We start from the raw sequence: 46172 nt of genomic DNA, 5'->3' as shown, positions 1-46172 counted from the left end.
TGACCGACCCTTTGGCTTTCACCTTGGGGCGGTCGCCTGTGTGCTCTTTCAAGGCGAGAAATGTTTCCAGCAATTCTTTGGAAAGGCGGGGAACAACCTCGCCATTTTCCAAAATGCCAATGATGGTATTGGAGTCCCGGATGCGTTGCATGGCTTCCTCTGCTGCGGTTTAAAAATCGGGGGAATTTATCCGCGCCATTCCGGCGCAAAAGGGATTTCGTCATCGAGATCACGCGCGAAGCCGCCGCCGCTCTGGCTGGCGTAGCTTTCCGCCGATTGTGAATTGCTCTGATGATCGCGCGTGCGCGTTTCGCCACGTCACTGCTTGCCATATCGACACGTTATGGTTGTTGGGAGCGGCTCTTGAATGATTGACTACCAATTAGAAGCCCCTTAATTCAAGGACCACGAAAAGGGGCTTCAATGAATTGTTATCTCATCAATCTTGATCGCAGTCGTGATCGGCTGGAATTTATGGCTTCGCAGTTCGAAAAGCATGGACTGACATTTGAGCGAGTGGAAGCAGTTGATGGGCGCGCTCTTTCAGAGGAAAAGTTGGCTTCCTATACCCAGCTTAGCAAGAATTGGCCTATCGCCCTCGGACCAACCGAAATTGGATGCTTCCTATCGCATCGAAAGTGCATAGAAATGGCAGCTAAAAGCGAAGCAGCTTTTTCGGCTATATTTGAAGACGATGTTACTTTGAGCAACGGTGCCGCCCGTCTTCTTTCCTCCGACCATTGGCTTCCTGCAGAAGCTGACCTTGTTAAGATTGATGCGTATGGACATGAGGTTTTAATCTCACTCCCAGTTACTAAAGAAGGGCCATACGCAGTTACACGCCTATTGTCGCGCCATTTGCAAACAGGTGGATACATTATTTCGCGGATAGCAGCGCAACGCCTTATCAAGATGATGGACAAAGCGCCCGCGCCGGTTGACCATTTCCTTTTTGATCCGGAAGACGGTCCCTTTAACGAGTTTAATATATATCAGATTACGCCAGCTATCTGTTGGCAGTCTGGGCTACAAAGCACCATTGGAGGAAACAGGCCACGTAAAAGCCGTCCAACATTCTTCCCGCTTCTCTGGCGTGAAGCTACAAGGTTCGTACGCCGCACAAAGCACAACTCAAAAGGCACATGGGTGAATTTAACGCGGGCTGGACAATGGGGACCAATACCGCGCGATAAAGATATCGCTTAAGCTTTTCGCTGCATCGCTAAAAGCAGCCAATAAATAAACTAACCAAAAGCCCGGCCTTAGTGCCGGGTTTTTTTGTTGCCGAAATCAGCCTGTGGCGGGGCATACCCTAAAATTAAAGGAACGAACCCGATGTCGACACCGACTTTCGGCATGACTTTCACGCGGCCAAATGACGAACCGTTGCCGGTTCTCGGCGCAGACTTTTCAAAAATACTGCTCACCGAAACTTCAAACGATGCATCAGCTTCTGAATATCCAGAGGATACGCCAGTCCGCACTTCCACAAGCAATGGCGATGCTGTTGAAGCACTTGGCACCGGCTGTCTCACCGATGCCGTCAAAGGGATCAACGCACGGACTCGTTGTTTGAATTAATCGGCAGTACGCCAGATATAGCGAAAACACATGAAGACATCGATATAATGTGGGAATCTGCTGTTGCACTTGCTTAAGCTGGCTGCGAGTTTTCCAATTGCAATTCTCGCTCCCTTCGGCGCGCAAGTTCTCTCATCGGGCCGGTGCGAAGCGAGGATTCTTGATTCAATTCGCCGCCTTTCTTCCATATTCCATATTTCTCGCGAAAATAATCGATAACCAGCAAATCGGCATTCACTCGATTATGCCCTGCTTCTACGAAGCCCAATAAGCTATCAATACTGGCACCTTCGGTTTCCGGTAAGTGCTTGCGCTTTCCGGTCATCCAAATCGGGATCCCGCGACGTTCCAAATGGCCGGACAACCAGGGATCGTCCACAGTCCACATAACATCCGGGATATCGTAGAATGCTTCATCGAACCATTCCGGGCGTACAAGCACCCCGGCAAAGCCGGCGAGCTGGTCTACATAACCGGCAGTCGAAAGATTGGGCTTATATAAAAATAGGCTCAGTATCCGCTTGGTACGGTATGAAGAATTCTTTTTCTTCCACCTGCCACGCGGAAGCCGATCTGTGGGGCGGCAATCGTCAGAAATATCGGGAAAGCTTTCTCCGACTTCGACGATACAGGCATCAGGATGTTCTGCCGAAGCATCTTTGAAACGCTTATGCCAGCCAGCATCATAAATCTTGTCATCATCGCAAAACAGGATATCGACGTTTTGGTCTTTTAGATCACGTGCGGCAGGCAGAACTTTTGTAGCAGGCCCGTAATCCTTGTCGCATCGCACGATACTGACGCCAGATGGCACCGGGGGCAACGCGCCATCCCAGTTAGTAAACCGCCGATATTCCATCGGGATATAAACACGAATCTCTTGAAACTTGAGGCTTTGTGACAGAAGCGACTTCAGTGTTGGTTCAATCAAATGAAATCGAGAAGGGATCGTCGATAGTGTTACTACCGTTGGTCTGCTCATATTGCCCCCAGTATATGCCTAAGAATTAAATACTCGCGAGTTCATCAACTCTTGTAAGAAGGAATGTCAAGCTTGATGCGGTGAATTTAGCTTGTGGCAAGTCTCTTTTGTGGTGGGCAGCCTGTTTCAAGCGATGCATTCGCTTTGTTCTGGGCGCTGCGCGACGATTGTTGCCACTCACAAACTGACAGCTAGTCCGCATAATGCGGCCTATTAGTTTTCAACAAGCCCGGCCATTGTGCCGGGTTTTTTGTTGCCGAAATCAGCCCGTGGCGGGGCATACCCTAAAATTAAAGGAGCGAACCCGATGTCGACACCGACTTTCGGCATGACTTTCACGCGGCCAAATGACGAACCGTTGCCGGTTCTCGGCGCAGACTTTTCTAAAATACTGCTCATCGAAACTTCAAACGATGCATCAGCTTCTGAATATCCAGAGGATACGCCAGTCCGCATTTCCACAAGCAATGGCGATACCGTTGAAGCACTTGGCACCGGCTACCGGACAGCAGATTATCACCGGGCTGCTGTCACTCTTCGGCATATTCTACGGCGTAGACTCATAAACTGATGCACCAAATGCGGACAGCGATGAGTTTGACAGCAGCCAGGAAATTGGCCGGGGTTTTGTCGTAACGTGTTGCAATGCCGCGATAGTGCTTGAGGCGGTTAAAGAAGCGCTCGACCAAGTTTCTCTGGCGATAGACCCATGGCGAGAATGCAAATACGTCCTTAGCGCTCAGGGATTTCAGACCATGACGATCCTGTGCGGAAGCGCCATAGAATGCCATTGAGTACCATGCGATCATCGACGCGGGGTACACCACGAGGTTTGCATGGCAACAGCGGCGCAATAATCGACCATTCGCGTTCTGTAAGTTCATAGCGGCGACGTGACATCAAAGACCTTCAAATCCGAGACATTTGAATCACTAATCCATTCAAATAGCTAGACTATTTATGAGTGCACGACCTAATATCGAAGGGCAAGTTAATGCTGGATGTGTGTGGGGAGCGAACTTAAGTGGAAAGGCAGGCTTGCGCCTGCCTTTCCTGTTGCCTGAGACAGGACTTCCAAAGTGCGGGGGCAAACAGGAAGTCCATCTCGGATCCGAAGGGATTGATCATGAAAACCGGGGAATGTAAATCAGAAAATGCTAAAATAACTATCGCTTTGGGATTAAAGCTTGGGATAGTTAATTTTTCTATAAATCACAAAGTTTTACATGATGTGGCAAAGTCGCATTAATATTACTTTTCTTCTAATTTCGACGTCTTTGTGCTCGTCAAATTTTATGCGTGAAGCACAATCGCCGCTTTAAATACGCATAAAAAAACCTCCGGTCGAAACCGGAGGCTTTCTATTTTTGATCTGTTGCCCACGCCACTCTGCGGCGCAGGCTTTAAACCATGGGCGTGCTTTACAGATTTCCTAGAAATCCATGCCGCTCCCCGCACCGCTTTGCGGTGCAGGCTTTTCTACTCATGGGCGTGCTTTATGGATTTCTTAGAAATCCATGCCGCCCATGCCGCCCATACCGCCAGGCATGCCAGCAGGAGCTGCATCCTTCTTAGGCAGTTCAGCAATCATGGCTTCGGTGGTGATCAGGAGGCCAGCAACCGATGCTGCGTTCTGCAGAGCGGTGCGAACAACCTTAACCGGGTCAACAACGCCAGCCTTGATCAGGTCACCGAATTCACCATTGGCAGTGTTGTAGCCATAGGTGTCGGAGCCGTTTTCAAGAATCTTGCCAACGATCACGGAAGCTTCTTCACCAGCATTGGTCGTGATCTGACGAGCAGGAGCCTGCAGAGCGCGACGAACGATGTTGATACCAGCTTCCTGGTCAGGGTTTGCACCCTTGGCAGAAATCTGAGTCGAAGCGCGGAGCAGAGCAGTACCACCACCAGCAACGATACCTTCTTCAACCGCAGCGCGGGTTGCATTCAGGGCGTCGTCAACGCGGTCCTTCTTTTCCTTAACTTCGATTTCAGTTGCACCGCCAACGCGGATAACTGCAACGCCGCCAGCAAGCTTAGCAAGACGTTCCTGAAGCTTTTCACGGTCGTAGTCAGAAGTGGTTTCTTCAACCTGCTGCTTGATCTGCGAAACGCGCGCGTCGATTTCAGCCTTCTGGCCTGCACCGTCGACGATCGTGGTGTTTTCCTTCGAGATCGAAACTTTCTTCGCACGGCCGAGCATGTCGAGCGTAACGGTTTCGAGCTTGATGCCGAGGTCTTCGGAGATAACCTGACCGCCGGTGAGGATCGCGATGTCTTCGAGCATTGCCTTGCGGCGATCGCCGAAGCCAGGAGCCTTAACAGCAGCAATCTTCAGGCCGCCACGCAGCTTGTTGACAACGAGCGTTGCAAGAGCTTCGCCTTCAACGTCTTCAGCGATGATGACGAGTGGCTTCGAGGTCTGAACAACAGCTTCGAGAACTGGCAGAAGAGCCTGCAGGTTCGAGAGCTTCTTTTCGTGCAGAAGGATATATGCGTCTTCGAGGTCAGCAACCATCTTATCTGGGTTGGTGACGAAGTATGGCGACAGGTAGCCGCGGTCGAACTGCATGCCTTCAACGACTTCGAGTTCGGTTTCAGCGGTCTTGGCCTCTTCAACCGTGATCACGCCTTCGTTGCCGACTTTCTGCATCGCTTCAGCGATCATCTTGCCGATTTCGGCTTCGCCGTTTGCGGAGATCGTACCAACCTGAGCAACTTCTTCCGAAGTGTTGATCTTCTTGGCCTTGCCGAGAAGGTTTGCAACAACTTCAGTGACTGCGAGGTCGATGCCGCGCTTCAGGTCCATTGGGTTCATGCCGGCAGCAACTGCTTTTGCGCCTTCCTGAACGATAGCCTGACCGAGAACGGTCGCCGTGGTTGTACCGTCACCAGCAGTGTCGTTGGTCTTCGAAGCCACTTCGCGCAGCATCTGTGCGCCCATGTTTTCGAACTTGTCTTCGAGTTCGATTTCCTTGGCAACCGATACACCGTCCTTGGTGATGCGTGGAGCGCCGAAGGACTTGTCGATAACGACGTTACGACCCTTAGGGCCGAGCGTTACCTTAACAGCGTCAGCGAGGATATCGACGCCGCGCAGCATCTTTTCGCGCGCAGTGCGACCGAATTTTACGTCTTTTGCAGCCATTTTACTCTCCTGGGAAATGTCCCGGTCAGATTATGGTGAATTGATTTCTGGTAAGAACGAAACCGTTCTGGGCTGAATTAGCCAACGATATCGAGCCTGAGGCGTTAGCCAACAATACCGAGAATGTCGGATTCTTTCATGATCAGCAGGTCTTCGCCACCGATCTTGACTTCGGTGCCTGACCACTTGCCAAACAGAACCTTGTCGCCAGCCTTAACTTCGAGAGTGATCAGCTTGCCTGCTTCGTCACGAGCGCCAGCGCCAACAGCGACGATTTCGCCTTCCTGTGGCTTTTCTTTAGCGGTGTCCGGGATGATGATCCCGCCAGCGGTCTTAGCTTCCGATTCAACGCGACGAACGACGACGCGGTCATGAAGCGGGCGGAACTTGATATCAGCCATGGTATAACCCTTGGTGTTATAGACGTTGAACCCTATTAACGGATCAGCTGATCCGCGCTTGTTAGCACTCTACTTGTGTGAGTGCTAACGTGCTACTGAGATAGAAGCGCCCCTATTGTTTGTCAAGGATCGTTGCCGTTTTTTGACAATGCAAAAAATAAATTTTTGCTTCTTACGCGCTGACAGCATGAACGCGATTTGTACGACAGGTGGGGACTATACAGGTGTTTGACAAGGTAGGTCGAAAAATAACGCCATTTATGGGGTTGTCTTCAACAAACGGCTCGGTTGGTTAACGCAATTGATTTATTTGTCAGTTCATTTGGACGCAGAGAGCTTCAAGCCGGGTGACAGATCAGGCTGTGTCTTGTAGAGGAAGCCCACTGTGGATTTTTTTGACGACATTTGGTTTCTGAGCCTACCGGACAATAGGAAGATTGAGGAAAAAGATGAAACTGCCTGAACGCCTTGATGATCTGACGGATGGATATGACGCGATCTTCTGTGATGTCTGGGGTGTGCTGCATAATGGCGAAGTCGCTTTCCCTCAGGCGGTTGCAGCCTTACAGCGTGCACGTGCAAAGGGACTGACCGTTATTCTGGTGACCAATGCACCGCGCCCGTTTCCAAGTGTGATTGCGCAAATGACGCTGCTCGGTGTTCCGGAAGATGCCTATGATCGCGTGGTCACATCTGGCGATGTCACGCGTGATCTCATTACCGAGGGACCACGCAAGATTTTCCATATCGGCAGTGAGCGCGAGCTGGTTATTTATGATGGACTTGATGTCGAGCTGGTAGAAGAGTTTGAAGCATCGGGTGTTGTCTGTACGGGTCTATATGATGATGAGACGGAAACGCCGGACAATTATGCCGAGCTTTTACAGCGTCTGCGTTCGCGTAATCTGCCATTTATCTGTGCCAATCCCGATATTATGGTCGAGCGCGGATCGCGCCTGATCTGGTGTGCTGGCGCCTTGGCGAGAGATTACGGCCAGCTTGGCGGGCGCACACTGATTGCAGGCAAGCCACATCGCCCGATTTATGAAGCGGCTGCGAAGGCGGTTGAAGAAATTCGCGGACAGGCAGTCGACAGGAAGCGCATTCTCGGAATCGGCGATGGTGTGCTGACCGATGTGAAGGGTGCTGCAAATTTCGGCCTTGATGTTCTTTATATTTCCGGTGGGGTACATGCCGCGGATTATGCTGCGGATGGCATTGTCGACTTCGACAAGATGGACGCTTTTCTGAAGAAGCATGGTCATGCGCCCATTGCGTCACTTTACGCTCTTGTTTGATATCAGTTTCGAGAATCTGCTTCGACCATGACAAACCCTGCTTTTCAGCGTCTATCAGGAACAGATATCCTGCCGCACCATCTGCGTGATTGTGTGGTGGCGATTGGCAATTTTGACGGTGTTCATCGCGGTCATCAGGCCGTGCTTGAGCGTGCGCTGGAACTTGCAAAGCAAAATGCTCTGCCCGCACTGGTGCTCACATTCGAGCCGCATCCGCGCAGCTTCTTCAAGCCGGATGAGCCTGTGGAACGCCTGACCGATGCGGTGGAAAAGGCAGAAATTTTGCGGCTTATGGGTTTTGATGCTGTGGTCGAGCACCCCTTTACCGCAGATTTTGCATCGCTTTCTGCAGAAGATTTCGTGCACAATATCCTTGTCGAGCGTTTATACGCCAATTGTGTTGTCACTGGATATGACTTCCATTTCGGCAAAGGTCGGCGCGGCACGCCGGAATTTCTGCAACAGGCGGGAGAATCGTCAGGCTTCAGCGTGTCGCTTGTTGATGCCTTCAGCGACGAAGGCGGCTGTCTTGTTTCTTCAACACGCGTTCGTTCGCTTCTCTGTGCAGGAGAAGTCGCGGAGGCTGCTGGTTTGCTTGGCTATCGCTACCGGGTCAGCGGCGAAGTCATTCACGGTCAAAAACTCGGGCGCACACTTGGCTTTCCAACCGCCAATATGACAATTGATGACCATGTCAGCCTCAAACACGGCATCTATGCAGTTCGTTTCCGCAGAGCGGATGGAACATTGCATGATGGTGTCGCAAGTTTTGGCCGTCGCCCGACCGTTGCCAGCGACGGCAAGCCATTGCTGGAGACCTTTGTCTTTGATTTTTCCGGCGATCTGTATGGCGAAGTGGCTGAAGTGTCTTTCTTTGCCTATCTGCGCGGCGAAGTGAAATTTGACGGCCTTGATCCGCTGATCAAGCAGATGAAACATGATGAAGAAGAAGCACGGGCCGTGCTTGCAGGCGCGCAGCCATTGTCTCAACTTGATCGTCTTCTGTCATTCTTGCAGTAAACTTGTTACTATATTAGAAATAGCTACTATATATTCTGTTTTAGATTTAATTTAAATTTTACATATTCCGTTCAAACAGTCTCAAATACCCCTAATTTTTTGGGAACTGTTTATCGGAGTTTCAAGTGACGCGTATTGTTTCCCTTACCTTTGTTACGGGCGCTGCATTGTTCATAGGTTCTCTGTCGGCCATAGCTGCAGATATGCAGCAGACCGATGTTTATGTGAGTGAGGACGTAAAGCCAGCTCGCAAGTATTTCTGGTCCGGTGACTGGTATCTTAAGGTCGGGGCTGCGGGTTTGATTGCGCCGAAGTTTGAAGGCTCCAACAAATATCGTTTTTCCGCACAGCCACTGGTCTCGCTTGGGCGCCAGGGTGAGGCCGAGCGTTTTTCTTCGCGCAATGACAATGTGTCCTTTGCGCTGTTCGACACGGATCGCTTCCGCGCGGGAGGCGTGGGCAAGCTTCTGTTCAAGCGTGATACCGATATTGACGGCATCAAGGAAACCAAGTTTGGCGGTGAAGTCGGTGGTTTCGTTGACGTTTACCCGACCGACTGGCTGCGTTTGCGTGGTGAAGTGCGTCAGGGGATCCGTGCGCATAAGGGCGTTGTTGCCGAGGTTGCCGCAGATGCTTTCTACGATGTGACGCCTGTTATCCGCGTTTCGGCTGGTCCGCGTGCAACTTTTGCATCCAAGGACTACTTCAAGACCTATTATGGTGTAAGTGCTGAAGAAGCTGTTGCATCGGGTGTTAAGGAATATCGTCCAGGTGGCGGTTGGGAATCTGTTGGCGTTGGTGGTGCCATAACGTGGCGTGCAACTGACAAGATAGATACGAGCCTGTTTGGTGAGTATAGTCGCCTTCAGGGGCCTGCGAAAGATTCGAGCATCGTAAAGCAGCATGGCTCAGCAAACCAGTTTATGGTCGGGATTGCAGCGACTTACCGCTTCGATTTCTCGCTCGACTGAGCAAACAACGCCAATCTGTAAAGTTTTTCAGGGGCAGGGTTGCAAGTTTATTACGCCCTGCCTCTTTATTCCTGTGAAGGTCATTGCTAAAAGCATGCCCATGATGACGGATTTTCGGCATATTATTGTGGCCATACGAATTATTGGCCCGGCCTTCCTCTAAGCCTTGATGGCGTTGCGCAAAGCGCAGTGCATGGCAGGAAGGTCCGGGAATGACTGGCTATGCCTCGCAGCTTTCAGAGTTTTCAAGCATTTTCACCCGCCATATTGCCGTGCGGGATTACAGGCAAACGATAAAATGACCGACAAGATCGATTATTCCAAAACCCTCAACCTTCCGCAGACCGCGTTTCCGATGCGCGCGGGCCTGCCGGCGCGCGAGCCGCTTCTGGTGCAGCGCTGGGAGGAAATGAACCTTTATAAAAAGTTGCGTGAAGACGCGAAAGACCGGCCGCTTTATGTGCTGCATGATGGTCCTCCATACGCGAACGGCAACATCCATATCGGCCACTCACTCAACAAGATCCTCAAGGATGTGATCACACGCTCATTCCAGATGCGCGGTTTCAACTCGAATTATGTGCCGGGCTGGGATTGCCATGGCCTGCCGATCGAGTGGAAGATCGAAGAAAAATACCGCGCGCAGGGCAAGAATAAAGACGAGGTTGAGATCAACGAATTCCGCAAGGAATGCCGTGAGTTTGCAAGCCACTGGATCAAGGTTCAGTCGGAAGAGTTTAAGCGCCTTGCAATTTGCGGTGATTTTGAAAACCCATACACGACCATGAACTTCCATGCAGAAGCACGGATTGCAGGCGAACTTTTGAAGTTTGCAGCGTCCGGCCAGCTTTATCGTGGTTCCAAGCCGGTTATGTGGTCGGTTGTCGAACGCACAGCACTGGCTGAGGCTGAAGTCGAATATCACGATATCGAGTCGGATATGATCTGGGTGAAATTCCCGGTTGCGGGTGATGGCGAACTGGCAGGTACTTCCGTTGTTATCTGGACGACAACCCCTTGGACCATTCCGGGAAACCGTGCGGTGGCTTACTCCTCGCGCGTCGCTTACGGTCTGTATGAAGTCATTGCCGCTGAGAATGATTTTGGCCCTCAGCCGGGAGAAAAGCTCATCTTTGCCGATAAGCTTTCCGAAGAATGCGCCAAAAAAGCCAAGCTCGAGTTCAAGCGTCTGCGCGACATCTCGGCTGACGAGCTTGCAAAGAGCGTGCTTTCCCATCCTCTCAAAGGCTTTGGTGGCGGATATGAATTCGTCGTTCCGCTGGTTTCGGGTGATCACGTCACCGACGATGCCGGTACGGGCTTCGTTCACACGGCACCAAGCCATGGTCGCGAAGACTTTGAAGCCTGGATGGACAATGCGCGTGAACTTGAAGCACGCGGCATTGATCCGAGTATCCCGTTCCCGGTCGGCGATGATGGTTATTACACCAAGGATGCGCCGGGCTTTGGCCCGGATCGTGAAGGTGGGGCTGCACGCGTTATCGATGATAACGGCAAGAAGGGTGACGCAAATGAATCCGTCATCAAGCAGCTCATTGCGCGTGACAAGCTGTTTGCACGTGGCCGTCTGAAGCATTCTTATCCGCATTCATGGCGCTCGAAAAAGCCGGTTATCTTCCGCAACACGCCGCAATGGTTCGTCTATATGGACAAGAACCTTGGTGATGGAACCACGCTGCGCTCACGCTCGCTCAAAGCCATTGAAGAAACGCGCTTTGTGCCTGCTGCCGGTCAGACCCGTTTGCGTGCCATGATCGAAGGCCGCCCGGATTGGGTGCTTTCGCGTCAGCGCGCCTGGGGCGTGCCGATCTGCGTTTTTGCGGATGAAGAAGGCAATATTCTGCAGGATGATGCCGTTAATAAGCGCATTCTTGAGGCTTTTGAAGAAGAAGGCGCTGACGCATGGTTTGCCGAAGGTGCGCGTGAACGCTTCCTGGGTAGTCGCGCACATGAACGCTGGACGCAGGTTCATGACATTCTCGACGTCTGGTTCGATTCGGGCTCGACGCACACGTTCACGCTGGAAGATCGCCCGGATATGAAGTGGCCGGCCGATGTTTATCTTGAAGGATCGGATCAGCATCGTGGCTGGTTCCACTCGTCGCTGCTGGAAAGCTGCGGAACGCGTGGCCGTGCGCCTTACAATGCGGTTGTCACTCATGGTTTCACCATGGATGAGAACGGCAAGAAGATGTCGAAGTCGCTCGGCAACACCGTGATACCACAGGACGTGATCAAGGATTCGGGCGCGGATATTCTGCGTCTCTGGGTCATGACTACGGACTACTGGGAAGATCAGCGTCTGGGCAAAAACATCATCCAGACCAATATCGACGCTTATCGCAAGCTGCGTAACACCATCCGCTGGATGCTCGGCACCCTTGCCCATGATGAAGGCGAAACGCTGCCGCATGCTGAACTGCCGGAGCTGGAACGTTTGATGCTGCATCGTCTGGCCGAACTCGATGAAGTCGTTCGTTCGGGCTATGATGCGTTTGATTTCAAGCGTATTGCCCGCGCGCTGATCGATTTCATGAATGTCGAACTCTCGGCCTTCTATTTCGATATCCGCAAGGATGCGCTTTATTGCGATGCGCCATCGAGCGCCCGCCGCAAGGCAGCGCTCCAGACGGTGCGCGCGATCTTTGATCGTGTAACCACATGGCTTGCACCCATGCTGCCTTTCACGACCGAAGAAGCATGGCTGGATCGCTATCCGCAGGCGGCTTCAGTGCATCTTGAACAGTTCCGCGCAATTCCGTCTGAATGGCGCGACGATGTGCTGGCAGAAAAGTGGCGCAAGGTTCGCAATGTCCGCCGTGTTGTAACGGGTGCTCTGGAGCTTGAACGCGCCGACAAGCGCATCGGTTCTTCGCTGGAAGCAGCCCCTGTTGTCTATATCGCAGATAAGAGCCTTGCCGATTCGCTTGAAGGTCTGGATTTTGCTGAGATTTGCATCACCAGTGGTATCGAGGTTAGCGATGCTGTAGCCCCTGCTGAAGCCTTCGTGCTTGATGACGTTAAGGGGGTTGCTGTTGTTCCGGTTCGTGCGCAAGGCGAGAAATGTGCCCGGTCATGGCGTTACACCACCGATGTCGGCTCCGACCCGGAATTCCCGGACGTCTCGGCACGCGATGCGGCTGCACTGCATGAATTGAAGGCTTTGGGTAAGCTTTCCGCATAACAACCAATGAAGGCCCGGTTGCGGTTGCATCCGGGCTTTTTTCGCCCAAGGGGTTGCTTTATAAATTGAGCGTATGGTGAAATAGCGGTTAATATCGCGATTGCCCGTAGAGACGCTCTCATGTACAAGGCTCTCCTTGAGATAAACTTGCAATCTGCCTTGGAGTTGCCGGTTTCTTGCGGCAAGGGTATTAAAGAAGCCTTTGGCAACAGAAAATCGACAGGCGTAAAAGAAGTGGCGCTAATGAAGATTGAAGGACGAGTTCTGGTATTGATGACGGCAGTTGCGGGGCTCGCGCTGTCCGGTTGTGTGTCGTCGCCGACCTACGGAACCGACAAGACCGCTGGTGCGCAGCTGCTTGACGATATGTCGAACATGGCAAGCTTCGGTCAGGGCAAGAATAAAGAGCGTATCAATTATAAGCCGCGCCCTGATCTTGTACGTCCTGCACAGGGTGATAAGGGCATTTTGCCTGCACCGCAGGAAAGTGTCGCAAGCGCAAGCGATCCTGCCTGGCCGGAATCGCCGGAAGAGCGCCGCAAGCGTTTGCGTGATGAGATTACTGCAAATCGCGACAGCCCGAACTTTGTTTCTCCAATTGATCAGGATGTTGCAGTTGCGGACAATGCGAGAATGCTTCCGCGCGGCAACAGCCGCCGCGAAGAATACGAAACGCGCACGCCAACAGCAGATCCGGCACGTATTGCCGAGCTGAAAAAAGCGCGTGAGCAGCAGTCACAAGGGTCTTCTACAACGCGTAAATATTTGAGTGAACCGCCTTTGGGGTATCGCCAGCCTGCGGCAACAGCTGCCGCCGGTGAGTTGGGGCAGGATGAGGCCCAGAAAGAGCGTGAACGCAAAAAAGCCGCCAGTGGCGGTGGCAAGAGTTGGCGCGATATTCTGCCTTGGAATTGATTATCTGATAGATGTTTAAATGGTTCATCAGCTGAAAGATTATTCTTTCAGCTGATTTTTTTAGGCGCGCATGACTTTAGCATATTTCCAATAGTTCACCCCCGGAATGTGATGGTTGCTTATTTTCATTTTCACAGAGGAAAGCACTATCGGTCACTTTTCAAGGCAGCGCCAAGACCACGCACGTCATCAAAGCAGAGCTAAAGCTGCTGAAAGCTCAAGTCGCGGAATTCGCGCGGCTCTAGGCAATATGGATAATTATTTTTCGGTCGTGGTGTGAGAGGATTTTGTTTCTGAACAGGAGAACAGACCGCTGTGAAATGTATCTCCATAAGGGCTGTTCGACGCATTCAGGGGCAAAACCCACCATGCCCCAAATAGATATGATGAAAATATAATTTTCCACACGGCCTATGGGATCAACGAAAAGACTGTGAGGAAGTGGTGATCCAGATCGGACGTTACAGATGCGTCAATAGAGCCGAAGGAACGTAAAAGCACTCTCCTTTCAGCTTCTGGGGGCTGCATCATCTCTCTGCCGTTCACCCTCGGCGATCACGATTTTTGCTCAAGTAGCATCAATCGTGTCGCCATGTTTTCTATTGAACAATACACATATATGAGCAGCGCCCGGACCGGTCAGATATTCACCACCTGTGGCAAAGGCTGATCCACATTCATCGCGTGATCAAGAACGCGTTGAAGATTTGCAGCGTGACGGAAGTTCGGCTCCAGACCAACCCCATCCGCTACTGCTCGTGCAAACCGCTGATAATTGGTTTCGACGGGGCTTACTTCAATCTCGCGCCACACCGGTGTCTCAATATCTTCCCCGATTGAACCACGAAGGGTGGAACCTGTCGGTGTATGAATGACTTCAAGCGCGCCTTTGTCGCCATGAATGCGCAATCGCAATTCATTAAGATGACCTGTTGCCCAGCGGCTGGCATGTATGACGCCAAGCGCACCGTTCGAATATTCCGCCGTCATTACAAAGCTGTCATTCGCATCCAGCACATATTCACCGATTTGATTGTTGTCGGCCTTGTCGAAGGTCTTCAATCGGGCCGATGCCCGTTCCACATCGCTGCCGATTGCATAGGATGCAAAATCAAGAATGTGAATGCCAACATCGCCAAGAACCCCATTGGAACCGTGGCGCGTGGAAAGCCTCCAGAGCCACTTGCTCTCGGTTTTCCAGTCACCCCAGGCTTTTGAAACAAGCCAGCTTTGCAGATAAGAAGCCTCGAAGTGACGTACCTGACCGATTTCGCCAGACATCACAATGTCGCGTGCCTTTTGTAAAGGAGCGACATTGCGATATGTAAGATTGACCATATTGATGATGCCCGCCTGCTCGGCAGCATCAGCCATTTCAGCGGCTTTGTCGTAGCTCTCTGCAAGCGGCTTTTCGCAAAAGATATGTTTGCCAGCGCCGATGAGCGCCAATGACGTCGGATGATGGATCGCATCCGGCGTCACATTTGCAACAGCATCAAAGCGGTTCCATTCAAGAGCATCCTCCAGCCGCGTGAAGCGGTCGTGAATGTCATGATTTTCGCAGAATGCATCAACGCGTTCCGCTGACACGTCACAAGCTGCGACCACTTCAACGCCATCTATGGCTTTGAAGGCCTCGGCATGGTTCTTTGCCATGCCGCCAGTTCCAAGAATAAGAAGACGCATCATGCACCTCAACGATAACCGGCTTCACCGGCCTTATGAAGTTTAGGCCCCCGCTCGACAATCGGCTCTAAAGCCTGATCGACCGGGACATTGGGTGCCGTGTGAATATCAGTCCATGCGGGTTGAGGGTTATAGGCCCACTTGACGGCGTTACGCAGTACGGTTTGCACATTCGCATCGTGATAGGTGGGGTAGGTTTCGTGGCCGGGACGGAAGTAGAAGATATTGCCTGCGCCGCGCCGCCATGTGAGTCCTGAACGAAATACCTCACCGCCCGCAAACCATGAGATAAATACCGTTTCTAACGGTTCAGGAACGGAAAATTGCTCGCCATACATTTCTTCGTTTTCAAGCACAAAATTCTCATCCAGCCCCTGTGCAATAGGGTGGCCCCGATTCACAACCCAGACCCGCTCACGTTCGCCTGCTTCACGCCATTTCAGCGCACAGGGCGTTCCCATCAAGCGCTTGAAAATTTTAGAAAAATGGCCTGAGTGAAGCACGATCAGTCCCATGCCCTCAAAAACGCGTCTGGCAACGCGCTCAACAATTTCATCCTTTACGCCGCCATGGTCCTTATGCCCCCACCACACCAGGACATCCGTGTTGGCGAGACGTTCTTCCGTGAGGCCGTGCTCCGGCTCTTGCAAGGTGGCCGTGGTGGCGTCAATGGTGCTATCGCCATTGAGTGCGTCTGCAATCGTGTCGTGCATTCCATTCGGATAAACAGCACGAACAGTTTCATTGATCTGCTCGTGGACATTTTCACCCCAGACGATAGTGCGTATAGACACGGCTATTCTCCTTAATTGCGGCTATCAGCCCTTGTGTGGATTTGAGCCTTGCGAACATGCGCGCCGGTTTATGAAGCCGGTGCCTGAACGTATTGCTCCAAAAAAGATTTCTCGATTTGAAAGGTGGTCTAACCGTCCTGCGCACGCCCATTCTCATCAAAGCGATGGATACGTTCGCCAGTCGGCGCAATGGATAGCAAATCACCGGGTTTGCGGATTGACACGCCGCTTTCGCGAACCACGAGAGGTTCTTCGGCACCGAGATCAATATAGACATATGTATCCGAGCCGAGAATTTCCGTGTGGATCACGCGACCGCTCCACAGACCTTCGTCCGAAACGATCTGGAGGTGCTCTGGCCGCAGCCCGACCGTGTGTGTCGCGAATTGTTCTGCGTATTTTCCACCGAGCAGGTTCATTTTTGGGGAGCCGATAAAGCCCGCGACGAAAAGCGAGTTGGGCTTTTCATAAAGTTCAAGCGGCGTCCCTATCTGCTCCACCCGCCCATCGCGCAACACACAGATGCGATCAGCCAGCGTCATCGCTTCCACCTGATCATGTGTCACATAGATCATCGTGGTGTCTTCCATACTCTGATGGAGTTTAGCAATTTCGAGTCTCGTTGCCACGCGAAGCGCTGCATCAAGATTGGACAGCGGCTCATCGAAAAGAAACACCTTCGGATCCCGGACGATGGCGCGCCCGATCGCAACGCGCTGACGCTGGCCGCCTGAAAGCTGACGTGGCAAGCGTTCGAGATAGGGGGTTAGTTGCAGCATTTCTGCCGACTGTTCGATACGGCGTTTGCACTCCTGTTTGTCTTTGCCAGCCAGCTGCATGCCAAAGGCCATGTTTTCGTAAACCGTCATATGCGGGTAAAGTGCATAAGACTGAAATACCATGGAGATGCCCCGTTTGGACGGGCTCAAGCTGTTAACCACCACGCCGTCGATAGACAGGCTTCCAGAGGTGATTTCCTCAAGGCCCGCGATCAGACGCAGAAGCGTGGATTTCCCACAGCCGGACGGACCAACAAAAACCATGAACTCGCCTGCGCGAATGTCCATGTCCACGCCTTTGATAACTTCAAAATTCCCGAATGATTTGCGCACATCGCGCAATTGAAGCTGTGCCATATGTAAACTCCTATCCCTTCACGCCACCCGCAGTCAGACCGGATACGATCCGCCGCTGGAAGATGAGCACAAGGATGACGAGGGGAACTGTTACGATGACCGATGCGGCCATGATATTGCCCCATGGGATTTCGAATTGACTGCTGCCGGACAAAAGCGCGATAGCCACTGGAACCGTGCGCTGACCCGCCGACGACGTAAAAGTCAGTGCAAACAGGAACTCATTCCATGCAGAAATGAATGCCAGTAACCCCGTTGTCACCAGTGCCGGCCACATGAGCGGCATAAACACACGCGTGATGATGACCCATGGGGATGCCCCGTCTACGATCGCGGCCTCTTCAATCTCGACCGGCAGATCACGCATGAAGGTTGTCAGAACCCAAACCGTGAAGGGCAAGGTGAAGATCATATAGGAGAAGATCAGAGCCAGAGGCGTATTGAATATACCGAGAAACCGGATCAGTTCGAACAAACCTGCAAGCACTGCAATTTGCGGAAACATGGATACCGACAAAATGGTGAGCAGGAGCAACCCGCGACCCCGAAAATTCACTCTGGCCAGCGCATAGGCGGCAGTTATCGCAAGCAGCAGTGAAATTGCGACAACAACTGTTGCAACAAACAAAGAATTACCAAGACTCCGAAGAAAGCTGCCCTGACTGAGAACGCCGGTATAGTTGCTGATGGAAACATCCGTTGGCCAGAAATCCACCTGAAACAGTGCTGTTCCCGATTTAAGACTGGTTATGATCGCATAATAGAACGGAAACACTGCGATAAGGATCATGATGGCAACCAGCAGATAAAAGCCAAGCGTCTTAAGATAATGCATGGCTATTCTCCCTTTGCGCCAATGTTCACACGTCCAAAGAACATGTAGAGCACAGTGATGGCTGCGATGATGAGAAACAGCATCGTGGATGCGGTGGCGCCATAAGCAAATTTATCGAAATCGAAGAGATTTTCGCGCGCGAAAACAGACATTGTTTTGGTCTGCGCATTGTTGGGTGTCAGCACATAGATGAGATCAAAAATACGCAATGCATCAAGCATGCGGAATATAACCGCGACCATCAATGCCGGACGAATAAGCGGTAAAGTCACACGCCAGAATACTTTGAGCGGATGGACACCATCGATCTTGGCAGCCTCATAAATATCGGATGGAACCATCTGCAACCCAGCAAGGATAAGCAGGGCCATGAAAGGGGTGGTTTTCCAGACATCGACGATCAGGATCGCAATCATCGCCGTATCGGGATTTGCCGTCCAGGCGATTTTCTGGCTGATAAGACCGAGATTAAGGAATATGTGGTTCAGAATGCCGAACTGATCGTTGAGCATCCAGCCCCACATTTTCGCCGAGACGATTGTGGGAATGGCCCAGGGAATGAGGATGGCCGCTCGCACAAGGCCTCTTCCGCGAAATTTCGCGTTCAGCACAAGCGCTACAATCAATCCAAAGATGGTTTCGAGACCAACCGAAAACAGTGTGAACCTGATCGTATTCCACACCGCGCCCCACCATGCTGGATCGGCCAGAAGACCGCGATAAACGATGCGGCCGCTTTTTAAGGTGACCCATGTGAAGTAGTTTTTAAAACCGACAAACTCAGCCGTAGCAAGGCTTGTGAGCGATGCATTTGTAAAGCTGAAATAGATCGTTCTAAGCAGCGGCCAGCCGGCCACAAATGCCAAAACAATCAGCGTCGGTGCAAGAAACAGCCATGCCGAACGAATGCGTTGTGTATGCAAGTCGGAATGGTGTCGGCGTCCGTTCGACGCTTTTGAAGCATCAACAGAAGTATCCGTCATAATCTTCCTCTGAGGGCGGCGGGCTCTGAAAATGTTGCGTTCGGATCGCTTGGGAATAGATCCGAACGCGGCTTGATACGTGCTTACCAGCCAGAGCCTTCAAGCTCCGTCAGTTCGACCTCAAGCATTTCCAGGTTCTCGGCAGCTGTTCCACTGCCCGAAAGGGTTTTATGCACAGCAGTCCAGAATTTGGATGAGACTTCATTGTATTTAACTTTTGTCGCTGCCGAAGGCCGCGGCACCGCATTTTGGAAGATGGGTTTCCAATTCGCCATGAAAGGCTGCGCCGCGATAATTTCCTTATCGTCGTAAAGCGCTTCAATGGTCGGCAGACGTGAAATTTGAATTGCCTGCGCCTTCTGAACCTCAGGCGAAGCCAGATATTTCACCAAAGCAATCGCGGCATCCTGTTTCGTGGAATATTTTGACACAGCAAGATTCCACCCGCCAAGTGTCGAGGATGGAGGTTCACCTTCGGCACCAGCCGGTAAAGGTGCAACATCAAATTTGCCTTTCACACCGCTATCGTCATTATTGCCTAAGGCGTAAGCATAGGGCCAATTGCGCATGAACACGGCATTGCCAGTCTGCCAGACGCCGCGCGATTCTTCTTCCTGATAGGCAAGAACGCCTTGAGGGGAAATCGAACCAATCCAGCTTTTTGCACGATCAATTGCGGCTGCTGCGCGTTCGTTGTTGATTGAAATCGTTCCGTCAGCTTCCACAATCTGGCCACCACCGGAAGATTTGACCCACTCAAGCGCATTGCAGGTCAGGCCTTCATAGGCATTGCCCTGAAAGACAAAACCCCACAGGTCAGCCTTGCCTTCTGCGCGCTCTTTTTCCATGATCTCTTTGGCCGTCGCAGTCATCTCATCCCATGTTTTCGGGACAGGCTTGCCGTATTTCTCCAGGAGGTCCTTGCGATAAAACAATGCAGGTGCATCGGTATAAAAGGGCAATGCAACCAGCTTCCCATTGACCGTCTGAGACGCGATGATCGACGGAAAATGGCTTCCTGTTACATCTTTTGTAGCCTGGGTGAGATCAATAAACTGATCTGAAAGCTGCGGAGCCCAAACAATATCCGTCTGATAAATATCAATATCTGCATTGCCCGCCGCAAGCCACAAACGATACTGGCTGAATTGTTCGCTGCTTGATGGCGGCATGGATACAATATGAACCTTGTTGCCGGTATCTTTTTCAAATTTGGCAATCTGTTCCTGTAAAAACTGAATATTGTTGCCAGTTGAATTGGCAGCAATCGAAATTTCGGCTGCGTGAGCGAATGCTGTGCCAAAGCCAAATGCAACACAGGCAGCCAGTGCACCCTTAAGAGCTTTCATTGTTCCCTCCTCCCATCCATTCAGTAAGCGGCCGTTAAAATCGAAAACGGTTTGGATGCCAAAAAGGTTACAGAAGGCTTCAAATCTGTCAAGCTGCTGTTTTTTGGGAAACACAAAATACGACCGATTTAAATATTCATCTATACTTTCAATAATTTACATAAACTTTCCCGATGCAACCGCAGTTCACTCTCCCAATCAGCTACGATTGAGAGGCTTAAATTTCTTACCAAACTTGTAAACGGTTTGGTTCTGCCGCATACTTCTCTCAAAGGGCCATCAATGATGGTGGCCGCGCATTGTTAATCACAAGGAAGCGATTATAATCCAACGTCTAATCCGTTCTCCAAGCCGCAAGATCAAATGAAACTTCGTGAATTCGCCAAACAATTAGGACTTTCTGCCACAACGGTCAGTCGCGCACTGAGCGGCTATCCGGAAGTTGCTGAAACAACACGCAAGCGTGTTCGTGACGAGGCTGTGCGGCTCGGCTATCGTCCGAATGTCAACGCCGTGCGACTTGTGACAGGCCGTGCAGGCTCTATTGGCGTTGTCATGGGCCGCAATAGCGAGTTTCACTTTGCAGAGTTCATGCGTGGTATGGCTGAAAGACTCAGTCAGGATGAGGTGGATATTCTTGTCAGTCCCATAGCCAATAATGGCACGGACGACGAGGTGGAGCTTTGTCGGCGCCTTGCTACCAGTCGGCGTGTTGATGCGATAATCGTGACGTCACCAAAGCCCAATGATGAGCGCATCCGCCTGCTGCATGAACTCGGAATGCCTTTTCTCGTTCATGGTCGATCAAAAATCGACATCCCTCACGCCTGGCTTGATATTGACAACGAGGGCGCGGTCTATCGTTCAACCGCACATCTGCTAGATCTTGGCCATCGCCACATCGCTATGATTAATGGCCGCGAGGGATTTACGTTCTCGCTTGACAGAGACGCAGGATACCGCAAGGCACTTGACGAAAGAGGCATTGCGTTTGATCCGGGCCTGATTGAGCACGGCGACTTCACCGACGAGATCGGTTACCGCTTGGCCCAAAAACTCTTGAGGCGCGAGTTGAGGCCGACTGCTTTCGTTGCAGGCTCTATGATGACTGCTTTGGGTATCTATCGTGCTGCCCGATCGTTTGGCTTGACAATTGGCCGTGACATCTCTGTCATCGCACATGATGACGTCATTTCATTTCTGAGTGCAGACAACATGGTCCCGTCACTGACTGCGACCCGCTCATCGATGCGCGCTGCTGGTAAGCGTTGTGCGGACATGCTGATGGATATTCTTGATGGCAAGTCACCAGCCGATATTCACGAGCTTTGGCCGGTTGAGCTGATCCTCAGGGAGACTGCCACCCGCGTCCCGGATGAAGCCGTCACGTCCATCAAAACGCTGGTATAACCTTATCTTCGAGAATTTTACTTTAAGGAAGGTGATTCTACGTTTGAGCCTTTTTGGCAAAGTAGCCGGGCGGATAGGCCACATCCTGCGGACACCAAGATGAGCGGACGATCTGCTGCGTCAGGACGCGGGGATGCGCGAACGCCACGCACGTCATGCTGTCAACGAAACCAAAATCTCTTCCGAAGATGCCGCAAAATCCCTGGCCAACAAGCCTTTCAGAAACTCCCCCATGTGCCGATCAACATCTTGAGGAAACGCTCCGCTGCAGGCGATAGCGTACCCCCCCTGCGTCTTACAACGCCTATAGTTCTTGAAATCTCAGGGTTTCGAATAGGCCTCGTGATCAAAAGTGGGTGCTCTCCCTGCGGTGTCGCCATCTGCGGTAACACAGATATGCCTAAGCCCGCCTCCACCAGACCAAGAGATGTCGACAAGTGGGTTACTTCGTAAAACCAGCGAAGTTTGATATTGGATTTTGCCAAGGCTCCATCGAGCAGTGTTCGATTGCCGCTTGAACGATGAACAGTGATAAGATGATATGGTGTCAGATCTTCCCAGCCAACTTCGGATTTTTCCGCAAGAGGATGGTCTTTGCTGGCAGCAAGAACGAAGGGGTCTTCGACAAGCCGGTCAAAGATCAGATCCGGATCGGCTGTTCCCATGATATTGATGCCGAACTCGACTTCACCGCGCGCAACGGCCTGCAATCCGTCCGTCGCCGGTAAGTCAAGAATTCGAAAGCGGATGTTAGGATATTCGATATTGAACTGCTTTATGACCTTCGGCAGAAAGTAGAAAGCGGCTGTCGGCAGACAGGCGATTGTTACAAGGCCACCGCGCTGGACGCCGGGATCACGCACTGCAAAAAGCGACCCGTCAAATTCCTCCAGCATACGCCGCACCAAAGGTAATAGTTCGGTGCCTAAAGCAGTGAGCGAAACATGTCTTGTCGTACGCTCTAAAATTGGCGCCCCAATTGCCAATTCCAGCTTCTGGATGCGTCTGCTGAGTGCTGGCTGAGACATGTTCAGCGTATCGGCAGCCCTGTGAAAACTCTCCAATTCGACAATGGCGAGAAATGCTCTTAGGTCTAGAATTTCACAATTAATGCTCATTTTGCATCAATACTCCAAATCTTCGCATTTTACATATCAATCATTTTGCCACTAAGTGCAATAAATGAACTGATTAATACCCACTACACAAGAGTGGAGGCGAAAGCGCAAGCATGAACGATCTGATCTCTATCCCCTGTGTACTGATGCGAGGCGGCACGTCGAAAGGCCCGTTCTTTCTGGCATCTGATCTTCCGACCGATCCGCGCGAGCGTGATCAGATTTTGCTTTCCATTATGGGTTCGGGTCACCCCCTTCAAATCGATGGCATCGGTGGTGGAAACCCTGTGACCAGTAAAGTTGCCATCATCGGCCCATCCAGCATTCCCGGCGTCGATATCGATTATCTTTTCGCACAGGTCCGTATTGATCAGCAGTTCGTTGATACCGCACCCAATTGCGGCAACATGCTTGCAGCTGTGGGTCCCTTCGCAATTGAGGCGGGACTTATGAAAACACAGGGCGCAACGACGCTTGTTCGTATTCACAACGTCAATACCGACAAGTTGATTGAGGCAGAAGTGCCGACACCCGATGGTAAAGTTTCATACCTCGGCGATGCCAGCATTGATGGAGTACCCGGAAAGGCGGCTCCAATTGCCCTGACCTTCATGGATGCGGCAGGTGCCCGAACAGGCAAACTTTTCCCTACCGGTGCACCCCATGAAATGATTGAAGACGTGGCCGTGACATGCATTGACTGCGCGATGCCTATGGTTCTGATCGAAGCCAACAATCTTGGTGTCAGTGGTTACGAGAGTGCTGCCGAACTCAACGCCAACACGGCGCTGCTTGCACGGCTGGAACAGCTGAGAATCGAGGCTGGCCAACGTATGGGCATGGGCGATGTCACCAATCAGGTCACGCCCAAACCCGTTCTTATCAGCAATGCAAAAAACGGCGGCGACATCAATGTGCGCTATTTCATGCCGCACGAATGTCATCCGTCGCTTGCTACCACCGGCGCCGTCGGGATCGCAACAGCCTGCATAACGGCTGATACAGTCGCATCGAAACTAATCGGTCTTCACACACCACCGCTCGTGCTGGCGATCGAACATCCCAGCGGTCATCTCGATGTCAAGCTTCAGGAGCGAGACGGAAAAGTGACTGCCGGAATTTTGCGCACAGCCCGCCGTCTTTTTGATGGGCATGTGTTTGCTAAGCCTGTCAAACAAGCCGTATGCGCGGCATAATTCAACTGGTTGCCGGGAGGGCACCACTTAACCGGAGGAAAATCAATGCGTAAGTTCATGCTCGCTCTGGCAGCAACTGTAGCTCTTGCCGGAACAGCAATGGCTGATCCGGTCCGTATTAGCGTCGGGTCTTATAATCTCAATAATTTGCCATTTCCTGTCGCACAGGGGCTGGGCCTTTATGAGAAAGAAGGGCTAGACGTCACCGTGGAGAATTTTGCTTCAGGCGGTTCAAAGACGTTGCAGGCACTCGTTGCCGGATCGACAGATATTGCCGTCGGTTTCTACGACCACACCATTCAGATGCAGTCACAGAACAAGGCCGTGGTCGGCTTCGTCGTTCTGGCACGCAATTCCGGGCTTGTCCTTGCTGGTGGAAATAATTCTAAATTCGACCCCGCCAATCCCGAAACCATCAAGGGTGCAAAAATCGGCATTACAGCGCCCGGTTCATCTTCGGACTTCTTCGTGCGTTACTATCTACAGCGCCACGGCCTTTCGGCAGATGATGTCGCTCTGATCGGTGTTGGTTCCGGTTCGGCGGCGGTTGCAGCTCTTGAACAGGGCAAGATCGACCTGCTGGTCAATTACGATCCTGCGGCAACATTTATCGAAGCCAAAGGTGTCGGCAAAATTCTGATCGATGGTCGCAGCGACGAGGGTGCCAAGGAAATCTACGGCGGTATTTATCCGACATCAGTTCTCTATGCCACGCAAAATTACATTGATGGTAATCCTGAAACCATCCAAAAAGTCACCAACGCGACAGTCAAGGCACTCGAATGGATGAACACCCATTCGGCAGAGGAAATCGTTGAAAAGCTGCCTAAGGAATTCATCTCGGGCGACCGCGATGCGTATATTCAAGCCGTAAAGAATGCCAAGGCGATCTTTTCCACGGATGGAAAATTCGATGAGGAAGATGTCAAAACGCCACTGGTTGTTCTGAATAGCTTCAATAAAAAAGTTGCGGCAACCGAAATCGATCTTTCGAAAACATACACAAACAGCTTCGTCGATAAAGCACCGCACGCGGCTACGAACTAGAAGGAGGAGGCAATGTCATTAGCCGTTGTCAAACCTGCGCCGGAAGTCGCAGCAAGCCCCAGCCCAAAAGCAATGGTATCAATTGATGCCGTTACAATGTCGTTCGGCAACTTTGTTGCGGTCGAAAATGTCAACCTCACGGTTGCGGATGGCGAGTTTCTCGCCATCGTTGGCCCGACAGGTTGTGGGAAAAGCACCATCCTCAACGCCATAGCAGGATTGCTGAAACCCTCACACGGAACAGTGTCAGTCGATGGAAAAGCCGTCACTGGTGTGCACCATGATATAGGATATCTGTTTCAGCAGGACGCACTTCTGCCATGGAAAACAGCGCTTGAAAATGTCGAGCTTGGTCCGATGTTTAAAGGCATAAGCGCTTCCGAACGCCGCAAAAGTGCGCTCAACTGGCTTGCCAAGGTGGGTCTGAAAGGTTTTGAGCACCGTTATCCCCATCAGCTTTCCGGCGGTCAGCGCAAGCGTGTGCAGATGGCTCAAGCGCTTATCACAGGTCCAAAAGTCATCCTGATGGATGAGCCGTTCTCCGCACTCGATATCCATACGCGTCACCTTATGCAAAATGAGCTTCTCCGGCTCTGGCAGGAAGAACGCCGCGCTGTTGTGATGATTACGCATGATCTTGAAGAAGCCATAGCGCTTGGTGATCGTGTCGTCGTTTTGGCCGCTGGCCCCCGCAGCCACGTGATCGATAGTTTCCCCGTCGATCTCGACCGTCCGCGCGACGTCGCAGAAATCAAACTCGATCCGCGCTTCATGGATCTTTATCGCAATATTTGGGCGTCGCTGCGCGGCGAAGTGGAGAAAAGCTATGAACGCCATGACTGAACGTCTTATCCAGGTCGGTTTGCTGGTTATCATTCTCGGCGGCTGGCAGCTCGGCACATCGCTGGGTTTCATCGACGTATTTTTCTTCCCGGCACCACTGAATATTTTCAATCAGGTCGTGGAGTGGATAACCGATACAAGTTTCTATCGTCACGTATCGATCACTTTGACAGAAACCGTTCTCGGCTATCTGATCGGCACGGGTCTTGGCGTTGCTGCAGGCGTATGGCTCGGTCTTAGCCGCAGTGCTTCGCGCATTCTCGACCCCTTCATCAAGTGCCTGAACGCTATCCCGCGCGTTGTTCTGGCGCCAATCTTTGTGCTTTGGTTGGGTCTTGGCCTCTGGTCCAAGGTCGCACTCGCCGTCACACTGGTGTTCTTCGTGACCTTCTTCAACGCAATGCAGGGTGTGCGCGAAGTCAATCCGGTCGTGCTTTCAAATGCGCGTATCCTCGGCGCCAAACGTTCTGATCTCCTGCGTCACGTCTATTTCCCGGCAGCAGCAAGCTGGATCTTGTCCTCTTTGCGCACCTCCGTCGGCTTTGCAGTGGTTGGCGCGATCATCGGCGAGTATCTTGGTTCGTCCGCCGGTCTAGGCTATCTTATCGCCCAGGCTGAAGGCAACTTCGATGCGGTTGGCGTATTTGCCGGTATCCTGATTTTGGCAGTCTTCGTTTTGATCATCGACAGTATTCTTGATGTGGTTGAAACGCGCCTCATAAAATGGCGTCCAAATGCCAGCGAGCGGTCGGCCTGATCCCTCCACTCGCGACGTTAGAAATAAGCCCGATGCCATAATGGCGTCGGGCTTCATCGTCTTTAAAGTGCTCACTCATATATCCTTCTATATGCCCATCGGAAAAACAGAGTCCTGACCACAAAACCCGCCATGAATTCATCCTTCATGTCATTTCGGGCATTCGTTGCGTTGTTTGGATTGATTCAGCATTTTATGCTTTTCAGTTATTGCGATATTCGATGTGGCGATCCCATCCGCCGCAGACAGGTGCGACTGAAGGAGACTGGTTTGAAGACGCTGCTATTGACGAAGGATGACGTCAAAAAACTCATTTCGCTGTCTGCGGTCATAGACGCTGTTGAAGACGCTTATTGTGCATTCAGCAGCGGTCAGGTGGAGCAGCCGGATTATATTGGCATACATCTACCTGCACCACGCGGTGAAATTGACTTCAAGCTGGGCTATTTGAAATCATCTGAGATGATATCAATGAAAGCGTCTTCGGGCGGGTTCAGGGACAATCCTTCTCGTCATGGCGTTCCGAACGGCATGGGAACGATCCTTCTTTTTGACGCACAAAGTTGTGCGTTGGTATGCGTGATGGATGGCAGCTTGATCACGGGCCTGAGGACTGGGGCTGCCGGTGCGATTTCGGTCAGATTATTGGCTCGCAAAGACGCGAGAAAACTAACGTCAATCGGCACGGGCAATCAGGCACGCATGCAAATTAGAGCAATCCGCGAAGTAATGCACATTGAGGAGATTCATGCGTGGCATTCTAACCCTGAAACACTGTCAAAATACAAAGCTGATATGGAAGGCGAGTTTAATATTCCTGTTATAATGGCGGCATCCAAACGAGAAGCTGTAGAACAAGCGGACATCTTGGTTACCACCACACGTGGCAAGGGGTCGTTGGTGGAAGCGGATTGGATAAAACCAGGAACGCATATTGTTGCGATTGGAACAGATGCTCAGGGCAAGCAGGAACTGGAGCCTGAAATATTTCGAAATGCTAAAATCGTCACAGACTCGACAAGCCAGTGTTCGCAAAAAGGTGAGACCTGGCACGCGCTCAATCACGGCATCATTTCCATGAGTGAAATTCACGCCGAAATTGGCGAGATCCTGATCGGCACAAAAGCAGGACGTGAGAATGCAGAAGAGATAACAATCTTCGATTCAACAGGAATGGCTGCGCAAGATAACACGACAGCCAATGCGATCTATAATCGTGCCCTTCGCCAAAATGTCGGCACCAGATTTTCCTTTTTTGAGCAATAGCAGCGTCCCACTCGGGAAGCACGGTTTCGAAGTTTAAAGCAAAGCGCATGCAGGCGGTGATGAATGCTAAACTATCCCACAATTGAAGACATTCGAGATGCACAAACACGCATTGCGCCGTATGTTTATCATACCCCCCTCCTGAGGGCTGACAAAATCGCATCCAAAGTCGCTTGTAATTTATATCTTAAGCCAGAAACTCTTCAGCTAACGGGCGCATTCAAGATACGAGGCGCTCTGAACGCAGTGCTATCGCTTCCACGTGAGAAGATTGCCAACGGGATTATCTCGTCATCTTCTGGAAATCATGCACAGGGATTGTCCTATGCGGCGCGTATGATGGGCGTCAAAGTTGTCCTTGTGCTTCCTGTGACTACCCCGAAAATCAAGATAGCGAACACGCGCGCTTTAGGAGCTGAGGTCATTTTATTTGATGGTGACAACGCGACAAGATGGAAAGAGGTGTATCGGATCGCGGAAGCCAATAACTATGCAGTGATTCATGGCTTCGAAGATCCAATGGTCATGGCGGGCCAGGGCACAATTGGATGCGAGATTCTCGAAGACCTGAAGGACGTCAACACTGTGATTGTCCCTCTTGGTGGCGGTGGTCTGATTTCCGGTGTTGCGACAGCAATCAAGGAAATGAACCCCTCAGTTCGGGTTATTGGTGCAGAGCCAGCTCTGACGCCCAAATATTACTGGAGCCGAAAGAACGGTGAACCCACATCACTTCCTCTTAAGGATACCATCGCAGATGGTCTGAGGATCAGTGTGCCCGGACGCAATCCTTATCCAATTATTGAGAAATATGTGGATGAGATCGTTCTTGTCGAAGATGCGCATATCGTTGCAGGAATGCGGGCGCTGGCGACTGACGCAAAACTCATCGCCGAACCCGCCGCGTCAATAGGTATAGGCGCACTCCTGGCCGGCTCTGTAAAAGTACAAAAGGACGAGAATGTCTGTGCAATTTTGACAGGCGGGAACTGGGATCTGGGCGACATTGCCGAAATCTATCGTGAGAAGGATTGAGCCCAAGCAAAATACTGCAAAGCTATTTGATCTTTTTGGCCCTTTTGGATGGACTACTCGAATTGGATGATTATTCCATCCCATATTCTGCGAATGAAGGGCTTTCGTTTTGCTCGTAAAGCCATCGTTAAGGTTTTCTCGCGAATTTTTCAATTCGGCTGGGCTGTTGATCGTGACCGACACACCCTCGAATTTATGCTGTCCAAACGCCGGGTTTTCGAAGCAGCGTGGCGTTTCTTGGAGAAGGCACACAGGGCAATGGCATTTGAAGCAAGGCTTCTGATGCGCAAGCAAAAACAATCAACAAAATTATACTGATAAGCTTTATAACTAAAAGGCAACGACCATTGATCGTTGCCCTGAAATTATTCCATCACAAAAGGGTATCAGAGTTTTACCAATCGCTCGGTCAGCAGCGCGAAGAAACCATCCGCATCGACATCGTTGATGAAGAATGCGTTCTTTGGACGATCGGTCACTTCCCACCAGTCGACGACTGTTTCACCGATGGTCAATTCCGAATTGATCTCGATTTCCACGTTGCAATGGCGGCCTGAATAGAGTTCAGGCTTCAGCAGATAGGCGATAACGTTCGGGTCATGCAGCGGGCCGCCATCGGTACCGTATTTTGCTTCATCATAGCGCTCGAAGAATTCAAGCCATGCAGCAACCACTTCGCCGACATGTGTGCCGAGGCCGCGAATGGCTGCGATGCGCTTCTCGGTGGTCAGCACCTTGTGCGTGACATCGAGTGGCATCATGGTGATCTGGATGCCTGATTTGAGCACAACTGCGGCTGCATGTGGATCCACATAGATGTTGAACTCAGCCGATGGCGTGATGTTGCCGCCCTCGAAATAGCCGCCGCCCATCAGCACGATTTCCTTAACGCGTTCAGCAATTTTTGGCTCGCGGATAAGGGCCGATGCGATGTTGGTAAGGGGGCCAAGCGGGCACAGTGTTACAGTGCCTGGCTCTTCTTTCATCAGTGTTTCGATAATGAAATCCACACCATGCTGCGTCTGAAGCTGCATGGTGGGTGCGGGCAGATCATAGCCATCAAGGCCGGTCTTGCCATGAACGTTTTCAGCCGTCACGAGCGGGCGCACCAGCGGACGGATGGAGCCAGCAAATACTTTTGTGCCCGGCTTTTTCGCAACTTCACAAATGGTGCGGGCATTGATTTCAGTGCGAGCCAGCGGGCCGTTACCAGCAACGGCGGTGATGCCGAGAATGTCGAGCTCAGGGCTTGCGAGTGCCAGAAGAATGGCGACTGCGTCGTCCTGACCGGGATCGGTATCAATAATGATTTTACGGGCCATGATATGTTCCTGATAGGGGATTTTAAAGAGCGTTGCGCGCTGCACCGACCGTCTGATCGACCAGCGCATCGAATGAGATTTTCGCCGGGCGGCGCATATAGGTGACGATGTCGTCGGCGAGGAGTGGTTTTGACCAGCGTTCTGCGATAATGCCGGGGCCGTGCTGGATGGCGATCATGCTGAGAATCTGCGCGGCATTGCAGTCAACATCGTGGCCGATGCCGCAGACAATTTCCAGCGTGCGGTCGAAATCACCTTCACCGAACCAGAGTGCCACAACTTGCGCGGCTGCATTTGGCGTGACGTGAATCCAGTTATATTCCGCATATTCGGCGTCGCACTTTGCCCAGGCGTCCTGCCAGTTTTCTGTTGTATTACAGGCATCAAGCGCGAAGGTGAGAACCGCACCATATTCCGTGTCGGTCGAGAAAAGCGCTGCCGTTGAGACCAGCAATTCGCGTGTGTTTTGAACCGCAAAGGCGCGGGCTGCCATGACGGCATTGAAAACCTCGCCCAGGATTCCGTTTCCTGCGTGGGAGATTTCCGCATCCATCCAGGCAAGACGAGCAGCTTCACGCGCACGTCCCGGCACGACCATGCCGCAGATTGTACCGCGCATCTGTGCGCCGATCCATTCATCGAACGGATTGTCGGACGTGCCGGTTTCGGGTGCTGTGTGACCTCGGCGCATATTGGAAAGGGCGATTGCCTCCGCCGACCAGCCAAGCGGGATCAGCGATGTCCAGCGCTCGGCAATGTCGGCGCTGGTCACCGCAGAACCTTTTTCACCAAAGGCTTCGAGAAAAGCGATCTCGAAGGTGATGTCGTCATTATAGGTGTTAGGCTCGCGCACATAATCGCGTATCGGACCGAAGACTTCTGCAATGTTTTCAGCCGTATAGCCTTCAAGTGCGGTGCCAGCGGCAGCACCCACCAGCTGCGCCATCCATGCACCCGCGATACGGTCGCGGAAATCATCAGACTGGATAGGATAAGACACATTTTCCGGCCACTTCACGCTCGCATCAAACGCGTCCCATGATGGAAAGCGGATGGTTTTCTGCGATGGATGCTCGGGATCGGGCTTTGCCGCACGCATGAGTATACGCAAACGCATGTCGATGCGATACAGCGTCTCAAAGTCAGAGCGCTCCAGCGCTGCAAGCCCGTCGCGCAGAAGCTCTGCATATGGTGCCAGTACATACCCCTTGTTTTCAAGCGATTGCAGCGCACCGGCCATCAGGCATTCGGGTGCTGCTGAACCCGGCACATTGCTTTTCCAGAACATGGCCATGAGATCGTCCTGCGCCTTCATGACGGCGCTTGCGTCCCATGTCTGCTCTTCTGCCGTGCGCACCACTGGCTTTGTGTTGCGCAGCAGATCGCGTGTCAGCTCCCAGGCTTTCATGTTTTTCTCGTTTTCATGCATTTCAGGATTTCTTCAACTGTCTTGCACGCCGCTGTCTTCTTGCGGCGTGTACCGTCAGCACCACAACGGGCACGAGATAAGGGATCATCTGCATTAGCTCGAACGGCAACCCAAGGCTTTGCAAGGTGATCGCCAGCGATTCCGCTGCGGCCAGAACGAGGCTTGCGGCCAGAGTTCCCCACGCCGTTCCCTGCCCCATCACTTCGGCAGCAATGGCGATGAAGCCGCGACCAGCGGTCATGTTCTGACCGAACCATGTGACATAGCCGAGCGAGAGATAGGCACCTGCCGCACCGCCAAAGATGCCCGAAAGTATGAGTGCCTGCATCTGAACGCGTCCGGTGTGAATGCCTGCCGCTCGCGCCGATTTCGGATCGACACCGGTTGCACGTAAGTGCAGGCCAAAGCGTGTGCGCATCATCAGAAGGCTGACAGCCGGAACCGCCAGCAATGCGGCGAAGCTCAGAATATGGATGTTGCCGATGTAGGGCACCGAAAGGCTTGGCAGCGCCCCGCTTTTCAACGCGCCTGACATGCCCTTGTCACCGGTGGCAACGAAAAGCCCCAGTGTTGTTCCCGCTGCCGCCGCAATATTAAGTGCAATGCCGGTCATAATCAGATCTGTGCCAAGCTTGTTGACTGACAGCGACATAAGCCAACCGAGAAAGGCCCCGACTATAAGGGCTGCTAGGAGACCGATGGCCGGGCTTCCCGTGGCAGCACTTGCGAGCACCGCAATGAGCGCTGCGGTCAGCATCATGCCTTCCATGCCGATATTCAGCACGCCAGCGCGATCAGAAATCATCACGCCAAGCGCTGCCAGCAACAAGGGCGTGGCGACACGCAGAATGGTTGCGATAAAGGCTGGATCGAGAATTTGTGCAAGAACTGCGCTCATGACTGTTCTCCTTCCCGATTGCGGAGGTTTCGGATCACGCGCAAAACTGTCGGGTGATTGTGAATGACGCTTGCTGTTGCGCCCACCATGATAGCAGCAGTTATCAGGCCGACCACTTCGGTCGGAATATTCATATTGCGGGCGAGAAGATCCCCTCCAACCTGAACAAAGCCCAGAAACAGCGCTGCTGGAATGAGCAGGAACGGGTTTTCACGGCCAAGAATGGCCACCACCAGACCCGTCCATCCATAACCGGGCAGATCAAGCCATGCGAAACGGTTATGCAGGCCCAGCACTTCCAATGCACCGGCCATGCCAGCCACCAGACCACCAACGATCTGAGCGCGCATGATAATGCCCTTGAGCGGCAGTCCGAGATGGTTTGCGAAACCGGGGCTGGAGCCAGCAATGCGGATATTGAGGCCCGAACGTGTCCAGTAAAGCCAGATGCCGCCCGCAATACAGGCGAGAATGGCAATGATCGATCCGGAGTTTAGGCGTGTGCCCGCCAGCAGCCGATCAAGCTTGGCATCGGCTGGAATGCGCAACGACATCATGCCGCCCGCAGCCGGATCGCGGATGACATAATTGAGGACGAACAGGCCCAAAAACAGGAAGGCATAGTTGAGAACCAGCGATGTGACCATTTCGGATGCGCCAAAACGCAATCGCAGCGCCGCTGGAATTGTACAGGCAAAGCTGCCCGCGACCGCACCGCAAAGGATCGCCACCGGAAGCGAGAACCAGCCAAGTGACGGCAGCAGAACGGCGCCTGCAACTGCACCAAGCGCACCAAGGAAAAAGCCGCTTTCTGCACCAAGATTAAACAGTCCGGAGCGGAAAAGAATAGTGATGGCAAGGCCTGTCAGCATGATCGGTGTTGCCGCTTCCACCACATTGCCCATATGGCGAATGCTCCCAAATGGCCCGAGGAAGAAGGTTTTCAGCACACCTGCCGGATTATCCTGCATCAAGGCCAGTGGCACGATCAGCAGCGCCATGATGATGCCGATCACCAGCACGGTCAGAAAGAAGGGAATAAGATAGGATATAAATCTACGCATTAGGCTGCAACTCTCTGCTTAAGCATGATCTTATCCAAAAACCGTTTTACACTTTTTGGGATCATGCTCGCGTGCCCAGCATATAAGGTCCAAGGACTGCCGGCGTAATGTCGGGTCCGTTTCTGAGAACGGCAACAATCCGGCCATTGAAGAACACGACGATGCGATCGCTTAACCGCAGCAATTCATCGAGATCGGCGCTGACGAGAAGCACAGCACAGCCACCCTGCGCCACTTCATCGATGCGGCGATGCAGGAAGGCTGCTGCCGAAACATCAATGCCGCGTGTGGGTTGATCGGCGATCAGGAATTTAGGATTGGTGGCAAGTTCGCGCGCGGCGATAAGCTTCTGCGCATTACCGCCAGACAGCGAGTCGAGCCTTTCGGTGATCGCACCTGCACGCACCGAATATTGTTTAATCATGCCATTGACACGCGCTTTGATCGCGCTCCAGCGCAGGAAGGGGCCGAAATCAGTGTCGCGGTTTCCGTCCGTGCCGGCAATCGTGTTTTCAGCCAGAGACAGGCCCGGCGCACCCCCTTGTGAAAAGCGGTCGGCAGGAAGATAGGCCAAGCCTTTCTCGCGCCAGCTTGCCGTGTCGGCGGTGGTCATATCGGCCCCGTTCAGGGTGATTGTGCCTTGAGAAGCTTGCATCAGGCCTGAGAGTGTTGAAACCAGACCGCGCTGGCCGCTGCCATCGACGCCCGCGACACCGACGATTTCACCTTCGCCGATGGTGAGGTTTACATCGCGGATACGGTCGGCAGGGTCGAGGGCTTCAATGGTTACGCCCTTCATTTCAAGCACGGTTTGCGTGAGGTTCGTCTTGTGCGCGCGTTGGGGAATTTCGACAGCGTGGCCCATAACCATCTGCATGATGGCATCGTCGGGCACATCTGCAAGCTTTTCTGTGCCAGCAACGGCACCAGCGCGCAACACGGTGACGCTTTCAGCCAGTTCGCGCACTTCATTGAGCTTATGCGAAATGAAGAGGATGGTAATGCCTTCATCGCGCAGTGCTTTCAGCCTGCGCATCAGTTCTTCGATTTCGGGCGGCGAAAGAACAGCCGTTGGCTCATCGAGGATCAGCAGCCGTGTGCGGCGCGCCAGCGCCTTGAGGATTTCGATCTTCTGCTGTGCTGCAACCGACAGCGTGCCAGTAATCGCATCCGGGTCGGCGTGCAGATCATAATGCTGCATGAGTTCTTCGACTGATTTGCGTGCGCTTACACGGTCGATAAAACCACCTTTTACGGGTTCATGGCCGAGGATGATATTTTCGGTGACGGTCAGTGTCGGCACCAGCGAGAAATGCTGATGCACCATGCCAATGCCTTTGGCCGCTGCATCGTCCGGCGACCAAGAAGAAATTGTCTGGCCGTCGATCACAATCTCGCCTGCAGTGGCATTCTCAATGCCAAACAGGATTTTCATGAGCGTGGATTTGCCTGCGCCGTTTTCGCCGCAAATGGCATGGATCGAACCGGCACGGATCGAAAACGACACATCGCGCAGCGCGACAGTGCCATTCGGATAGACCTTGCTCACATTACGGAAGGCGACGATTACATCGCCGCCTTCATTGTTTTTTATCTGGTTTTCCACGATTATGGACGAACCTTGTTACGGATCGCGTTGAGGTCTTCGGTGCTCATGCCAAAGGCTGTTGGAACCGTGATCTTGCCGTCGGAAATTTCATCGGAAGCTTTCTTAATCGCATCCTTGGTTTCCTGTGAGGCCATCGTCGCCATATTGCCGTCCTGCACGATGCCGACAGCACCTTCCTTCAGGCCTAGCGCTTCGGCTTTTCCGAATGGCAGACTGCCTTCCTTGAAGCGGTCATAGGCCTGCAAAAGGCTGACATCGACGTTTTTCAGGACGGAGCTGACGACCTGTTTTGCCATGGCAGGGTCGCTGTCCTTGAAGATGGCTTCCTGATCGGAATCGACACCCAGAACATATTTGCCGGTTTCTTTGGCTGCCGAAAGCTGGCCAAGGCCGGTCTGCGAGGCAACAACGAAACCAAGCGGCACGCCAGAGCGATATTGTGCGAGTCCAAGTTCCTTGCCCTTTGCCGCATCCATGAAGGAGCCTGCATAGGAGATCGAGATTTTCGTTTGCGGATCAATGGCTTGGACACCGGCAATATAACCGACGAGGAAGTCGTTGATGACAGGAATATCCATGCCGCCTAGGAAGCCGAGCTTGTTGTCGCTCTCGCCGAGCTTGCCGTCTTTGAGCAAGGAGGCCGCTAACATCCCACCGAGATAGGAACCTTCGTTCTGCTTGTACTGGATGGAATAGACGTTGTCGTAGCCGCCTTCTTCATAAGGCACGCTTGCATCATAGAGGACATATTTTTTGTCTGGGTATTGCTGCGCAACGGAGCCAACGGTTTCCGACATCTGGTAGGTGCCGCCGATGATCAGATCCCAGTCCTGCTCAGAAGCATCGAGGAAAACCGGCTCCCATTTGGTCGGATCGTCACCTATTTCGAGGATCTTGGTTTCAACGTCGTCGCCATACTTGTCCTTGATCATCTTCATGCCATTGGCAGCGGAATCGAAGAAAGATTTATCGCCGAGCGCGCCATTGATGATGAGCAGGATCTTGTCCTGAGCCTGCGCTGCCGTGGTGGCAAAGCTGCCCATCGCCGTGGACCCGGCGAGAGCGAGAGCAAGATGAAACATTCCTCGTCTGGTGAACTTGAACACAACAGAACTCCATTTTTACATCAATAAAGAGATGGATTTTCTGTTTTGGGCTTGTCGCCTCGTTCTACAGATCCCCCACACCTGCCCGATCAAACGACGACACTGGGATCAAGTCAATCTGAAACTTCTAAGAGAACTGTGGACACTTATAATACTGGAGCTAGTACATGGACCAAATTTCAACATTTGGCCTGTTTTATGTCCAGCTAACCGCTACAAACAGGAAAGCTTTGGCACCGTCATATCGCAGTTCAGCGATGCAGGCTCGAATGAGACAATTGCTGGATCAAATCCATCAAAGCGGTATAAACGCCATTCAAAGGCAGTCGGGCATGAACGCAAGCAGAATCGAGCGCTTGATCAAATATCGCTATTTGGATCAAACAGTTAATTCGTCACCACGACCTAAGAAAAAGCCGGGCTTGCTGCCCGGCTTTCAATCTCGCAATTAACCCGCTGAAAACGTATTCGGGTTTGGTCCGATACGGCCATCTGTCTTATCCAGCTTGGTGATGGCATCATGGTCTGTACCGTTGAGGCTAAAATCGAAAATATCGAAATTTTCCTTGATCCGCGCAGGTGTTACCGACTTCGGAATAACGATGTTGCCGGTCTCAATATGCCAGCGCAGGATAATCTGCGCTACGGATTTACCGTGTGCTTTAGCGATTGCTGTGAGGACAGGGTTTTCCAGGATCTTGCCCTGTCCAAGCGGGCTCCAGGCTTCCGTTGCAATGTCGTGCTTGCTGTGGAACAGACGCAACTCGTCCTGCTGAAACTGCGGATGCAGCTCAATCTGGTTGAGAACTGGCGTGACATCGCTTTCCTTGAGAATGCGCTCAAGATCGGCCGTGCGAAAGTTCGAAACACCAATAGATTTTACACGGCCTTCTTGCTTCAACTTGATGAAAGCGCGCCATGTTTCCATGAACAAATCCTTCGCCGGGATCGGCCAATGGATAAGATACAGATCAACATAATCGGTGCCAAGCTTTTTCAAGCTGGTGTCAAAAGCCTTGAGCGTCGATTCATAACCCTGATCGCTGTTCCAGAGTTTGGTTGTCAGATAAATGTCGCCGCGTGCGATACCTGACTCTTTGATTGCTTTGCCGGTGCCTTCTTCATTGCCGTAGATTGCAGCGGTGTCGATATGGCGATAGCCGACTTTCAACGCTTCACTCACAGCGGCAATGGCTTCATCATTGCCAACTTGCCAGACACCGTAACCCAGCTGTGGAATGTGATTGCCGTCGTTGAGCTTTATCGCCGTTACGGTCATGTTATGGTCCTTCCCTCTTACGTACATACATTTTGATTTCGCTGTTTTCAGCATATGGGTGTTCGTTTGAAAAGTGAAAGCCATTTCCGACGGGTTTCTTGGCGATCAGCGCGGTTTCCTTACTAAAGATGCCAAAGGTTTCAACTAAATGACAAAGAAGGCCGCTGTTATAAGGATAACAGCGGCCTGATTGCGGCGTTTTAAACGAAAATTGATCAGCGTACGACCACGCGGGTTCCCACCGGAACACGTCCGTAAAGGTCGCTCACATCTTCGTTACGCATACGGAAACAGCCTGATGACATGGCTTTTCCAATGGTCCATGGCTGGTTTGTGCCGTGAATACGGTAGAGTGTAGAACCCAGATACAGTGCGCGTGCACCAAGAGGATTGTTGATGCCACCCTTCATCTGTGCGGGCAGAATGCGTCCCTTTTTGCGCTCACGGGCGATCATTTCCTTTGGCGGTGTCCAGGTTGGCCATTCGGCTTTACGGCTTACACGTTGCGTGCCTTTCCAGCCAAAGCCCTGCTTTCCCACGCCAATGCCATAGCGCCGCGCCTGACCGTTGCTTTGCACCAGATAAAGAAAGCGCTTACCGGTATCGATCACGATGGTTCCCGGCTTTTCGCCGCCGGAATAAGAGACGGTTTGTGGAAGATACATCGGGTCAAGCTGTGACTTCTTACGCACAACCTTTACCGGATTGGCCGACGGGCGCTGCTGGCTCGCGTTCTGATAATGTGCCTTTGGCGGCTGCTTTTGCCGGATTATTGTGCGCTTTTGCGGCTGTGCAACAACAGGCTGCGTCATGACGCGGACATCTGGTCCGTTGAGCTGGGCGACCCAGCGCTGCGATGTTTCATTGTCAACGCGAACCGGTGGTTGCGTGCTGTAACGATCACTGGCAAAAGCCATGCCGGTGGTTACGATTGAAACGGCAATAGCCGCAAATGATCCTATCAAAAGCAGATGACGTGGTTTCATGAGCCAAATCCGTCTGTTTTGCGTCCTGCATTCTCGCCGACGCGGTTGCCCGTCGCGCTCCTGACATTTGCTGTCAGGAGAACAGCCCCGAATTTCATGGGCTCATTGTGCCGTGCAAAGGAATCATAAAAGTAAATTTTGCCGCTTTTGGAGCGGGCGTTTTCTTGAAATTAAAGTCGTGGTTAGCGCGAAGTTGCGCGACATGGTAAAGAATTGATGAAGGTTGAGGGGGCAGAAATGGGTGATAGCGTGCAGCAAAAGACCGGGTTGATCGTCAATGCGGATGGCAAGATGCGCTGTTTCTGGCCCGGTGAGCTGCCCGATTATATCGCTTATCACGATCACGAATGGGGCGTGCCGGTCACGGATGACAAACGCCTATTTGAGAAAATCTGCCTTGAGGGATTTCAATCCGGCCTGTCATGGCTGACGATTTTGCGCAAGCGGGAGAGTTTCCGTGCGGCCTTCGATGGCTTTGATTTTTATCGTGTTGCTCTTTATGGCGATGCCGAGATTGAGCGATTGGTGAATGATAAGGGCATAGTGCGCCATCGCGGTAAAATTGTTTCGACAATCAACAACGCAAAGCGAGCAATCGAGCTTGTTAAAGAAAAGGGGTCGCTTGCGGCTTATTTCTGGTCGTTTGAACCGGGTGCTGCGGATCGTCCGCTGGTGGTGGATTATCCGACCTTGACTGCCAATCCCACCACAGCCGTTTCAACCCGTATTTCAAAAGACCTCAAGAAGCGGGGCTGGTCTTTTGTCGGGCCAACAACCGTTTATGCTTTCATGCAAGCCATGGGGCTGGTCAATGATCACATTGAGGGCTGCCATTGCCGCCAGAATATTGAAAGACTCCGGCAGGAATTGAAACGGCCTCAATAACAAGAGGGGCTGATTGCACCGGGTTCGGTTTTCTGGCAGAACGACATCACAGGAGATAAAAATGGATCTGACATCACTTGTGGCTTTCGCTGGTATTCTGGTTGTTGCGGCGGGTACGCCGGGGCCAAATGTCGGCGCGCTTGTTGCGCGCGTTATCAGCCGCGGTCATAAGGGCGTGTTTCCATTCATGTTCGGTCTGTGGCTTGGTGATGCCATCTGGCTGTCGCTTGCTGTGTGGGGCTTGTCGGCGCTCGCAAACAGCTTTCACACCGTATTCCTTGTGCTTAAATATCTCGGGGTCGCTTATCTGATCTATCTGGCTTGGAAAATGTGGATTGCCCCTGTCGAGACAACAACAGACGAAAACGCCATCCCGCAGGATGGTGAGGCGAAGAAGCTGTTCTTCAGTGCCTTGGCAGTCACGCTTGGCAATCCAAAAATCATGGTTTTCTATATTGCGATCCTGCCAACTGTCATCGATATTACCCATGTTTCCATGGTTGGATGGGCTGAATTGCTGTTTGTTATGTTTGCCGTGCTGGCCGCCGTTGATAGCGCATGGGTGGTGCTTGCGGCACAGGCGCGTCGGTTTTTGCGCAGCCCGCGCGCAATGCGAATTGCAAATCGCACAAGTGCCGGAATGATGGCCGGTGCAGCCGTTGCGATTGCCACACGGTAATCTGCGTTTTTAAACACTCTCCTGCACTTGCCGCACCCGTTTTGATGCGTTAGGAAACCGGCAATGAATTGTCGGTTTTTGCCGATACAACGTGAACAAAATCAATGAGCAGGCGGAAAAATGGCCGATAAAGCGGACAAGATGAAGGCGCGGTTGCCGCGCGGGTTTGTCGATCGGGTGCCGGATGATCTGCGCGCCACCGAAAAGATGATCGCAACCATCCGGGAGGTTTATGACCTTTATGGCTTTGAGCCGGTGGAAACGCCGCTCATTGAATATACCGACGCGCTTGGAAAGTTTCTGCCTGATCAGGATCGCCCGAATGAAGGCGTTTTCTCGTTTCAGGATGATGATGAGCAGTGGCTGTCGCTGCGTTATGATCTGACTGCACCGCTTGCACGCTTTGTGGCTGAAAACTACGAAAGCCTGCCAAAGCCTTATCGCAGCTATCGCAATGGCTGGGTTTTCCGCAATGAAAAGCCGGGGCCGGGTCGTTTCCGCCAGTTTATGCAGTTTGATGCCGACACGGTTGGCGCGCCGAATGTTTCGGCTGATGCTGAAATGTGCATGATGATGGCCGATACGGTTGAGCGGCTTGGCATTTCGCGCGGCGATTATGTGATCCGCGTCAACAACCGCAAGGTTCTTGACGGCGTGCTCGAAGCCATTGGCCTTGAAGGCGATGCGAATGCGGGCAAGCGACTTAACGTGTTGCGCGCCATCGATAAGCTCGACAAATTCGGCCCTGACGGCGTGCGTCTTCTACTGGGCAAGGGGCGTCTCGACGAAAGCGGCGACTTCACCAAGGGGGCTGAACTGTCTGATGCGGCTGTCGAAAAAGTTCTGGCTTTTACCGCTGCGGGTGGCGCAACCGGTGCTGAAACGATTGCCAATCTGCAAGCCGTTGTTGCCGGTAATGCGAAGGGCGAAGAAGGCGTGAAAGAGCTGGCCGATATGGAAGCTCTGTTTGACGCTGGAGGCTATGAAGGGCGCGTGAAGATCGATCCATCGGTTGTACGTGGTCTTGAATATTATACCGGTCCGGTGTTCGAAGCCGAGCTTCTGTTTGATGTCACCAACGAAGATGGCCAGAAGGTTGTGTTCGGTTCGGTTGGCGGCGGCGGTCGTTATGATGGCCTGGTTTCGCGCTTCCGCGGCGAGCCAGTTCCGGCAACGGGCTTCTCCATCGGCGTTTCGCGCCTGATGACGGCGCTCAAAAACCTCGGCAAGCTGGATGTCACCAATGTGGTCGGCCCGGTCGTTGTGCTGGTGATGGACAAAGATGCGCAAAGCCTTGGCCGCTATCAGAAGATGGTTTCTGATCTGCGTCAGGCTGGCATCCGCGCTGAAATGTATGTCGGCGGCTCCGGCATGAAGGCGCAGATGAAATATGCAGACCGCCGTGATGCGCCATGCGTCATCATTCAGGGTTCGCAGGAACGTGAAGCGGGCGAAGTTCAGATCAAGGATCTGATTGAGGGCAAGCGGATTTCCGCCGAGATTGAGGACAACGCAACCTGGCGCGAAAGCCGCCCGGCGCAGGTCACGGTTAAGGAAGACGGCATCGTTGACGCCGTTCGCGAGATACTCGACGCGCAGGCACGTGATCGCGCACAGCAGGCAAAGTGATAGGGCAATGACTGGATCACGTACTTCACCGATTTTCACGACGCTTCGCGATCAACTTAACGCAAGCGAAGCGGAACTGGTTGATATTCCGCTGATCCAGCCTGCTGATCCGTTTCTGGATATGGCAGGTGAGGATCTGCGCCGTCGTATTTTTCTGACTGAAAACGAAAATGGCGACAGTCTTTGCCTGCGTCCTGAATTCACCATTCCGGTCTGCCGCAACCATATTGCACTCAATGCGGCAACACCGAAACGTTATGCTTATCTCGGTGAAGTTTTTCGGCAGCGTCGCGATGGTGCAGCGGAGTTTCTTCAGGCCGGCATTGAAGATCTTGGTGCAACCGATGAGGCCCTATCGGATGCACGCTCAATTGCCGATGCGATAGCCTGCGTTAAATCAGCAGCGCGTGTGCAGCTTGAAATTGTTCTCGGTGATCAGGCCGTCTTTGCAGGTATGCTGAAAGCTCTGGGTCTTCCGCAGGGTTGGCGCAAAAAGCTGCTGCGTGCGTTTGGCGACGAACGGACGATGGAAGCAGCCTTCGCTGAATTGACAGGCGAACAGCGCACCGATCCATTGCCTGAACAGCTGGCCGGTTTGGTTGCTGAAGGTGACGAGGCAGGATTGGCGCGTGTGATTGAGGTAGAAATGCTCGAAGCCGGCATTTCACCCGGCTCAGGCCGTACGCCTGTGGAAATCGCCCGTCGCCTGATCGAAAAAGAAGATCTGGCTGCAACGCGGTTTCCAGCTTCGGCTCTGGATGTGTTGAAGCGGTTTCTTGCAATCCGTGTTTCGCTGGAAGCGGCAGGCATCACACTGCGCGCCTTTGCAGCCGATAATGCGCTTGATCTGAGTGCTGTGCTGCAAAAATTTGAAGCGCGTACCGATGCGATCATCGCTGCGGGCATTGCTGCCGAAGACATTGTTTATGACGCTTCGTTTGGCCGTCCGCTCGATTATTACACGGGCCTTGTCTATGAAATTCGCCGTGCCGGTAGCGATAAGGATATGGTTCTGGCGGGTGGCGGTCGCTATGATCGCCTGTTGACCATGCTTGGCGCATCCGAAAACATTCCGGGGGTTGGTTTTTCCATATGGCTTGACCGGTTAGAGATGCTGGCAGGAGAACAATCATGAGTGTAACGCTCGCATTGCCATCCAAGGGACGGTTGAAAGAGCAGACGCTCGCCGTTCTCCAACAGGCTGGATACAAGATCATTCTGCCGGAAGATTCCCGCAATTATCGCGCACGCGTCGAAGGTGACAACAATCTCGATATTCTGTTCCTCTCCGCCTCTGAAATTGCGCGTGAACTGGGTTATGGAAGCGTCGATCTTGGCGTGACGGGCGAGGATCTCGTTCGTGAAACGCTGGCGCATGCCGATGAGCGCGTGGCCATTGAAGCAGAGCTTGGCTTTGGTCATGCCGATGTCGTGGTTGCCGTACCGGAGGTCTGGCGCGATGTGACCACCATGGCTGATCTTGATGATGTGGCGGCCGATTTCCGTCAGCGTCATGGCCGCCGCCTGCGCATTGCAACCAAATACTGGCGTCTGACGCAGCAGTTCTTTTCGCAGAAGCACGGTATTCAGGTTTATCGTATTGTTGAAAGTCTGGGTGCCACCGAAGGTGCGCCAGCCGCAGGCTCTGCCGATATGATTGTTGACATTACATCAACAGGTTCGACACTAACGGCAAACAAGCTCAAAGTGCTTGAGGATGGGGTCATCCTGCGCTCGCAGGCCTGTCTTGTTTCAGCGCGGCGGAGCGAAGAAAATCCGCATGTCGCGGATGTCGTTTCGCGTATCCGAAAGGGTCTGGCTGGATAAAAAGATAATATAGAATTTTAAAAGCCGGTCTGAAGTTCAGACCGGCTTTTTAGTTTTTAGTTTTTAGGCTTGCTGCCAATCAGGCCATAATAGGCGATATAGATGTAGCAGATAATTGGCATCAGGAATGCCAAATGAATCCCAACCGTATCGGCCAGTGCGCCCTGAATAAGCGGAATAATCGCACCGCCAACAATTGCCAGACACAGAATGCCGGACCCCTGGCTGGTGTGCTTGCCAAGACCATGCAGTGCAAGACTGAAAATCGTCGGGAACATGATCGAGTTGAAGAGGCCAATCGCCAGAACCGACCACATGGCAACATGGCCAGTCGTTGCGACTGTGATGAGCAGCAGAACAATCGCCATGGCCGCATTGAAAGCCAGCGCCTTGCCATCATCGACATAACGCATTGCTGCCGCACCGATGAAACGGCCAATCATGGCACCGCCCCAGAAATAGGAAACGTAGTGCGCAGCTTCGGCTTCTGCGAGACCAGCCACATTCGGATCATTGAGGAAGTTCACAAGGAAACTGCCAACACTGACTTCAGCGCCAACATACACAAATAGACCGATAGAGCCCAATACCAGATGGCGATACTGCCATGCTGAACCATCTTCCTTTGTGAGGACCGCTGTTTCTTCTTCCTGAACATCAGGCAGTTTCAGGATTGCAAAAACGATTGCAAGGACAGCGAAGGCCAATGCAAGCAAAAGGTAAGGAAACTGAACAGCATCTGCCTGCGCAGAGCTTGCAGCATCGCTCGTCGCTGCGGATAGGATCAGGAGTGCGCCAAAGGATGGCGCGACAGTTGTGCCAAGCGAGTTAAAAGCCTGTGTCAGCGTAAGGCGGCTGGCTGCTGTTTCAGGTTTTCCGAGGATCGTGACATATGGATTGGCTGCCACTTGAAGGATAGTGACGCCCGATGCCAGCACAAACAGCGCTCCGAGAAACAGAGCATAAACCTGATAGGATGCTGCCGGAATGAACAGCGCACAACCGACGGCGGCGACAACAAGCCCGGTGACGATGCCCCATTTATAGGAAATGCGTTTCACCAGCGCGCCAGCAGGCAGCGAGACGATGAAATAAGCGCCAAAAAAGCAAAACTGAATCAGCATCGACTGGAAGTAGTTAAGCTGGAAGACGCTTTTGAGATGCGGGATCAGAATGTCATTGAGACAAGTGATGAAGCCCCACATGAAGAAAAGCATCGTGAGGCTGGCAAGTGCGAAGCTGTAATTATTGCCCGAATGGGCACCAGCGCGCGGCTGATTGTTCGTTGTGGGGGAAACGGCCATTTTTTCTCTACAAGCTAAGTTATGAGACATGCCTTGGGAGGGCGATATGTCTTTCCAAAATCAAAATACGAGGTTGCAATATCTTACAAGACTGTCCCATGCAATCAGCGTGGATTTTAAGTAACAGTTCTGTGTCTTGATGCAGAAAATGCTAAAAAGCCGCGCTGTGAGGCACGGCTTTTTACATCAGGGTGTTGATGGCTGATCAGCTGCGCTTGGCATCGATCGAAATCGAACCGGCACCGTGCAGTGCGAGAAGGATCAGGCCGCCAGCAATGGCGAGGTTCTTCTGTGCCATCAGAGCGTTCATGCCTTCAGCGAAGTTCATGTGCGCTACAAGCGTTGCGCCAATGGTGAACAGAGCCACGATTGCAGCAGCAATGCGGGTCTGAAAGCCAACGAGAATGGCGAGGCCGCCGAGGAACTCAACCAGACCAACCACAACGGCAGTCACCGTTGGAACCGGAAGGCCGAGACCTGCAAAATAACCGGCTGTGCCGGAAATTGCAGTCAGCTTGCTAAAGCCAGCAAGGATGAACAGGATCGAAAGAAAGACGCGTGCGATGAGCGTGGCCAAGCCATTGCTCTGGGGAGTGATTGAGGACATAGGGGATCTCCATTTAAGCTAGGCAATCAATAACCACAACGGACTGTCAAGGAAAGATAGATATTCCTCGACAGTTTGTTCGCTTTTCGTAGACAGTTATTCCGGCGCAATCATGCGTTCTGCACGAACCAGCTTTTGGTAATCTTCTTCGGAGACATGGCCGCTTTTCAATGCTTCTTCGCGCAGGGTAGTGCCATTCTTATGTGCGGTTTTCGCAATTTTTGCCGCATTGTCATAGCCAATCGCCGGTGCAAGTGCCGTCACCAGCATCAGGGAGCGTTCCAGCAGGTCTTTGATGCGATCTTTATTGGCTTGAATACCGTCCACACAATGGTCGGCAAAGGAGACCATGGCATCGCTTAAGATACGGATCGACTGCAAGACGTTATAAGCAATGACCGGCTTGAAGACGTTAAGTTCAAAATGTCCCTGGCTGGCAGCAACAGTTACAGTGGTCTGATTGCCGAAGACTTGTGTTGCGACCATGGTTAACGCTTCTGCCTGTGTCGGATTGACCTTGCCGGGCATGATTGATGAGCCGGGCTCATTTTCTGGCAACGACAACTCGCCGA

The 46172-nt window shown here is 52.4% G+C and carries 43 protein-coding genes and 1 pseudogene (1 of these 44 only partly in view); 22 read left to right on the top strand and 22 right to left on the bottom strand.

Annotated elements, in window-relative coordinates:
* The first annotated feature begins 423 nt into the window (after positions 1-423).
* Positions 424-1206, top strand: coding sequence for a glycosyltransferase family 25 protein (locus ABE530_RS15270; protein ID WP_265986078.1), 783 nt, complete (start codon positions 424-426; stop codon positions 1204-1206).
* A 129-nt stretch (positions 1207-1335) separates the two neighbouring features.
* Positions 1336-1581, top strand: a complete 246-nt coding sequence (locus tag ABE530_RS15265) for a hypothetical protein (RefSeq protein ID WP_499695070.1) — start codon at positions 1336-1338, stop codon at positions 1579-1581.
* Between the two features lie 73 nt (positions 1582-1654).
* On the opposite strand, the gene ABE530_RS15260 is transcribed toward ABE530_RS15265, so the two are convergent.
* Positions 1655-2563, bottom strand: a complete 909-nt coding sequence (locus tag ABE530_RS15260) for a glycosyltransferase family 2 protein (RefSeq protein WP_499695069.1) — start codon at positions 2561-2563, stop codon at positions 1655-1657.
* Between the two features lie 307 nt (positions 2564-2870).
* On the opposite strand from ABE530_RS15260, the gene ABE530_RS15255 reads away from it, so the two are divergent.
* Positions 2871-3134 carry a hypothetical protein gene (locus tag ABE530_RS15255; RefSeq protein WP_499695068.1) on the top strand — a complete coding sequence of 88 codons (264 nt, stop codon included), beginning with the start codon at positions 2871-2873 and terminating at the stop codon, positions 3132-3134.
* Here the strand turns inward: ABE530_RS15255 and ABE530_RS15250 are convergent.
* The 3 genes and pseudogenes from ABE530_RS15250 to groES form a co-directional block, all read right to left on the bottom strand.
* A pseudogene (locus tag ABE530_RS15250) lies at positions 3124-3463 on the bottom strand (transposase). The gene ABE530_RS15255 and the pseudogene ABE530_RS15250 sit on opposite strands and share 11 nt — an antisense overlap.
* Positions 3464-4070: 607 nt before the next feature.
* On the bottom strand, positions 4071-5711 hold the full coding sequence (gene groL / locus ABE530_RS15245; RefSeq protein ID WP_265986118.1) for a chaperonin GroEL: 1641 nt from the start codon (positions 5709-5711) through the stop codon (positions 4071-4073).
* Between the two features lie 104 nt (positions 5712-5815).
* Positions 5816-6112 (bottom strand): co-chaperone GroES, encoded by a 297-nt coding sequence (gene groES / locus ABE530_RS15240; protein WP_499695067.1) that lies wholly within the window; start codon positions 6110-6112, stop codon positions 5816-5818.
* Between the two features lie 449 nt (positions 6113-6561).
* Here groES and ABE530_RS15235 point away from each other — a divergent pair, with 449 nt between their 5' ends.
* The 5 genes from ABE530_RS15235 (at position 6562) to ABE530_RS15215 (ending at position 13521) form a co-directional block, all read left to right on the top strand.
* On the top strand, positions 6562-7410 hold the full coding sequence (locus ABE530_RS15235; RefSeq protein WP_265986119.1) for a TIGR01459 family HAD-type hydrolase: 849 nt from the start codon (positions 6562-6564) through the stop codon (positions 7408-7410).
* 27 nt (positions 7411-7437) lie between these two features.
* Positions 7438-8430, top strand: coding sequence for a bifunctional riboflavin kinase/FAD synthetase (locus ABE530_RS15230; protein ID WP_499695066.1), 993 nt, complete (start codon positions 7438-7440; stop codon positions 8428-8430).
* A gap of 203 nt (positions 8431-8633) precedes the next feature.
* Entirely contained in the window at positions 8634-9401 is a 768-nt protein-coding gene (locus tag ABE530_RS15225) for a MipA/OmpV family protein (RefSeq protein ID WP_499695074.1), read from the top strand.
* A 298-nt stretch (positions 9402-9699) separates the two neighbouring features.
* Positions 9700-12606 carry an isoleucine--tRNA ligase gene (gene ileS, locus ABE530_RS15220; protein ID WP_499695065.1) on the top strand — a complete coding sequence of 969 codons (2907 nt, stop codon included), beginning with the start codon at positions 9700-9702 and terminating at the stop codon, positions 12604-12606.
* A gap of 243 nt (positions 12607-12849) precedes the next feature.
* Positions 12850-13521, top strand: coding sequence for a hypothetical protein (locus tag ABE530_RS15215; protein ID WP_265986148.1), 672 nt, complete (start codon positions 12850-12852; stop codon positions 13519-13521).
* Between the two features lie 639 nt (positions 13522-14160).
* On the opposite strand, the gene ABE530_RS15210 is transcribed toward ABE530_RS15215, so the two are convergent.
* The 6 genes from ABE530_RS15210 to ABE530_RS15185 form a co-directional block, all read right to left on the bottom strand.
* Positions 14161-15207 (bottom strand): Gfo/Idh/MocA family protein, encoded by a 1047-nt coding sequence (locus ABE530_RS15210; RefSeq protein WP_265986317.1) that lies wholly within the window; start codon positions 15205-15207, stop codon positions 14161-14163.
* A gap of 8 nt (positions 15208-15215) precedes the next feature.
* A complete protein-coding gene (locus ABE530_RS15205; RefSeq protein ID WP_499695064.1) occupies positions 15216-16001 on the bottom strand; it encodes a ThuA domain-containing protein in 786 nt (261 codons plus the stop codon).
* Between the two features lie 128 nt (positions 16002-16129).
* Positions 16130-17137 carry an ABC transporter ATP-binding protein gene (locus ABE530_RS15200; protein WP_499695063.1) on the bottom strand — a complete coding sequence of 336 codons (1008 nt, stop codon included), beginning with the start codon at positions 17135-17137 and terminating at the stop codon, positions 16130-16132.
* A 10-nt stretch (positions 17138-17147) separates the two neighbouring features.
* Positions 17148-17972: a carbohydrate ABC transporter permease gene (locus tag ABE530_RS15195; RefSeq protein ID WP_499695062.1), complete on the bottom strand. Its 825-nt coding sequence runs from the start codon at positions 17970-17972 to the stop codon at positions 17148-17150.
* Between the two features lie 2 nt (positions 17973-17974).
* Positions 17975-18955, bottom strand: coding sequence for a carbohydrate ABC transporter permease (locus ABE530_RS15190; RefSeq protein ID WP_265986296.1), 981 nt, complete (start codon positions 18953-18955; stop codon positions 17975-17977).
* Positions 18956-19038: 83 nt separating this feature from the next.
* Positions 19039-20304: an ABC transporter substrate-binding protein gene (locus ABE530_RS15185; protein WP_499695061.1), complete on the bottom strand. Its 1266-nt coding sequence runs from the start codon at positions 20302-20304 to the stop codon at positions 19039-19041.
* 363 nt (positions 20305-20667) lie between these two features.
* Here ABE530_RS15185 and ABE530_RS15180 point away from each other — a divergent pair, with 363 nt between their 5' ends.
* The gene (locus tag ABE530_RS15180) at positions 20668-21714 is read left to right on the top strand and encodes a substrate-binding domain-containing protein (protein WP_499695060.1); all 1047 of its coding nucleotides are present in this window, start codon (positions 20668-20670) and stop codon (positions 21712-21714) included.
* Positions 21715-21932: 218 nt separating this feature from the next.
* On the opposite strand, the gene ABE530_RS15175 is transcribed toward ABE530_RS15180, so the two are convergent.
* A complete protein-coding gene (locus ABE530_RS15175; RefSeq protein ID WP_265986293.1) occupies positions 21933-22832 on the bottom strand; it encodes a LysR family transcriptional regulator in 900 nt (299 codons plus the stop codon).
* A gap of 113 nt (positions 22833-22945) precedes the next feature.
* Here ABE530_RS15175 and ABE530_RS15170 point away from each other — a divergent pair, with 113 nt between their 5' ends.
* From ABE530_RS15170 to ABE530_RS15140, 7 genes are all read left to right on the top strand, one after another.
* Positions 22946-24028: a 4-oxalomesaconate tautomerase gene (locus ABE530_RS15170; protein ID WP_499695059.1), complete on the top strand. Its 1083-nt coding sequence runs from the start codon at positions 22946-22948 to the stop codon at positions 24026-24028.
* A 45-nt stretch (positions 24029-24073) separates the two neighbouring features.
* Entirely contained in the window at positions 24074-25075 is a 1002-nt protein-coding gene (locus ABE530_RS15165; RefSeq protein ID WP_265986291.1) for an ABC transporter substrate-binding protein, read from the top strand.
* A gap of 12 nt (positions 25076-25087) precedes the next feature.
* Positions 25088-25918, top strand: coding sequence for an ABC transporter ATP-binding protein (locus ABE530_RS15160; RefSeq protein ID WP_396998953.1), 831 nt, complete (start codon positions 25088-25090; stop codon positions 25916-25918).
* The gene (locus ABE530_RS15155) at positions 25902-26675 is read left to right on the top strand and encodes an ABC transporter permease (protein ID WP_396998954.1); all 774 of its coding nucleotides are present in this window, start codon (positions 25902-25904) and stop codon (positions 26673-26675) included. The genes ABE530_RS15160 and ABE530_RS15155 overlap by 17 nt, the downstream gene beginning before the upstream one ends.
* Positions 26676-26945: 270 nt before the next feature.
* Positions 26946-27941 carry an ornithine cyclodeaminase family protein gene (locus ABE530_RS15150; RefSeq protein ID WP_499695058.1) on the top strand — a complete coding sequence of 332 codons (996 nt, stop codon included), beginning with the start codon at positions 26946-26948 and terminating at the stop codon, positions 27939-27941.
* A gap of 63 nt (positions 27942-28004) precedes the next feature.
* Positions 28005-28976, top strand: a complete 972-nt coding sequence (locus ABE530_RS15145) for a threonine/serine dehydratase family protein (protein ID WP_499695057.1) — start codon at positions 28005-28007, stop codon at positions 28974-28976.
* A 66-nt stretch (positions 28977-29042) separates the two neighbouring features.
* A complete protein-coding gene (locus ABE530_RS15140; RefSeq protein ID WP_499695056.1) occupies positions 29043-29294 on the top strand; it encodes a hypothetical protein in 252 nt (83 codons plus the stop codon).
* A 68-nt stretch (positions 29295-29362) separates the two neighbouring features.
* Here the strand turns inward: ABE530_RS15140 and ABE530_RS15135 are convergent, their stop codons facing one another.
* From ABE530_RS15135 to ABE530_RS15110, 6 genes are all read right to left on the bottom strand, one after another.
* Positions 29363-30298 carry a nucleoside hydrolase gene (locus tag ABE530_RS15135; RefSeq protein ID WP_499695055.1) on the bottom strand — a complete coding sequence of 312 codons (936 nt, stop codon included), beginning with the start codon at positions 30296-30298 and terminating at the stop codon, positions 29363-29365.
* 22 nt (positions 30299-30320) lie between these two features.
* Positions 30321-31706 carry an ADP-ribosylglycohydrolase family protein gene (locus ABE530_RS15130; RefSeq protein WP_499695054.1) on the bottom strand — a complete coding sequence of 462 codons (1386 nt, stop codon included), beginning with the start codon at positions 31704-31706 and terminating at the stop codon, positions 30321-30323.
* A gap of 22 nt (positions 31707-31728) precedes the next feature.
* A complete protein-coding gene (locus tag ABE530_RS15125) occupies positions 31729-32625 on the bottom strand; it encodes an ABC transporter permease (RefSeq protein ID WP_499695053.1) in 897 nt (298 codons plus the stop codon).
* Positions 32622-33689, bottom strand: coding sequence for an ABC transporter permease (locus ABE530_RS15120; protein ID WP_499695052.1), 1068 nt, complete (start codon positions 33687-33689; stop codon positions 32622-32624). Before ABE530_RS15120 ends, ABE530_RS15125 begins: the two co-directional genes overlap by 4 nt.
* A gap of 61 nt (positions 33690-33750) precedes the next feature.
* A complete protein-coding gene (locus ABE530_RS15115) occupies positions 33751-35295 on the bottom strand; it encodes an ABC transporter ATP-binding protein (protein ID WP_499695051.1) in 1545 nt (514 codons plus the stop codon).
* A gap of 2 nt (positions 35296-35297) precedes the next feature.
* Positions 35298-36404 (bottom strand): BMP family ABC transporter substrate-binding protein, encoded by a 1107-nt coding sequence (locus tag ABE530_RS15110; protein WP_499695050.1) that lies wholly within the window; start codon positions 36402-36404, stop codon positions 35298-35300.
* 167 nt (positions 36405-36571) lie between these two features.
* Here ABE530_RS15110 and ABE530_RS15105 point away from each other — a divergent pair, with 167 nt between their 5' ends.
* A complete protein-coding gene (locus ABE530_RS15105) occupies positions 36572-36856 on the top strand; it encodes a hypothetical protein (RefSeq protein ID WP_499695049.1) in 285 nt (94 codons plus the stop codon).
* Here the strand turns inward: ABE530_RS15105 and ABE530_RS15100 are convergent.
* On the bottom strand, positions 36853-37683 hold the full coding sequence (locus ABE530_RS15100; RefSeq protein ID WP_499695048.1) for an aldo/keto reductase: 831 nt from the start codon (positions 37681-37683) through the stop codon (positions 36853-36855). The genes ABE530_RS15105 and ABE530_RS15100 overlap by 4 nt on opposite strands.
* Before the next feature lie 215 nt (positions 37684-37898).
* Entirely contained in the window at positions 37899-38669 is a 771-nt protein-coding gene (locus tag ABE530_RS15095; RefSeq protein WP_499695047.1) for a L,D-transpeptidase, read from the bottom strand.
* Between the two features lie 237 nt (positions 38670-38906).
* Between ABE530_RS15095 and ABE530_RS15090 the strand changes: the two genes are divergently transcribed.
* The 5 genes from ABE530_RS15090 to hisG all read left to right on the top strand — a co-directional run bounded on the left by ABE530_RS15090 (position 38907) and on the right by hisG (position 43689).
* Positions 38907-39554, top strand: a complete 648-nt coding sequence (locus ABE530_RS15090) for a DNA-3-methyladenine glycosylase I (RefSeq protein ID WP_499695046.1) — start codon at positions 38907-38909, stop codon at positions 39552-39554.
* Between the two features lie 61 nt (positions 39555-39615).
* Positions 39616-40233: a LysE family translocator gene (locus ABE530_RS15085; protein WP_499695045.1), complete on the top strand. Its 618-nt coding sequence runs from the start codon at positions 39616-39618 to the stop codon at positions 40231-40233.
* Positions 40234-40353: 120 nt separating this feature from the next.
* Positions 40354-41862, top strand: a complete 1509-nt coding sequence (gene hisS, locus ABE530_RS15080) for a histidine--tRNA ligase (RefSeq protein WP_265986111.1) — start codon at positions 40354-40356, stop codon at positions 41860-41862.
* A gap of 7 nt (positions 41863-41869) precedes the next feature.
* Positions 41870-42997 (top strand): ATP phosphoribosyltransferase regulatory subunit, encoded by a 1128-nt coding sequence (locus ABE530_RS15075; RefSeq protein ID WP_265986112.1) that lies wholly within the window; start codon positions 41870-41872, stop codon positions 42995-42997.
* Positions 42994-43689, top strand: coding sequence for an ATP phosphoribosyltransferase (hisG, locus tag ABE530_RS15070; RefSeq protein WP_499695044.1), 696 nt, complete (start codon positions 42994-42996; stop codon positions 43687-43689). The genes ABE530_RS15075 and hisG overlap by 4 nt, the downstream gene beginning before the upstream one ends.
* Before the next feature lie 56 nt (positions 43690-43745).
* On the opposite strand, the gene ABE530_RS15065 is transcribed toward hisG, so the two are convergent.
* The 3 genes from ABE530_RS15065 to fumC all read right to left on the bottom strand — a co-directional run.
* Positions 43746-44993, bottom strand: coding sequence for a sugar MFS transporter (locus tag ABE530_RS15065; protein ID WP_265986114.1), 1248 nt, complete (start codon positions 44991-44993; stop codon positions 43746-43748).
* 205 nt (positions 44994-45198) lie between these two features.
* The gene (locus ABE530_RS15060; protein WP_265986115.1) at positions 45199-45600 is read right to left on the bottom strand and encodes a DoxX family protein; all 402 of its coding nucleotides are present in this window, start codon (positions 45598-45600) and stop codon (positions 45199-45201) included.
* A 96-nt stretch (positions 45601-45696) separates the two neighbouring features.
* Positions 45697-46172: the end of a class II fumarate hydratase gene (gene fumC, locus ABE530_RS15055; protein ID WP_499695043.1), read on the bottom strand. 916 nt of this gene lie beyond the right edge of the window; only the last 476 of its 1392 coding nucleotides appear in the window; the start codon falls outside the window, past its right edge; its stop codon occupies positions 45697-45699.

The sequence above is a fragment of the Brucella sp. TWI559 genome (assembly GCF_039674265.1).
GTDB lineage: Bacteria > Pseudomonadota > Alphaproteobacteria > Rhizobiales > Rhizobiaceae > Brucella > Brucella chromiisoli.
The sequence above is the reverse complement of the archived record's forward strand: the minus strand, read 5'-3'. Positions and strand labels throughout refer to the sequence as shown.

What these genes read in the sequence shown, in the direction of transcription:
- ABE530_RS15270 (WP_265986078.1), top strand. Translation starts at nt 424, where the DNA reads ATGAATTGTTATCTCATCAATCTTGATCGCAGTCGTGATCGGCTGGAA.
- ABE530_RS15265 (WP_499695070.1), top strand. Translation starts at nt 1,336, where the DNA reads ATGTCGACACCGACTTTCGGCATGACTTTCACGCGGCCAAATGACGAA.
- ABE530_RS15260 (WP_499695069.1), bottom strand. Translation starts at nt 2,563, where the DNA reads ATGAGCAGACCAACGGTAGTAACACTATCGACGATCCCTTCTCGATTT.
- ABE530_RS15255 (WP_499695068.1), top strand. Translation starts at nt 2,871, where the DNA reads ATGTCGACACCGACTTTCGGCATGACTTTCACGCGGCCAAATGACGAA.
- groL (WP_265986118.1), bottom strand. Translation starts at nt 5,711, where the DNA reads ATGGCTGCAAAAGACGTAAAATTCGGTCGCACTGCGCGCGAAAAGATG.
- groES (WP_499695067.1), bottom strand. Translation starts at nt 6,112, where the DNA reads ATGGCTGATATCAAGTTCCGCCCGCTTCATGACCGCGTCGTCGTTCGT.
- ABE530_RS15235 (WP_265986119.1), top strand. Translation starts at nt 6,562, where the DNA reads ATGAAACTGCCTGAACGCCTTGATGATCTGACGGATGGATATGACGCG.
- ABE530_RS15230 (WP_499695066.1), top strand. Translation starts at nt 7,438, where the DNA reads ATGACAAACCCTGCTTTTCAGCGTCTATCAGGAACAGATATCCTGCCG.
- ABE530_RS15225 (WP_499695074.1), top strand. Translation starts at nt 8,634, where the DNA reads ATGCAGCAGACCGATGTTTATGTGAGTGAGGACGTAAAGCCAGCTCGC.
- ileS (WP_499695065.1), top strand. Translation starts at nt 9,700, where the DNA reads ATGACCGACAAGATCGATTATTCCAAAACCCTCAACCTTCCGCAGACC.
- ABE530_RS15215 (WP_265986148.1), top strand. Translation starts at nt 12,850, where the DNA reads ATGAAGATTGAAGGACGAGTTCTGGTATTGATGACGGCAGTTGCGGGG.
- ABE530_RS15210 (WP_265986317.1), bottom strand. Translation starts at nt 15,207, where the DNA reads ATGCGTCTTCTTATTCTTGGAACTGGCGGCATGGCAAAGAACCATGCC.
- ABE530_RS15200 (WP_499695063.1), bottom strand. Translation starts at nt 17,137, where the DNA reads ATGGCACAGCTTCAATTGCGCGATGTGCGCAAATCATTCGGGAATTTT.
- ABE530_RS15195 (WP_499695062.1), bottom strand. Translation starts at nt 17,972, where the DNA reads ATGCATTATCTTAAGACGCTTGGCTTTTATCTGCTGGTTGCCATCATG.
- ABE530_RS15190 (WP_265986296.1), bottom strand. Translation starts at nt 18,955, where the DNA reads ATGACGGATACTTCTGTTGATGCTTCAAAAGCGTCGAACGGACGCCGA.
- ABE530_RS15185 (WP_499695061.1), bottom strand. Translation starts at nt 20,304, where the DNA reads ATGAAAGCTCTTAAGGGTGCACTGGCTGCCTGTGTTGCATTTGGCTTT.
- ABE530_RS15180 (WP_499695060.1), top strand. Translation starts at nt 20,668, where the DNA reads ATGAAACTTCGTGAATTCGCCAAACAATTAGGACTTTCTGCCACAACG.
- ABE530_RS15175 (WP_265986293.1), bottom strand. Translation starts at nt 22,832, where the DNA reads ATGAGCATTAATTGTGAAATTCTAGACCTAAGAGCATTTCTCGCCATT.
- ABE530_RS15170 (WP_499695059.1), top strand. Translation starts at nt 22,946, where the DNA reads ATGAACGATCTGATCTCTATCCCCTGTGTACTGATGCGAGGCGGCACG.
- ABE530_RS15165 (WP_265986291.1), top strand. Translation starts at nt 24,074, where the DNA reads ATGCGTAAGTTCATGCTCGCTCTGGCAGCAACTGTAGCTCTTGCCGGA.
- ABE530_RS15160 (WP_396998953.1), top strand. Translation starts at nt 25,088, where the DNA reads ATGTCATTAGCCGTTGTCAAACCTGCGCCGGAAGTCGCAGCAAGCCCC.
- ABE530_RS15155 (WP_396998954.1), top strand. Translation starts at nt 25,902, where the DNA reads ATGAACGCCATGACTGAACGTCTTATCCAGGTCGGTTTGCTGGTTATC.
- ABE530_RS15145 (WP_499695057.1), top strand. Translation starts at nt 28,005, where the DNA reads ATGCTAAACTATCCCACAATTGAAGACATTCGAGATGCACAAACACGC.
- ABE530_RS15140 (WP_499695056.1), top strand. Translation starts at nt 29,043, where the DNA reads ATGATTATTCCATCCCATATTCTGCGAATGAAGGGCTTTCGTTTTGCT.
- ABE530_RS15135 (WP_499695055.1), bottom strand. Translation starts at nt 30,298, where the DNA reads ATGGCCCGTAAAATCATTATTGATACCGATCCCGGTCAGGACGACGCA.
- ABE530_RS15130 (WP_499695054.1), bottom strand. Translation starts at nt 31,706, where the DNA reads ATGAAAGCCTGGGAGCTGACACGCGATCTGCTGCGCAACACAAAGCCA.
- ABE530_RS15125 (WP_499695053.1), bottom strand. Translation starts at nt 32,625, where the DNA reads ATGAGCGCAGTTCTTGCACAAATTCTCGATCCAGCCTTTATCGCAACC.
- ABE530_RS15120 (WP_499695052.1), bottom strand. Translation starts at nt 33,689, where the DNA reads ATGCGTAGATTTATATCCTATCTTATTCCCTTCTTTCTGACCGTGCTG.
- ABE530_RS15105 (WP_499695049.1), top strand. Translation starts at nt 36,572, where the DNA reads ATGGACCAAATTTCAACATTTGGCCTGTTTTATGTCCAGCTAACCGCT.
- ABE530_RS15100 (WP_499695048.1), bottom strand. Translation starts at nt 37,683, where the DNA reads ATGACCGTAACGGCGATAAAGCTCAACGACGGCAATCACATTCCACAG.
- ABE530_RS15095 (WP_499695047.1), bottom strand. Translation starts at nt 38,669, where the DNA reads ATGAAACCACGTCATCTGCTTTTGATAGGATCATTTGCGGCTATTGCC.
- ABE530_RS15090 (WP_499695046.1), top strand. Translation starts at nt 38,907, where the DNA reads ATGGGTGATAGCGTGCAGCAAAAGACCGGGTTGATCGTCAATGCGGAT.
- ABE530_RS15085 (WP_499695045.1), top strand. Translation starts at nt 39,616, where the DNA reads ATGGATCTGACATCACTTGTGGCTTTCGCTGGTATTCTGGTTGTTGCG.
- hisS (WP_265986111.1), top strand. Translation starts at nt 40,354, where the DNA reads ATGGCCGATAAAGCGGACAAGATGAAGGCGCGGTTGCCGCGCGGGTTT.
- ABE530_RS15075 (WP_265986112.1), top strand. Translation starts at nt 41,870, where the DNA reads ATGACTGGATCACGTACTTCACCGATTTTCACGACGCTTCGCGATCAA.
- hisG (WP_499695044.1), top strand. Translation starts at nt 42,994, where the DNA reads ATGAGTGTAACGCTCGCATTGCCATCCAAGGGACGGTTGAAAGAGCAG.
- ABE530_RS15065 (WP_265986114.1), bottom strand. Translation starts at nt 44,993, where the DNA reads ATGGCCGTTTCCCCCACAACGAACAATCAGCCGCGCGCTGGTGCCCAT.
- ABE530_RS15060 (WP_265986115.1), bottom strand. Translation starts at nt 45,600, where the DNA reads ATGTCCTCAATCACTCCCCAGAGCAATGGCTTGGCCACGCTCATCGCA.